Raw genomic sequence first — 56403 nt, forward strand, 5'->3', positions numbered from 1 at the left:
TTGACTTCGCGCGACCCGCTCGGAGAGAGCGCCCACTGGCTGAACCTCAAGTCCGGGGTGATCCTGTCCCTGATCGGACCCGATGCCTACGACGAAACCGACGGGGATCCCCGCGATGACGGCCGCTGGCTGTTCATCGAACCCATCGAGTCGTCCGAAGCCTTCCGCGTGATGGAGGACTTCGTCGATCAGTGCGGCGATGACCGGCTCGGCCGGGCGCTCGGGCAAGCGCTGCAAGAGCGCAAGCCCTTCCGTCGCTTCAAGGACGTGCTGGCCTCGCACCCGACCCAACGCGAGGCTTGGTTCGCCTTCGAACGCCAGGCGATGGAGGTGATCGCACGGCGGTGGTGCGAAGACCATGGCATCTCGCCCCGGTGGACCGCCCGGCCGAACAGGCCTACGCCTTGAGCCGCGCCAGATCGTCGAGGTCGGCCCTTCGTTGCGCGACCCTGCGCTCGTAGCTTGCCTGGTTCTTGGTGCACACCAGCACATGCGGGCTGCCCTTGCGCTCGGTGCTGCAGTCGACGTCATGCCGGCCCTGACGGATCGAGTCCTGGACGTGACGGCGATCGGTCTCGCGCGCCTTGAAGCGCCAGACCTCCTGTTCAGCACTCTGCACGAAGCGGCTCAGGGCCAGGCAGTGCTCGCAACGGCAGCTCATCCGGGCCTCGCGCCGCCAGTCGGCAGGCGGTGCCAAGTCCAGCGAGGACCGTGCCCGCAGGTGGTCCAGAGCAGCCACCCGCAGCCTCAGGCAGGCCGGCCGGTTCAGCTGCGCCGGCCGGTCGGCGAGCCGACGCAAGGCCGGAACGATGACGGCATCCATCCCATAGGTCTTGGGCCAGGCCAGCCAGTGCGTCACAGCCTTGTCGGCCAACGCGGCCAGGCCCGCAGGCCCCCCGAAGTCCAATGCGCGCAGCGTGTCGTGGACCACGCCTGCATCGACGCGTTCGCGGCGCCACTCGTCGGCCTGCGACCTGGGTCGCGCCGGATCGCCCGGCATGGCATCGAGCAGCGCCTGGGCTGCGCCCAGCACCTGCCCCCGCCAAGCTGAAACGGCGGCAGCGCGTGCCAGCAGGTCAGCGCAACCGCCGATGTGGAGATCGGCATTGCCTTGCACCACGGCCAGCAGCAGCGAACCGATGCGAGGGACCGGCAGCAGCTTCAGGGCCTGCACCAAGCCCGCGTTGTCGCCCACCGCATAGCCACCGGCCGCAACGATGTTGGCCAGCATCGATTCGATGTGCTCGCGATCCTGCAGACGCACCAGTTGCGACAGCACCTTGCTCTCGGCGCCCGGCCCATCGCCCACCCGACGAGCGGCATGCACGGGCCAGCTCGCCAGCATCTCTGCCGCCAGATCGTGGGCCTCGTTCCGGGCGGCGTGACCCGGCTCGGCTCCGCTGTCGATCCAGGCTTTGACCAAGCCGTCCAGGGCCGGCAATGAAGCCGCGAAACCCGCCCGTGCGATCAACCGCAGCCTCTGCCCACGCGGCCACAACACCAGGGCCGCCCGCTGGTAGCTGCGCTCGAACGAGGCGCCTTCGTTGCCTGTGGCCTCGTGGAAGTGCTGCTCGTCCGGCTCCATGTTGGCCAGTGCATCTGGCGGGCAGACCTCGCCTTCGTTGAACGGCAAGGTGCCCAAGGGCGCCACACCGCCGTCGGGCCGCCTCCAATCAGACAGGGTCAAGGAGCGATCGAAAACCTCGGCCACCCTGAATTCGTCATTGTTCTCGTCATCGCCGCCTTCCTCATCATTGTCGTGGTAGCGGCTGCGCCAGCGTGATCCGGAGTCGCCGTTGTACTCCGCTGCACCACTCTCTTCGATGCGCAGCAGCGCCACGTGGAGATCGCAGTCGGCACCGCCAGCGGCCGTGGTCAGCACGGTGGCAGCCGCGGCATCTGCGCCCTTGAGCGCCGCAAACGACAGCTCGGCCGGCGTGTAGGCGTGAGCCAGCGGGTAGACCACCTTGAGCGGCCGATCCTTGTCGAGTCGTGCCGGATCTTCGCACCAACGGCGCAACAAGCGCCCCAAAGCATCCGTCTCCTTGTCGTAGGACGGTGGACGGGGCAAGCGGCCGCGCCCCGTGCGCCGCAAGTTGTAGACGAGCACCAGCCGGCACCCGGAGTCGATGGGCAGCACCTCGTGGACGCAATCGGCATAGAAGGCGGCCCAGGCAAGCTCGGACACATCAGCGCAGAGCAGCTCGAGACGGGCTTCGCGCCCGCGATGACGGATCACCAGTTCACCGCCCGCATGAATCGACGGCAGCGCGACGATGAGCGTACCGAACATGCCAGGCGACTTTTCGGTATCGCGATGCTCAAGGAAGAAGCTGCCCTCGTCGTAGACGAGCAGCTTGTACAGTTCGGCCTCGACGCCGACACCTGCGCCGAGACCCACGGCCGCGCGTTCGACGATGCCCTCCAGCATGGCCGGCCAGTGCCTGCTCTGGATGCGCACGCGGTCGGCGCCGATCTGCCATGTGCGGCGCACGGAAGTGTCGACCAGTGTGTCTGCACCACGGCCGTAGGGCGCGCGTTCAGCCGTCGCGATGAGTTTCGCGGCCTGCGCCGGCAGCAACGGCAGGGCAAGCGGGCCGATGCCCTCAACCTCGATCAGCGGAAGATGCAAGGCGCACTCGCCAGCCGCAAAGAAGTCGCCTGGCGTATGCACGGTATGCAGGACGGCCGCCAGCGCGGCGTTGATCGAATCCATGATCGGCTCCCTCATGACCGACAGTGTGCACGGTGTCGTGCGAGTCGCACTCGGTCGGCGCTACCGCACCTGGTGGTCGGAGCCACCTGAACTGTTCGCCAAGGCCCTCCGTCGAGCAGGTCGCGCTTGCTGCGCCTCACGCCAGCAGCTTCAATTGAATCGACATCAGCGCATCGATGGAGGAACGCATGGGCAGGAAAGGCACCGGTGTCGAGACCCGCGGCAAGGCCATCTGGATCCAGTTCAGCCTGAATGGCGAGGTCGTGCGCCAAACGCTCAGGCGTGACGGCATGGCGACGCCGCCGTCAGCAGAGAACCTCAGTGAGGCCAAACGACTCGCCGCTGAGATCCGCAGCCGACTGGTGGCCCTCATCGGCCTCATGGTGGCCCTGACGGGCCGGCGGCGCCTGTCGAGCCGGCATGATGTCTGCGGCTCCTGCGGCTCAGCAAGGCTGGTGCCGCTCAACAGTCCAGCCGGCCAGCGCATCGCCAAGCGCCAAGCCCCACAACAACGAAGGCCCGCTGCGTGCGGGCCTTCTGAATCTTGGGGTGGCTGATGGGACGCAAAACGGCGACCTAAGCTGTTGATCTCATTGAGAAAACTTCCGGGAGAAATCGAACTGTTCCCCCTTCTGTTCCCCTACTCATCGTGAGCCGTCATGAGACCGCAAGCAGAGACATTCTGACGGTCTTGCTCGTCGCTGGCAACGACGCTCTGGCGAATTTGAATCGAGCCGCTCCACCGGTGGGGAGCATCTCCGACTCGACCGCGGGCTAAGGCTTGCCTGGTGGCCCGTTGACGGCACTCCGTAGTCCTGCCACCAACTTTCCGATGCCGATGACGATGCCGTCGACCTCCGACGTTGAGACCGTGATCCGCTGCCCAACCTTGTAGGTCAAGTCGCCCGACTCGTTGATGTATCGCTGATCCACGATGCCATCGCTGTGGGCCAGCAGGTGCCGCTTCTGGAACAGCCGCCTGAGTCGCTCCAGGTCTGAACTGCCGAGGATATCGACATACGCAACGCCGACCCGCGCCTGCCAAAGCTCGCTGCCCTGTGCGAGTCGCTGAAAGGCATTCATCGGCGCGGGAGTTGCAGGCGCCGTCGATGCATACAGCCCCTCGCAGCACCGCTGGAACGCGGTCACACCATCCTGCAGGCATGACTCGATCAACGACCGGCACATCAGCTCGGCTTCATCCCTGCCGCCCACCGCCGCGATGGCCTGGCGCACGACTTCGACGTTGTCCTTCTTGGCCCTGATCTTGCGCAGGGAGTCATCGAACATGCGATCCACGGAGCTGTGGCCGCACGCCGGGCAAAAGTAGGCCGAGCCAATCACCGCGAACCGGCAACTGCACTTCTCGCACGCGATCTCGAGCTCCATTGCTGCCGACGCAGCCGCTGGAACCCTGTACGGCGTGAAGTGCGGTGCGCCGCCCACCTTCATCGACATCGAGATCAGCGAGTTCCTTGGCTGCCGCCCGTTAAAGGCCCTCGCATCCGCCCGCATCGCGCCGTCGATCGTCGATTCAATCACCCTGCGTGCGTGCCGCTCGGCATGTTGAACCTGGGCCTTGGTGAACCAGCTCTTGGCTGGCGCCGCGTGACCACACATCGGACACCAGACGCCTTCGTCGCGGCAGATGTTCTTCCAGTCTTCGTCCTTGATCTTGAACTGGAACTCGCAGTTGGTCGACGGGCACTCCTTGTCGATGTAGCCCTTCTCGTCACTGTCGATGGGGACGGTAATCGAGCGGCGCTCGAGTGCGCGCAGTTCTCGCAACATGTTGTCGAACATAGGACCTCTACACGGCACCAAAACAAAGAGGGGCACCGGTTCGCGGCGCCCCTCGACCTTGCGGTTACTTCTTCTTCGGCGGTTGAGGCGCCGGCGTCCGCTCCTTGACGGTCGTGTCAGGGTGCGTCTTGCCGTAGTGCTCTTTGACGTACTTGCCGGTCACGGCGCTGCGGTAGCTCTCTTGCGTCTTCTTCGTCATGTCGATCACCTTTCTGTTCGATCAACATGAGCCCGGTGCCCGCAAGGCTCGCTAGAATCTCAGGCTCGACCGGGGGGTCCTAGCGGCCTCCCTTCCCCTGGGCTCGAACCAGTTCAGGGCGTACAAAGCCAGGTTGCCGCCTGGCTTTGTGCGTTGCAGACCCTGTGATTGTATCCAGGGTTTCGACGCGCAGTAGTGGAAACCCTTGTGGATTTCCTGTGCCCAAGTCTGCGCCACTCCACCGCGTACTGCTGCGCCATCGGGTGCCACGCTCATCGTTCCTTCAGTGCGGACAGATAGGCGGTGGCAACTTGGACGCAGTGCTCCAGGCTCGGCTGGTACCCGGTCGCTGCGATCGCCTCAAAGGTCGCCACGAACCCCGCACCTGGTTGCCCGATCTGCTCGAGGAACCGGTCTCGGTGCCGCATCAGGAAAGGCCTGGCAGCCGCCAGCGCTTCCGGCTCTCGCTCGACCACCATGGACAGGTCGAACAGATCACGCGCGGTTGCCCGGTCGCCGCGGTGGTACATCTTCTTGGCGATCACCTCGGCAGCCGTCTCGACACGCACCGGCCGCCCCTGAATCTCCCACCGCTCCCATGCGACGTCGGTCAGGTTCGGCGCGGCCACGAAGTCGACCTCACCTTCCTCGAACTGCAGCTTGACGAACGAGCCAGGCATCTCCGTGTACTCCTCGGTCAGTGATGCCGCCGTGTCGCTGAGCCGGGGCGTCACGTAGCCGAGGTACTGCGGGTCTGGCACGAAGATGTCGATGTCCTTGCTGAGGCGATGTCCGTACCTGAACATTAGGACGGTTCCGCCTCCGAAGGTCCAGAACGGATCCGCCAGACCCCCATGGAGCTGGATGTCGTCGACCAGCCGCAGCGCTCGCTGGAACAGCACTTCCCAGGGGCCAGCCGGCAGCGGCTTCATCACGCCCTCGTCACGCCCACAAGCCTTGCCGGTGCACTGCCAGTGACCTGGCGAGCTTCGCGACGTTGCGCCACACAGCCTTGGGCGCCACGCCCTCGTTTGCGGCGGCTTCCTCCACGGCCATCACCACCAGCGGCACGGGCGCCTCGTCGAGCAGGTGGGTCAGATGGGCCGCGTAGCCCTTCGGCACGCTTCCGCAGACCAGCGCGTGGCCGAGCGTGTCGGGCGGCACCTCTTGGACATAGCTCACGCTGGCGTTCTTCGCCGCCATCCACAGGCCCCGCTTCCGGGACCGCGCCGCCTGGCTGGGCGGATCGAGGTCCAGCCCCAGCACCGACAGGAGCTGGGACACCCGGTTGAAGCCCAGGTCGCTTAAAGCGCCCGCCTCCAGGCCGACCAGCGTCTGCCGCGAGAGACCGCTCAGCTGCGCGAGCCGCGACTGCGTCAGTCCCAGCGCCTCGCGCCGCTCACGAATGATGGTGCCCAGGTTGGAGAGGTCCACGGTTTGGCTCTGAGAAATGTCGAATATTTTAGACATTCTAGCGTATCCGGATTGGTCTAGCCAGACGCTCGCCAGCGGAGCGGCAGGTCGCTCGCTGCCCACAACCGTGACAAACGTGCTCGCCGTCGGGCCAGCGCGGACGGTCGAGGCCATCAATCAGTCGCCGACGCCGCGCCGCAAGGGCATGAACCTGCTCGCGCGACATCAGCCTGACCGATCGCGCGATCAGTGGCGCGGAGTCCCGGCCAGGGATGAGCACGAACGCCTCGTCCGACACCGGGACCCCCAGGTCGTCCTCTACCGCCACACGCTGCGCCGAGAGTTGGATGACGTCCGACATCCTCACCACAGCAGTCGAACGCGTCTTCAGCTCGACCAGCACGACCAACCCGCTCGGCAGCCGATACGCCCTATCCACCCTGGCCACGATGGGCCAGTGGCTCGTCGACCTGAACTTCGACTCCACCCAGAGCAGTTCGGCATCACGCAGGACGGCCGGTCGCTGGCGCCATTCCGCGACGCGTGCGCGGCGCCAAAGAAGCCACCATGAAACTGCCAAGGCGACGGCCAGCACCAACACCCACAGCCAAATCGATTCGAACGTCATGGCCGACGCCTGGCAGACCATCGCCGCCAGCCGTGCGCCGCCCACCCCAGGATGCACTTCGTCATCCACAGCAACGGCGGACGGCCCAGAAGAACGCCGCAGAGGCGAGGGCCGGCTCGATAGTAGGCCGCCACCAGGCGTCGACCCCAAGGCCGCGGCCGCAGGACCGCATCCCTGAAGTCGCGGAGGGCATCGGTCTGCCATGCGTCCCCGAAGACCATCGTCGCGATGAAGCATCGCTCGCCCGGTCGTCGGGTCGCCCCACCATCCGCGGCAGCTGCGCTGCGCCCCTCCTGCTCGAAACGCACATGGGCGGCGATACCCCGCTGCCGAGCCACTTCCTGGGCCGCACTCCGCTTCGCGCCGCGAATAGATTCGAGGACCACCAGACGCTCGCACCTGCCCATCTGTGCGAGCTCGGAAGCCCCCACGCTCCCGTCCCGGCGACGCCAGGCGCGCCTCCTCATGGCCCACCCTGGTCATCGACGGAGGGCTCGAAGAGTCCGTTCGTGACCCCGTCCGCATCGCCGTCGAAGCCGATCGAGCCCGGCGTTTCGCTGAGGGTCTGCCCAGGGAGCTTCAGGAGACCTTGCTGGACCAGCAAACCGTCGTAGGCAAGCAAGCGCAGCCGGTTCACGCGCTTGGCGCCCTTGCGGAAGCGGATCAGTTCGTCGTACAGCCGCGGATGCTCGGCCCGTGTGGGCGCCGGTGCGAACGTGTTGAGTTCTGGCCGGTTTCGAAATGCTGAGGGGATCGCGGAGGGAGTGGCGTGATGCCGGCGCTGACGCGGCACGCAGTGGATGCCGGCGTGCTTCAGATCTCGGCGTGTGACTGGCCGCGGTAGCTCTTGCCTTCGATCACGACGGTCTCGACGTGGTGCAGCAGCCTGTCCAGGAGTGCCGAGGCCAGGGTCGCGTCGTTGTTGAAGATCCCGGCCCATTGCTTGTACGGGCGATTCGTTGTCAACAGCGTGGTGCCGCGCTCGTAGCGGTGGCTGATGATCTGGAACAGGCAGTCGGCGCCGAACTTGTCGATGGGCAGGTAGCCCAGCTCGTCGATGCACAGCACCTCGGGCTTGACGTAGGCTGCCAGCGCCCGCTTGAGGCCGCCGGCGGCCTGCGCGGTGGCCAGCGTGTTGATGATGTCGATGGCGCCGGTGAACAGCACCGAGTGCCCGCGCTGGCACGCTGCATAGCCCAGGGCCGTCATCAAGTGGCTCTTGCCCAGGCCGACGCCGGAGATGAACACCACGTTGGCGTGCCGGGCCACGAAGTCCAGGTGGAACAGGTTCTGTATCTGCGGCCGGTTGATCTTGGTGGGCCAGTTCCAGTCGAACTTGTCGATGGTCTTGAGCACGGGGAAGCGGGCCTGGCGGATGCAGCGCTGCACGCGTCGGTCCTCGCGCTGGGCGGCCTCGCCGTTGAGCAGCTCGGCGAAGTAGGCCAAGTGCGACCACTGCTTGTCGGCGGCGGCCTTGGCCAGTGGCTGGTAGTTCTCGCGCATGAACGGCAGGTTCAGCGCGGTGAGCTTGGCCTGCGCGGACAGGGCATCGGGGTGGGCGTGGCGTGCTCGCATGGTTGTCGCTCCTTCACTCACGGTCGTAGATGGACAGGTCGGGCGCGGGGATCTCGATGTCGAGCAGGTCGGCACTGCGGGTGAGCTGCAGGGCGGCGGGCTCGGCCCCGATGCGCCGGCGCGCGGCCAGGATGTGGGCGATGTACTCGGCGCTGAAGGCCTGCAGCTCCAGACCGTCGTCGATGGCGCGCTCGACGGCCTCGCGGCCGTGCATCTCGGCCAGGGCGAGGATCTGGCGCAGGTGCACCCGGGCGTTCACACGCCGGGCCTCCAGGCCCTCGCGGTAGGCTTGGGCGCGCGGCGACAGGGCCAGGAACTGCACCAGCAGGCGTTGCTCGCGGGCGCTCTTGCGCTGCTGGGCGAGTTGCTGGGCGTGCTCGGCAAGCTCGAAGTCCTTGTTGCGCTGCATGCTTCGCGCGTGGAGCGCGACGAGTTGGTCGTGGGCATAGATGCACAAGCGGTCGGCCCAGGCCTTCAGGGTCAGGCGTTGACCCACATGGCGCGAGGGCACGGAGTAGGTGTTGGAGTCCAGCGCGACGCGGAACTGCTTGTTGACGCTTGCCGTGCGCACGCGTGCGAGGTCGAACCCGACGGGGTTGAGCCGCTTGAGGCGGGCGCGCTCTTCCTCGAACATGTCCACGGGTCGGCGCTGGGTGGCGCCGTGCACGCGCACGTCGGCCACCGTGTCCACCCACAGCTGCGCGGCGGGCTGCACGGCGCTGAAGTCGATGAACTCCTGGCCGGCCAGGAAGTTCTTCTTCACGTAACCCACGCCGTTCTCCACGCGTCCCTTCTCCCAACCCGAAGCCACGTTGCAGGGGGTGATCTGGAAGCCCCAATGGCGCGAGAAGTCGAGGTACTTGGGGTTGAACACCGGCGCCTCACCGACCAGGCGCTTGAGCACGGCGGACTTCAGGTTGTCGACCATCAGCCGCGCGGGCACTGAACCGAAGGCGGCGAAGGCGTTCTCGTGGCAGGCCAGGAAGAACTCCATCTCCTGCGACACGGTGAACTCCAGGTACATGCGCCGGCTGTAGCACAGCACCATCACGAAGAAGCTCAGGCGCCGGCGCGTGTTGCCCACGGCGACGGTGCCGAACTCACCCCAGTCGAGCTGCGCGCACTCGCCCGGCTCGAAGTCCAGCTTGAGGAAGGCCGGCCGCTGTCGCGGGCGGATGCGGTGCACGTAGTCCTTGACGATGGTGATGCCGCCGCCGTAGCCGGCCTCGAGCAGCCGCTGGTAGATCTGCTGGGCGCTGTACGGGTGGGCGTCGAGCCAGCGCACGATCTGGCCCTTGAAGGCGTCGAGCTTGCTGGCGCGCAGCACGGCCTTGCGCGCTCGGAACTGTTCGGCCTGCGCCCACCGGGCGACGGTGCGTACATCCAGGCCCAGCGCTCGCGCGGTCTGCGCCACCGTGAGTTGCTGGCGCACCAGGTGGTCACGGATGCGGCAGTAGGTCTCGTAGTCAACCACGGCGCGCTCGAGCCTGCTGCAGCAGCGCGGCCAGGCTCACGGGCTGGCCGCCGGTGTTGGCCCCGGCAACGCCCGGTGGACGCGGCGCCGGGCGCTGCGCCGCCACGGTCCCCGGCAGGGCCAGCACCTGGTACAGCGGCGAGCGATAGGCGATGAGATCCAGCTCGATGAGCTGCTGGCGTGCCGCGGCGAACTGCTCGTCACTCAGGTGCAGCCGCCGGGCGAGCGTGGCCGAGCCGTAGTAGCTCAGGCCCTGGGCATCGGACACCGTGACCAGGAACAGGTACAGCGCCGCCGAGCGGGCCTCACAGCGGTCGATGAAGTGCTGCTGCACGAGCGCCTGGTCAACCCAGCTGAACTGCTCGGGGACCTGGCGCAGCCGCTCGGGCCGAAGTAGCTGCTTGATGGCCTTCACCGCACCTCCCGTTGATCACGTCGCGCCCAAGTTGTACGAGGCGCCGGGTGGTGCTGGCCATGTCATCTTGTAGCGCCGGCTGGAACAGATGGGCCACAAGCCCCGCCAGCAAAGGCGATTCGGCGATCAAGAGATCTTGTAACGCCACGGTCGGGGGCGCCCCGGGAGCCTCGACACGATTGGCCGATTCCTCAATCGAATCAGGCACTTGCAGCGGCAAGAGATCTTGTAACGCCCGCGGCGGGCGCACCCGGTCGCAGCTGTAGCCGGGATGCGCGGCGCGCCAAGCCTGGACGCGGGCGACGTGCACGGGGCCGCTGAAGTAGTCGCGGTTGGATGGCTTGGACAACCAGGCGGCCTGGCTGGCTGCCTTGCTCGCGCGCCGGCAATCGACGGCGCAGCAGTAGCGCTGACGTTCACCGCTGCGATGGTCGGGGAGGAAAAACTCCCCGCACGACATGCACTTGCGCTGTCCCGCCTTGGCCATCGTCGCTCCCCAACGAACCCGTCGAGCGCGACAACCACCTCGAGCGAACACTCGTCGGCGCAGAGTCTGAAGAAGAAGGAGAACGGAGCTGAAGAAGACCGTCAGAGACGGTGATCCGAAGAAGACGGATCAGCAAGAACACGCACGTTCAGACCGGCTGAAAGAAGACAAATTCAAGCCGGCGCCCACAGCCCGCTCCAGCTTGAAGACCAAGCGGATCGGCAGCGGCTCCTTGGGCAATGGACTGATGGTCATGCTGCACCTCCATGCTCGCTGGCCGCGCGGTCTCGCTCTGCCGCCATCACGCTTCGGGCGTAGTTCTGCCCTGCCAACTGGAACCCGCGCACGTTGGCGAACATGGGCTCCTTGACCTCGTGGATCCGGTGCCTTGGAAACGCTGCCTTGACCGCCTTGCGGAAGAGGAAGGCGCCGCCACCCACGAGGATGATGTTCTGCAGACTGTGCGGCGACTCGATCCACTCCTTCATGCTCGACACGGCCTGCTCCGTCACGCTCTCGGCCAACGGCAGCAGTCGCTTGAGGTCGTAGGGTTTCTGGAAGATGACGGGCGCCTTCCCCGTCCGCAGCGCCATGTCGATGGCGTCGAGATCGCGGAAAGGCGTGCCGATGTCCTTGGTGATCTCGGCGGCGAGCAGTTTCAGCACGTCGGCGACGCCGCGATTCACCGAGTGGCTCTGCTTCTGCACCAGGCGCATGCCCTGGGCGACCAGCCAGTCGAAGGTTCGCGCGCCCGGATCGATGATCAGGCTGCGCTCCTTGGCGATCTCCCCCAGCTTGCCGTGGGCGTGCGCGTAGTAGGCCAGCGCGCCCTGCGGCTGGGCGACCGCCAGCGTACGCACCACGAAGATCTTTTTGCCGCCGCCGACATCGTGCTCCCCCGTCATGACCCGCTCCAGGGCGGCCTTCTTCACCGCGAACAGCGCCACCGGAAGGCCGACGACCAGCAGGTCGATCTGGCTCTGCCGCATCGAACGCAACGCGCCTCGCAGCAGCGCCATGTACTCCGGCGATTCGATGTAGTCGTCGTGCAGCTGCGTGGCACGGAAGGTGTCTGCCGCCAGCCGCACCTCGGGGCCAACTTCATAAAAGAGCGACCCGACCGGGATGAACATGGTCTTGGCCCCATCCCCGCCGGGCCAGAGTGGTTGCCCATTGCTGGACGGGTAGGCCAGCGACGGGAAGCTCGCGCAGCGGATCTCGCTGTCCGCCGCGCCGATGACAAACTTGGTGTTGCCGGAACCGACATCCACCGCCCTCACGATCAGGTTCATGGTGTTCTCCGAGTGAACGAAAGAGTGCTCAGGATCGACAGACCGACCCCGTTCCTCCACGCGGATACCTGCTTCTGCAGACCCGATTTCGACATCGGATCCGGCCCGGTGTCACTGCGCTGGCACTGCACTGAACTTCGGGTGACACCGAGAGGGCGCTTCGGCCGCGTGGTGTCACCACGGTCACACTGGAAAGTCACCCGTCAACCCCGTCCCGCGGCTTGTCCGTCTTCACGAGGCACGCCCCGCAAAGACCGGTGCCACCCTTGTCGGGGTACCTGAGGCGGCAGCCTTCGCTGTCAACCCCGCGCCAATGCTGGCGATCTTGGCCATTGCCACGCTAGATCGGCCCTGCCCCCGAATCGCGCGCCGTCAACTGCCCGCCCCAAGCGACGGCCTTTCCGGCGCCTTGCGGCGGCAGCTGCGCCCGCGGCCTTGACCATGGGTGGCGCCGCGGTTTCCACTGTGGGCTCCCGAGGGCCCCTCGCCCGCTCCGTCCTCTCGTAGAAGACGAGCACAACAGGCGTCGCAGTCGTTACCTGCCTCGTGTCTTCAACCGAAGCTCCCGTCCCGAACGGGTGGCGCGACCGGCATCGACCTCCAGAAGGATCGACGCCGCCAGCGTGCCGAGCCCTCCCCTGTCGCAGTGACCTGCCCGGTCCAAGCCAGCCGCATCCTTGTGATGACGGCTGGGCGCTCCAGACGCGCACCGGCGCAGCAGAACCCCGTGGCGGCACCTGATGCCGCGCACCGTTCCCGCCAGCCCTTGAGCACGCGCATTTGCGCATCGTGCGGCGTGATGGCCTCCATGAGGCTCCTTGCACGACCTTCGCTCATCAACTCGACACCGCCCTGGACTCTCGGTCAGGGGTGGACCCATGCGAGTGGCCGGCGCTGCACACCAGGCCTGATCCACCGAATGACCCAGGGCTCGACCCTGGCGTCGATGTCGCACCCAGCCCCGAGCGGGGTGGACATCACCACTGTCGTCGTGTCGCAGAAATGCGCAGACGGCCTGGATCAACACGTTTCTATTTTTAAGCTGAAGTTCCCCGCCCCAACGTAAGGCGTGGCTGAGCCAAGTATCTGTCACGACTCACAATTTCGGCCCTTCCGGGCCTTTTTTGTGCCTGACTGTGTAGTCACTAAAAAGTGTTGCTTCTGTGCGCCTTCTGAGGCAGAATTGCCAGCATGGCATCCCGCACAGGAACCGCTCACGTCGTCACCACCAAGCGGGCGTACAAGGACAAGGTCTACTTCACCCACCTGCTGCGCCGCAGCTACCGCGAAGACGGCAAGGTCAAGAACGAAACCCTGGGCAACCTGTCCCACCTGCCCGATGCGCTGATCGACATCATCCGGCGCTCGCTGCAAGGCGAGACCTTCGTTCCCGCCTCCCAGGCCTTCGAGGTCGTGCGCTCGCGCGCCCATGGCCACGTGCAGGCCGTCGCTGTGGCCATGCAGCGCCTGGGGCTGGCCTCGGTTGTCGCGTCGCAGCCCAGCCGTGAACGCGACTTGGTGCTGGCCATGGTGGCCTCGCGCATCGTGCAACCCGACACCAAGCTGGCCACCTCCAGGCGCTGGCACAGCTCGACCCTGGCCGAGGACTTCGGCGTTGCTGACGCCACCGAGGACGATCTGTATGTCGCCATGGATTGGCTGCTGACGCGCCAGGACGCCATCGAGAAGAAGCTCGCCGCACGTCACCTGCGCGAGGGTGCATTGGTGCTGTACGACTTGTCTTCGAGTTACTTCGAGGGCAGCACCTGCCCGTTGGCCAAGCGGGGCTACAGCCGCGATGGCCGGCCCGGCACGTTGCAGGTCAACTACGGGCTGCTCACCGATGCGCGTGGCTGCCCTGTGGCGGTCTCGGTGTTCGAGGGCAATACGTCGGACAGCCTGACCTTCCTGCCCGCCGTGCAGCGTGTGCGCGAGCGCTTCGGCCTGGCGCAGGTGGTGATGGTGGGCGACCGCGGGATGGTGTCGCAAAAGGCCATCGACGAGCTTCGCGGCCAAGGCGGCATCGACTGGATCACAGCGCTCAAGAGCGTCTCGATCCGCTCCCTGGTCGAGCAGGGCCATTTGCAGCTGGGCTTGTTCGATCAGCGCAACCTGGCCGAGATCACGTCGCCCGACTATCCCGGCGAGCGCCTGGTAGCCTGCCGCAACGACGCCCTGGCCAGGCTGCGGGCGCACAAGCGTGAGAGCCTGCTGCAGTCCACCGAGGCCTTGCTGGGCCTGGTCAAGGCCAGCGTGGATGCGGGCCGGCTCACCGGGCAGGACAAGATCGGCGTGCAGGTGGGCAAGATCATCAACCGCCACAAGGTGGCCAAGCACTTCGAGCTGAGCATCGGAGATGCGGCGTTGAACTGGGCGAGAAGGCAAGACGCCATCAACGCCGAGGCGGCGCTGGACGGGCTGTATGTCATTCGCACCTCACTGGACGCCAAGCGCATGGGCGCACCGGATTGCGTGCGCAGCTACAAAGCCCTGTCCAACGTGGAGCGGGCGTTCCGATCATTGAAGACGGTGGACCTGAAGGTGCGGCCCATCCACCATCGGTTGGCCGACCGGGTGCGCGCGCACATCCTGCTGTGCATGCTGGCGTTCTACGTCGAGTGGCACATGCGCGAGGCCTGGCGCGAGCTGATGTTCGCCGACACCGATCAGGCCGCCAAGGCCACGCGCGATCCAGTAGCGCCAGCCATGCGCTCGGCTTCGGCAAGCGCCAAGGCTGCATCGAAGGTGCTCGAGGACGAGCAGCCTGCGCATAGCTTCGCAACCCTGATGGCAGAGATGTCCACCCTCGTGCGCAACACCTGCCGCGCACCGAGCGCTGGCGCAGATGCGCCAACCTTCGAGGTGCTCACCACCGCCACGGCACACCAACAGCGCGCCATGGCGCTGATACAGGCCATCCAGCCGTAGTCAGAAAACCAAACCCGAAATCCATCGCAAGTGGTTGATGGAAAAGGGCAATTCGGCTCGGGTGTGGGGGAACTTCAGTTTAAGACTGACCGAGCTGACCGAAGACCTCGAACGAGATCACCGGACAGCAAAGCCATGGGTGGGTGTGGCGCCAGAAGAGATCGATCGCCGCACCGACGTTTCAGACGATCTCCGCCACCGTGGGCTTGCCAGGAATCGGCCCCGGTGACGTGCCTGTCGGCGCCTCTGGGCCTTCGATGGGCTTCGATGGGCATCGATGGATTCCTCCAACCCCGGTCGCCTTCCCGACCGCTCATCCACCGGCGCGCTGTTCGGGCAGTCGCCACCCTCCAGAAAATCCACCATGCCCCGCATCCGCCGTGAACAACCCTCGCGCCGCCGCCAGCAGGCGGCCGCCTCGCGCAACGAACTGCGCGACGCGCCCACCCTGCCCTCCTCATCCACCCGCCCTTCCGGGACCACCCCGAAGACATCTACCAGCCCCGGCCGCCTCCACGGCCAGGACGCCCCGCGGCGGCAACGCTGGGCGGGCAAGTCACCCCAGCAGGTGCTGGACATGTACCCGCCGGGCAAGACGCCCGTGAACCGGGTGGTGGACGTGCTGATCGAGCTGTTCAACCCGCTGCACACCGCGCTCGAGAAGACCGTGTCGCACAAGACGCGCTACGAGCGCGCCCACTTCCTGCGACGCTTCTTCCGCGAGCTGCACACCGACGCCGGCTTCAAGCTGGCGCCCGACCCGCGCAACCTCGGCCAGCGGCATGTCCAGGCGATGGTGAAGGTGTGGCAGCGTCGCAAGCTTTCGCCGGGGACCATCCAGACCTACCTGAGCTTCCTGCGCGGCCTGGCGATGTGGCTCAACAAACCGGGCTTCATCCGCAAGCCCGAGCACTACGGGCTGACGCCCGAGGAGTACGAGCGCCACGAGAACGCCCAGCACGACAAGAGCTGGAGCGGCAACGGCATCGACGTGGAGGGCTTGCTGTCCCAGGTCTCTGCCTGCGATGCCCGCATCGGTGCGTCGATGCGCCTGATGGTGAAAGTCGGCCTGCGGCGCAAGGAATCGGTGATGTGCCGTCCCTACGCCCATGTCCACCCCTTCGAGGAGACGGGGCTGCCAGTCGAAGAACGGAGGGCGGATCGGTATCTGTGGACGAAGGGCAAGGGAGGCCGCCCGCGCTGGCTGGCGCTGGCCACCAGGGAGCAGCAGGCAGCCATCGAGCATGCGCGCAGCGTCGTCAGCGGCCACGATGCACACATGGGGGCGCCGGATCTCGACCTGAAGTCCAACCTACGGCGGCTGGACTACGCGCTGCGCAAGTTCGGCCTGACGAAGCGGGAGAGCGGAACCACCGGCCACGGCGCGAGGCACGACCACCTTCAAGGCGAGTACGAGGAGAGGACGGGCACGCGAGCGCCGATTCGCGGCGGCGAGCCCGTTGATCCGGCACTCGACCGGCAGGCGCGACTGCACGTGGCGAGCATCGCGGGTCATGCGCGCCTTCGCTCGGCCGGGGCATACGTCGGTGCAATCCGACGCGAGCCCGCCGACAAGGCCGACCCGGCCAAGGGCGACCCAAGCCGGCCCGAATAGGACAAAAGTGACGACGCAGTCCCCGCCGCCTGAATCGGCACGGGTCGGGGAACGGCCGCTTTCCGAACCGCCGCTGGACGACCTGGCCGTCGCTTGACGACCCACTGCTGTCGTTCAGCTCCTCGGGTCCGAGGACTGAAAGCGGGCTCTCGAAGTGCTGGTCAGTTCCTGCCAGTGATGATTCGCCTGCGCAAGTCACTGCGCTGCGAACCACAAGAAGGTCAGCACATCGAAGTAGCGCCGTGTTTCCAGTACCAGTTCTGTATTCGACACCTGCTGCACCTGCGGATAGAACGACTTGGCGTAGGCGTCGCTGGCCTTGTTGAAGCAGAGTTTGAAGTTGAACGCCTCGGGCAGCGCCGGTGGCGCCACCGTCGGGCCGCGAGCCGCACGCTGCACGGCCGCCTGCACGCCTGCCTGGATCCGATTCGCGGCCTCGGCGGGCAGGATGGACTGCACCGAAGCGCCGAAGCCCTGCAGCGTGGCCACCGTCTGCAGCCCTTCGATCAGCCCCGAAGCTTCGTCGCACAGCTGCTGATCGCCCGACAGGAACACCAGCGGCACGCCCACGCTGGCGGCGGCGTAGGCATAGATCAGGAACTCCGAGGCGGTCTGGCCGTTGAGTTCCACGCGTGCGAAGGCGCGGCTGGAGACCGTGTGCGCCAGCGGGTTGCCACCACAGCCGCCGGCCGAGTGGTAGCCGACGAAGGCGGCGGCGTCGAAGCTCTCGTCGATGCCCTGCACCATCGCAAAGGGGTGGCCGCTCCAGCCGCGGATGAGCTGCAGCGACTTGCCCGCCGGTGCGCACAGCTTGTGCGGATCGATGTTCCTCGCCGTCCAGTGCGCGTCCTTGACGACGATCGACTCGACACCGGCGGCGTAGGCGCCTGCGCAGGCCGCGGCCACTTCGGCCGTCATCTGGTCACGGAATGGCGCGTACTCGGCAGGGTGGCCCTTGTCGACCTCCACGGGTGCGCTGATGCAGGCCACGCCTTCGATGTCTGAACTGACGTAGAGCTTCTTCATAGTCTTCTCCGGCCGGGCGGGGAGGGTGCGGCCCCGCGTCATGTCTTCAGTTGTCGGATCCGGTCGCGCAGGCCAGCGTCCATCGTTCGCATGGGTGTGCCGCTGCGTTGGCGGATCTCGTAGCGGATCCACCCCATGGCAAGCACGTCGGCGCCGTGCGCGGGCCGGAGCGCGAAGTGCAAGCTGAAGCCGTCGTCCTGCAGCGCTTCGAGACCGACGTCGACGGCGACTTCTTCGTCGTAGGCGGGCGACCGGTGGATCGAGACGTCGCAGGCACTTTCGCGCAGCACACCGTCCCGCGCCGTCAGCACACGCAGGTCGACATCGAGCCGGCGAAGCGCCTGCGCAGCCGCCTCGCCGAAGAAGTTGACGTAGCCGGCCAGCGCCAGCTCGCCGTGTGCGTTGCACTCGGCATAGCGCACACGGGCGCGGAAATCTGCAGCGGGTGTGGGGAAACTCATGACAGCCTCCTGCTCATCGGGATGTGGAGTCGAATGATGCCTGGCGCATCATGCACCGGGCGAGGCGGGTGCCAGGGCCAGCTCTGTGGCCCGCTGCGCCAGCGCCTTGCGGTCGATCTTGTTGGTGCCGGCCAGAGGCATCTGACCGATGAACCATACCCGGCGCGGGTGCAGGTGCGGTGCAGCCAAGGCCAGCACGTGCTCCTGCAACTGCTGCTCGGTGGGCGTGGTGCCCGGCCTCGGCACCACGAAGGCCACCGGGATGTGGCCACGGCGCTCGTCGGCCAGGGGCAGCACGCAGACCTCCAGCACGTCGGGGTGGCGCTCCAGCAGACGCTCCACCTGGCCCGGATACACGTTCTCGCCGCTGCAGACGAACATGTCGTCGGCGCGGCCGACGAAGTAGTACCAGCCCTCGGCGTCGCGCCGCATGATGTCGCCGGTGTGGATCCAGCCGCCGCGCATCTTCTCGGCGCTGAGTTCGGGGCGGTTCTGGTAGCCGTTCATGCGCGTGGCGCAGTGCACCTCCAGCACGCCCGCAGCCTCGGCATCGGTCACTTCCAGGCCCTCGCCGTCGACGAGGCGCAGCCGCGCATGCGGCTGCGCATGGCCCACCGACATGAACGGCCGCGGCTGCCCCTGCGGGTGCGCGCCGAAGTAGCCCGCGCCGGTCTCGGTGGTGCCGTAGCTGTTGATCACCGCCGCCGCGGGGAACAGCGCCTGCACCTGGCTCAGCACGGTGGCCGACAGCGGTGCGGAGCCGATGACCACGAGCTTCACATTGCCGAAGTCCGCCTGCGCCAGCGCCTGGCGCTGCTGCGCCACCATGGCCGTCATCGTCGGCACTCCCGACAGCACGCTCACGCGGTGCTCGCTGATCGCGCGGATGTAGCCCGTCGCATCGAAGCGCGGCATCAGCACGAAGGCGCCGTGCAGCATGAAGATGTGCGTGGTGTTGACCGTGGCGTTCATGTGGAACAAGGGCGCGGCCACGATGCACGGGCCGCTGTCCAGGCACTGGCGCATGAAGTCGGTGGCGTAGCCGGCGGCGATCAGCACCTGGCTGCGGTGCGACAGCAGCACGCCCTTGGGCCGGCCGGTGGAACCGCTGGTGTACAGCACCATGGCCACCTCGTCCTCGCCGGGCACCACGGCCGTGAACGGGCCCGGGTCGGCCAGCGCGTCGAAGGCCTCGCCCTGCAGCGGCAGCACCGGCAGCGTTCCGCCCGCTGCACCCGGCAGCGCCATCGCCAAGGGCAGCAGGTCGGCATCGGCCAGCACCACGCGCAGCGCCGAGTCCTCGGCCATGTAGGCCAGCGTCTCGGCGCCGGCGCGCGGGTTCACCGGCACGCTCACCAGGCCGGCACGCATGGTGGCCAGCATCACGGCCAGTGCATGCACGCTGTTGGCACCCATCACGCCCACGCGGTCGCCGCGCACCAGGCCGCGCGCAGACAGGCCGCGCGCCAGCGCGTTGATCAGGTCGTCGAGCTCGCCGTAGTTCCAGCGCCGCAGCAGGCTGCCGTCAGCCAGCAGCTCGATGACGGCCAGGCCCTCGCGCCCTCGAGAGACGTCCAGCGTCATGCCCAAGTTGAGGGGCAGGTCGGTGCGTTGGTCCAGCGGGGTCATGCCTTGGCCTCCAGGAAGAAGGTGCCGCGGCCCGTGGCCACCAGGCGGCCTGCGGCGTCGAGCACGTCCACGTCGACCACGCCCATCGTGCGCCCGGCGCGGCGCACGCGCGCCTGCGCCTGCAGTACGCCGGCGGCCGGGCGCAGGTAGTCGGTGCGGAAGTCCACCGTGCCGGCGCCGCGCCCGGCCACGGCGATCAGTGCCATGCAGCCAGCCGTGTCGATGAGCGAGGCGATCGGCCCGCCGTGGAACTGCCCGGTGCCCGCGCCGCGCTCGAACTCCGGGCGGAAGGGCATCGCGAAGGATGCGGTCTGCGCCTCGGTGTCCACGCTCAGCACGCGGATGGCGGCGAACCGGATGAAGGGCGAGGCGTCGCACTGTGCCTGCAGCGTTGCGACCGCATCGGACGGCTGGGATGGAGCGGTGGTGTTCATGGTCGGAGTATTCACGGCGTCACCACGATCTTGCCGAACACCTCGCGTTCTTCCATCAGGCGCTCGGCCTCGCGGATGTCATCGAGCGGCAGCACCTTGTCGATGACCGGCTTCATGCGCCCGCTGCGCGCCAGCTCCAGCAGCGAGACGATGTCTTCGCGGCGCCAGCCGTTGCTGCCCATCAGCTTGAGCTCGAAGGTCCAGACGTAGCGCACGTCGATGTGTTCGTCGTAGCCGGCGGTGGCGCCGCAGGTCAGCAGCCGCCCGCCCACCTTGAGGCAGCGGATGCCCTCCTGCCAGCTGTTGCCGCCGGTGAAATTGACCAATACGTCCACGCCGCCCGTGCCGCTGATGCGCGGCTTGCCCACCAGCGCGTGCACGGCGTCCATCACCTTCTGCTCGCGGTAGTTCACCACGTGGTCGGCGCCCAGGGCCTTCAGGCGCTCGGCCTTGTCGGCGCTGCCGGCGCAGGCGATGACGTTGGCCCCCGCCAGCTTGGCCAGCAGCACGCAGGCAGTGCCCACGCCGCCGCTGGCGCCCAGCACCACCACGGTCTCGCCGGCCTTGACCTGGCCGATGGTGACCATCATGCGGTGCGCGGTGGCGTAGGCCAGCGGCAGGCTGGCGGCCACCTCGAAGTTCACGTCGTCGGGCAGCTGCACCAGCTGCGGCGCCCAGGCCAGGCAGTACTCGGCGCGGCCGCCGTCGTACATCTCGCCGATCATGCCCTTGGGCGCGCCCTCGCCAGCCACCGGCAGCGGGTCGACCAGCACGCGGTCGCCCACGGCCCAGCCGCTGACGCCGGGGCCCAGCTCGGCGACTTCGCCGGCGATGTCCGAGCCGATGACGATGGGCAGCGGCACCTTGATGCCGGGCATGCTGCGGCGGGTGAAGATGTCGTGGTAGTTCAGCGAGCAGGCGCGCACGCGCAGCAGCACGTAGCCAGGCTGCACGGCCGGGCGCGGCCAGGCGGCTTCGAACACGGTCTGCTCGGGGCCGCCGTGGGCGTGCACCACGGCGGCTCTCATGGTGGGAGTCATGGGCTCATCTCCAGTCGTTGTTGATGTCTTCAGGGAAAGTCTTTTCGATCGGTGCGCCGTGCCAGGCCTGATCGCGGGTCTCAGCGCCGCGGTGCGTCATGCCGGGGCTTCCAGAAGACCACGGCCTCGCGCAGCCGCGCCAGGGCGGTGCCGATGCCGGCGCCCAGCACGGCCAGCGTGGCGATGGCGGCGAACATCACGGCGACGTTGAGGTCGTTCGCGAAAGTCTTGATCAGGTAGCCCAGCCCCGCCCGCGAAGCGACGAACTCCGAGACCACGGCGCCGATGAACGACAGCACGATGGCCACCTGGGCGCCGGACAGGACGGAATCGGCAGCACTGGGCACCTTGACGTCGATCAGCGTGCGCCAGCGCGAGGCGCCGTTGGCCCGGTAGAGGTCCAGCAGGCGCGGGTCGGCCGAGGTCAGCCCGGCCACCGCGTTGACGAAGACGGGAAAGAAGCACAGCATCGCCACCGTCACCAGTTTGGACGGCAGGTCGACGCCGAAGTACACGACGATCAAGGGCGCGATGGCCACCGTGGGCATCGACTGCACGGCGATGACCATGGGGTACAGCACACGCCGCGCGAGGTTCGACTCGGCGACGACAGCCCCGGCCAAGGCCCCGAGCACCGCCCCGATGGCCCATCCGCCCAGCGCCCCCTGCAAGGTGAAGACCGTATGCGGCACGAAGGCGCCCTGCGACCAGCCGTGCCAGAAGGCCTCAGCCACGGCCGCCGGTGAAGGCAGGATCTGCGGCGACAGCTCGAAGACGTCGATGGCCAGCGTCCAGGCCGCCAGCAGCAGCAGGAACGTGGCGGCCGTGGCCAGGCCGGTCTTGATCGGTTCAGCCACCGGTGCTCCCCGGGGTGGACGGGACCGGCCCGGCCTCCAGTTCCCAGAACAGCAGTCGTCGCCGCAGCAGCCGCACGCCGGCATTGGCCAGCAGGCCGATGCCGCCCAGCGTGACGATGGCCGCAAACGACAGCGGCAGGTCGTAGGTCGACGACGCGTCCTGGATGAGGAAGCCCATGCCGCGCGTGGCGCCGATGAACTCCATCACGACGCAGCCGATCAGGGCGAAGGCGGTGGAGATCTCCAGGCCGGCGAACATCGAGCGTGCCGCCGACGGCAGCTTCAGGTGCCACAGCATGTGCCAGCGGCTGGCGCCTGCGGCGCGCAGCAGGTCCAGCCGATCGGCGTCGGTGGCGCGCAGGCCGGCCAGGGTGTTGGCGAAGACCGGGAAGAAGCAGATCAAGGCCACCAGCACGACCTTGCCGCCGATGTCGAAACCGGCCCACAGGAAGACCAGGGGCGCCACCGACACCTTGGGAATGGACTGCAGCGCCAGCAGGTGCAGCATCAGTGCGCGCTCGACCCAGCGGAACTCGGCGATCAGCGCAGCCATCGCGGCGGCCAAGGTGCAGCCGATGACGTAGCCCGTCACCGTGGCGGTCAGGGTCGGTGAGAGATGTCGCCAGAGCGTGCCTTCGCCGGCAGCCCGCAGCAGCGCGCGCAGCACGGCGCCAGGTGAAGGCAGCAGGAAGCCAGGCACGATGCCGGCCTGCGTGACCACCTGCCACAGCAGCACCAGGAACAGCAGGCCCGAGGCGGGCCAGGCCAGGGCGGCGATCCGCGCGCGGAACTCAGGCATGGCCTGGGGTGCCCGGGTCAGCGGACAGGCTTCGAAAGCGCGCCCGAAGCTCGTTGCAGAGCTCGCCGAAGCGCACGGTGGCCATGGTCTCGACGGAACGCGGGCGGGGCAGGTCGATGTCGACAGAGTCGACGATGCGGCCAGGCCGCGGGCTCATCACCAGCACGCGGTCCGACAGGTACACCGCCTCGGGGATCGAGTGCGTGATGAACAGCACCGTCTTGCCGCTGCGCTGCCAGATGTGCAGCAGCTCGTCCATCATCGACTCGCGCGTCATCGCGTCGAGGGCCGCGAAGGGTTCGTCCATCAGCAGCAGGTTGGGTTCGGCCAGCAGCGCGCGCGCAATGCCCACGCGCTGCTGCATGCCGCCCGACAGCTCCTGCGGGTAGTGCCGCGCGAAGGCCGCGAGCCCCACCAGCTCGAGCAGGCCCATGGCCTTGTCGTGGTACTCGGCCACCGCCCCGCCACGCGCGCGGATGGGTACCAGCACGTTGTCGATGACGCGCTTCCACGGCAGCAGTGTCGGCTGCTGGAACACGATGCCGACGTCGGCGCGCGGGCCGTCGATGGTGCGGCCGGCCAGGGCCAGGCGGCCCTCGGACGGCCGCAGCAGGCCCGTCACCAGTTTCAGCAGCGTGGACTTGCCGCAGCCCGAGGGACCGAGCACCGAGACGAATTCGCCCGGCGCCACCCCGAAGCTCAGCGCCTGCAGCGCCGTCAGCGGCCCGCGGCTGGTCGGGTAGACCAGCGAAACGCCCTCCACCGCCAGGTGCATGTCGGCGGCTTTCAGCGTGCCGCTCGCGACAGCGTCTCGACCGCCGACACGTCGAAGGCGTTCACTTCGTCGATGAATCGGTCGGTGTAGAGCTTGGTAACGTCGACGTCGGCGCGCGTGATCAGGCCCTCGTCGTGCATGACCTTGATCAGCCGCTTCCAGGAGTCGGCCGGGAACTGCCCATAGCGCCGCGGCGCACCCGCCGGGAAGTCGTCGATCTGCAGGCGGTCGACCAGCACCTGCCTCAGGTCGGTCTTCATCTGGTCGGCTTCCTTGCCCGGGGCCGGGCGGGCCGTAGGGTTGGCGTCCCAGTAGGCGCGCACGCAGGCCTCGACGTTGGCTTTGCAGGCGATCCAAGACTTGGTGATGGCGCGGCCCATGCCGGCCACGAGCTTGGGCTTCTCGGCGATCAGCTTCTCGCTGGTGACGAAGCCGTTCGAGAACAGGGTGCGGAACTGCTCCGGCATCGGCAGGCGCTTGATGGGGATGCCCGACAGCTCCATGCGGCTGTGCTCGCCGACGAAGAAGTTGACCGCGTCGACTTCACCCGTCTGCAGTCGGCGCCATGCGGCTGCGCCCAGGCCGATGGGCAGCACTTCCACGTCCTTCTGCCATGTGACGCCCAGGCTGGTGAGCATGGCGCGCGACAGCGGCAGGTTGCCCCAGGTCATCGCGCCGACGCCCAGCTTGCGGCCCTTCAGGTCGGCCAGGGTGTTCACCGGGCTGGACTGCAGTGCGACGAACTCGAAGGTCTGGCTGCGCAGCCAGTTCATCACGAAGCGCACCGGCAGCGGCTCGTTCTTGGCCGCCGCGATGATGGCGAGATCGGGGTTGGCATAGCCGATGTGGACCTGGCCTGCAGCCACCTGGGGCAGCAGCACGCCCGACCCGGTAACGGTGATGACGTCGAGCGCCAGGCCCTCGTCCTTGAAGAATCCGAGCTTGTTGCCGTACCAGAGGTACGAGAACTGCACGTTGTGCGGTGCGGGAACGCCGAAGACGGCCTTTTCCTGGGCGTGGACGGGCGCTGCCGCTGTGGCGATGCCGAGGGCAGCAAGGAAGAGAACCGACAGACGCTTGAGTGGGAGGGTGACCATGGGACTCCTTCAGTTGACGGGGTGAATGAATCGAAGCGATATCTATGCCAGCGTCCCGGCGCGGGGCATGGCGGTGTGCAGTTCGTCGGGCACCGCGCCGGTGTCCATCCAGCGCAGCACGTGGGCCTGCGCCTCGGCGCAATCGAGGCCCTGCTCGCGGCGCCAGGCGGCGTCGAAGCAGCTGGTCTGGTAGCGGTGGCCGTCGTCGCACAGCAGCGTGACGATGGAGCCCGCCCGGCCCTCGGCCTGCATCCGGCTGGCGCACCACAGCGCCGCGATCAGGTTAGTGCCGGTGCTGCCGCCCACCGGCCGGCCCAGCCGCTCGCTCAGCGCCAGCATGGCCGCCAGGCTCCAGCGGTCGGGCACCTTGAGCATGGCGTCCATGGTGTCGGGCAGGAACGAAGGCTCCACGCGCGGCCGGCCGATGCCTTCGATGCGCGAGCCGCTGTCCAGCGTCAGTGCCGGGTCGCGGCTGCGGTAGTGCTCGAACAGCACGCTGCGCTCGGCGTCCACGCCGCACACCTGCGTGTCGTGCCGGCAGTAGCGCACGTAGCGGCCCAGCGTGGCCAGCGTGCCGCCGGTGCCGGCGCTGGCCACCAGCCAGTGCGGCACGGGGTGCGGCTCGTGGCGCATCTGCTGGAAGATGCTGTCGGCGATGTTGTTGTTGGCGCGCCAGTCGGTGGCGCGCTCGGCGTGGGTGAACTGGTCCATGTAGTGGCCGCCGGTCTCGCGCGCGATGCGCTCGCTTTCGGCGTACACCTGCTTCGGGTCGTCCACCAGGTGGCAGCGCCCGCCCTGAAAGGCGATGGCCTGCACCTTGGCCGGGCTGGTACTGCGCGGCATCACGGCCACGAAGGGCAGGCCCAGCAGCCGCGCGAAGTAGGCCTCGCTGATGGCGGTGCTGCCGCTGCTGGCCTCCACCACCGTGCTGCCCTCGTGCAGCCAGCCGTTGCACAGCGCGTGCAGGAACAGGCTGCGCGCCAGCCGGTGCTTGAGGCTGCCGGTGGGGTGGCTGCTCTCGTCCTTCAGGTACAGGTCCACGCCCGGCAGGCCGGGCAGCGCCAGCGGCAGCAGGTGCGTGTCGGCCGAACGCTGGAAGTCGGCCTCGATGCGGCGGATCGCGTGGCGCACCCACTGGCGGCGATGCTCGGGCAAGTCGTTCATGGGGAAGGTGCGCCGCCTGTCAGTGCCCGAACACGCTGCGGTAGTGCGTGCACAGCGCGTCCCAGGTGCGGCGGCTTTCGCGCGCGGTACCGGCCGGCGTGCCGCCGCAGGCCAGGAAGATGCCCAGCAGCGAATGCAGCAGCGCCGGGCAGAAGCTGGTGACGGTGTTGGGCAGCGGCGTGATGTGGCCGGTGTCCTGCAGGCACAGGTGCTGGAACGGGTGCTCGAAGCCCTGCGCGCGCAGCCGGTTGACGATGAGGTCGCTGCCCCAGGCGCTGGGCCACATCTGGTCGTCCACGCCGCTGATCAGCAGCACGGGGCATGACGACTGCTCGATGGGCAGCGCGGCGGTGGCGCGCGTCTCGGGATCGTTGAGCGTGGCGTAGTAGCCGGGAGTGGCGGCGTAGCCGTTGGGCTCGCTCTCGCCCAGGCGCTTCATCTCCTCCAACGACGGCGAATCGCCGGGCTTGCTGTGCGGCACGGGCTGGCCGCGGAAGGTGAAGCTGGGCCCGCCCATGCCCTTGGCCGGGTCCCAGCCGATGCTGGTGGTGTACATGGGCACGATGCCCACCACGCCCTGGATGTGCTCGGGCAGGTAACTCGCCAGCGTAATGACGAGCTCGCCGCCGCGCGACGCGCCCTGGATGCCGATGCGCTCGCAGCCCAGCTCGCGCCGTGCCCAGGCAAAGCCTTCCTCGAAATACTCCAGCGGAATCCCGGCGATGAAGGCCGGCAGGTCCTCATAGGCAAAGTAGGCAAGGCTGACCACGTCGTAGCCCAGCGAGGCCAGCACCGGCGCGTAGCCCAGCTCCAGCCCGCCGCCCGAGCCGGTGAACGTGAAGATGCAGCCGCGCGGCCGGCCGTCGGGCAGCCGGCGCTCTTTCCAGCGCAGCACCTGCCCGCGCAGGCGGCCGTCGCGCAGCGGCATCACCTCGATGCCCTCCACCAAGCGCTGCAGCGTCACGGTGGTGCTGGCGCAGGGGGCGGGCTCGCCCTCGACGGTGGCCTGCAGCTCGAACACGTGGGCCTTCATCGGGCCGATGTGCGGCTGGCCCAGCTTGTGCGCCTTCTCGGTGGCGTTCAGCATGAAGGTGCGGTCGCTCACCGGCTCGGGCCGCAGGCTCCAGAACAGGCCGGCGGGATCGATGCCCGTGAAGCTGCCCTCCTCGGCGGGAGCATCCTCCACGTCGACGCGGCCAGCCGAATCGGCGACGAACAGCGCGCGCGCCGTCCAGGGCACCCCGGCGTCGTCGATCAGGCGGGAACTCAGCCACACCCGCTGGCCGGGCTTGAAGCCGGCGGCGACGATGCCGATGGGCGTGGGCTGCAGCGCCACGGCAGGGGTGGCGGTGAGGGTCGGCTGGCTCATGAGGGGATCTCTGTGACTGTGGAGAAGTGAATGGCGGCGGCTAGACCTGGTGCAGCCAGCGAAGGCCGCGGCTGTAGGCGGCAAACACGGCGCTACCGTGGGTCTCTTCGTCGAGGATGTCGCAGCGCACACGCGTGCCCCAGCGCTGCGCCACGATGGTGGCCATCTCGCGCGTCTCGGCCACGATGTCGGGGATGCCGCGCATCACCGTCAGGTAGTCCTTCCACACGTCGGCATCCATGTAACGGTGCCAGGTGGTGCTGAATGCTGCCGTGGTCTCGTGGTCCCCCGCGGCCAGGTAGACCGAGACGTTCAGCGGCCGCTCGACAGCGGCGAACTCGCGGGCGCGGTCGAACAGGTACGGTCGCTTCCACCAGTACGACGAGCCCACCGCCAGGGTGCGCCGGCAGCGGCCGGGGCGCGTGAGCAGGCAGTAGGTGGCGAACAGGCCACCCAGCGAGTGGCCGGCCAGCGTCCACTCGGCCGGGTTCACGCCCACCTCGGCCTCGACGAAGGGCATCAGTTCGTCGTGCACGAAGGCTGCGAAGGCCTCGGCGCTGCCCGACGGCGGTGCGGGTGCGCCCAGCAACTGGCCATAGGGCGCGTCCCATTCGGGCCAGGGTACGGGGGTCAGGTCGCGGTTGCGCGCCACCACCGCCGGGATGGCGTTGTCCAGCGGGTAGCCGATGGCCACCGTCTCCGCCGCGGGCATCTCGCCCATGCCCAGGTAGCCGGCGATCGACGACATCGCACCGGCCCCCAGGCTGCCGTCGGTCACCACGATGCCGTGCCAGCCCTTTTCGGGCTTGGGCGTCATGGGTGTGGTCACGTAGACCAGGAACGGGTGCTCGATGGCGTCGCCCTGCACCGTCCAGAGTTCGGTTCGGGCGATGGAGTTGCTGGGCTCGCGCTTGAGGATCTTCATGGGTGAGCTCCAGGTGGGGGTGCAGGGTAGTCGGAGGACTCGGAGAACTCGCTGATGACGCCGGCGGCATGCGCTGCTGGCACGGTGATGACGCCGTCATGCTCGACAAAGGTCACGCCACCGGTCTCCAGGCACTGGCGGCAGGCGTCGAGCCGCTGCACGCGGTAGCGCAGTGCCACCGGCCACACGGCGAACGGCGGTGTGGCCGGCTCCGGCACGGCAAAGCGCGCGCGCAGGGCGGCAGGGCTCAGCAGCTCCAGAAACTCGCCCTGCGGCGTGTGCCACAGACAGCGCTGCGCGGTGTGTTCTGCCGGCTCGGCGCACAGCATGTCGTTGATGTAGGGCACATCGGCCGCGAAGTCGTCGCTGCAGTAGGTGATGCCGGCCAGCGTCTGCACCGTGTTCGGGTGCGTCATCCAGGGCTCGTACCAGATGGTGTCCGGCTTGCCGTGGAAGCTGTAGAACAGGGTGCTCCATCGGCGCGGCGCGGCGCGCCAGTTCAGCATCGAGCTGCTGGCGGTGGCGTCCGCACGGCCGTCGGCCAGCACCACCTTGCGCGCCGAGTTCATGATGGCCGACGGGCCGTGGCCTCGTGCGATCAGGCGCTCGCGGTCTGCCGCCAGGTCGCTGCAGCTCAGCGAGAGCATCGACAACCCGTCCCCACCATCGAAGCGCGCGCTCATGAACTCGCGCATCGCCGGGTCGGCGTACTTGTGGAAGTCGCCCAACAGTTCGAAGTAGTTGTCGTGAAGCTGGATGATGAAGTTGGCCGTACCCAGGTTCTCGTGCACGGCTCGCGGCATCGCGGCAAAGCCCAGGCAACGGTAGGCCTCGGCCGCGGCATCGAGGTCGCGCACCGACACGATCACGTGGTCCAGATTGCGCTTCATGCTGCGGCCTGCGGCGGCTGGGCCATCACCACCGGCGGCATAGCGGCGTAAGCCTGCTGGATGCGCGCCTTGCCGGCGGCCAGCGCGTCGGGCCCGATGTAGTGCGCGCCGGCCAGCACCGCATGCACACGGCGGGTGTGGTGGATGTCGTCCAGCGGGTTGCCGTCCAGCAGCACCAGGTCGCCGATGCCGCCCACGGCCACCAGGCCGTCTTCGGCGCCGCCGCCGTGGTACTCGGCCGCGCGGCGGGTGCTGGCGTGCAGGGCCTCGTGCGGCATCAGACCGCACTGCTGCGTCAGGTGCACCAGTTCCTCGTGCAGCGAGTAGCCGGCCACCACGTAGGGGTTGGGGTAGTCGGTGCCGGTCAGCACACGCACGCCGGCGCGGTGGGCGGCGGCCACGGCCAGGCAGCTCAGCCGGTAGGTCTCGTCGAAGAGGTACTGCTTCTCGGGGTTGGCCGCCATCATGTTCATCATCGGGCTGTCGCGGTGGAACACCGTCTGGTGGAAGGTCGGCATGTGCGCCTCGTCGACCGAGCCCAGCGGCCTCCGGCCGCCAAGCGCCTCGACCCGTTCGCTCACCACCACCGTGCCCTGCAGCCAGGTGCCGTGCTCGGCCATCAGCCGCGCCAGGCGCTCCAGCCGCGCCGGGTCGTACCGCTCGGGGCCGCGCTCGTTGTAAAAGAGTTCGGCGCTGTGCGCGATGCCGTGCTGGCCGCGCCGCACGGCGGCTTCCACGCCCACCGACACCGGCACGTGGCCCATCACGCGCACGCCGCGGCGCTGCAGCACCTGCATCAGGCCTTCGTAGCCCTCGGCCGGCAGGTGGCTGTAGGGCTTGGCGAAGTCGTAGCCCAGGTCGGCGATCCGCTCGCCGGCCTGGCGGCCGCCTTCCAGGTCGGCCACGGCATAGCTCATCAGCGGGGTGTGGATCAACGGCGCGCCGTCCACCAGCGGGCTGCCCACCGCCATGCGCGGGCCGGCCAGCTGGCCGCTTCGTACGCCGTCGCGCATCCACAGAGCGTCGGGGCAACCGGCCATCACTTCGATGCGCGTGATGCCGCAGGCCAGCAGCTCCCACAGCTGCAGGGCATAAGGCAACACGTACCACTGGCCGTCGCCGCCGCCCTGCACCATGCCGGCGAAGGCCTGCGCCCAGGGGGCGGTGAAGGGGTGGGCGTGGATGTCCGACAGGCCGGGCATCAGCGTCTTGCCGCTGGCGTCGACCACCAGCGCGTGCTCGGGCAGCGCGCCGCCGGTGGGCTGCACCGCGGCGATGCGTCCGCCCTGGACCCACACGTCGTGTGCCGGCAGGGCCTGCCAGCCGCGCATCGTCAGCACGCGGGCGTTACGGAACACCAGCACGCGCTCGGCGTCCAGCCGCTGCATCAGGCCGGCGGTGAGCGCGGCGTCGGCGGTGCATATCGCGCTGCGGGTCTTCGGCGTCTGGTCCGAGAACGAGGGCAAGGCGGCGGCATCCGCCGCACCCGGGGCGCTGGCGAGCCAGCCTTGCCGGGCGTCGCGGTCGGGAGAGAACCCGCCCATGAAGTGCAGCGGGCAGCACCAGGTGCGCCAGGGTGCGGCGGCGTGCGTGCGTGCGGCGGTTTGCTGGGCCAGTGGCGACAGAGGAGTCATGGTGGTGGGGCTCCCGAGGTGGATGAGGTTCAGTCTGCGAACAGCTCGCCGTAGAAGCGCAGCATGCGGTCCATGGCGGTGCGGCCCGCCTCGGCCGTGGCGCGCGGCTGGCCGCCGCAGGCCAGCGTGATCTTGGCAAGCGGGTGGTACAGCGAGGAACACATTGCCGTGGGCTGGCCCGGCGGCACCAGGTAGTGGCCCACGTTCTCGAAGGCCAGATGCTCGGCGCGGTGCGCCAGGCCGTGGCGGCGCAGGCGGTCGATGACACGGTCGCCGCCATAGGCGCTGGGCCACATGGCATCTTCGCGGCCCGACAGCAGCAGCAGCGGCCCGCTGCAGCGTTCCACCGGGATGCCGCAGCGCGCGTCGGCCTCGGCGCTCGCGGCGTCACGCAGATAGTCGGGTGTGGCGGCCAGGCCATCGGGCGTGTACACCGCGTTGGGTCCGTCCAGGGTCAGCTGCACGTCGGCATAGGGCAGCGGCTGGCCGTTCAGCACCCAGCTCGGCTCCTCGTGCACGTTGCGCAGGTGGTCGAAGCCGGCCACCACGTTGTGGAAGGGCACCATGGCCACGCCGCCGCAGAACAGGTCGGGGCGGTACGACGCCAGCACCAGCGTCAGTTCGCCGCCGCGCGAGCCGCCCTGCACGGCGATGCGCTGCACACCGAAATGCTGCCGCATCCACAACGCCGCCTGCTCGAAGTACGCCAGGTCGATGTGCTGCATCAGTTCGGGTCTGCCCGGCCATGCGAAGGTGGCCGCACTGAGCACCGGGATGCCGTGCGAAGCCAGCAGCGGTGCCCAGCTGTTCTCGACGCTGCCGCCCGAGCCGGTGAGCGACAACACCGCGCCGCGTGCTGGCGCGGTCCCGGGCGCGGGGTGGAAGGCCAGGCCGCGCACGGGGCCCTCGGCCAGTTCCTGCACACGCACGCCCGGGCCCAGGCGCGTCTGGCTGAACTGGCCTTCAGCCAGCACGCGGCCGCCGTCCAGCACGCGCAGCGTGTGCTGGCGCGGCTGCAGCTTGTCGCCGCCGGGCTGGCCGGCCATGTGCATGAAGCTGCGGCCCCGCGCCATGAAGGCAGTGCGGTCCATGGCCCCGGCCGGGGCCATGGACCACAGCAGCCCGTCGCGGCTGGTGCCGAGGTAGCTGCCGCGGCGGCTGGGCGCGTCGGCGGTGTCGATTCCGCCCGTGGCATCGGCGCTCAGTTCGGCCGTGGCCCGCCAGCGCTGGCCGACGTCATCCACGTGCTCGAGTTCGAGCGTGACAATCTGTCCCGGCGCCAGGCCGCTGGCGCGCAAGGGCACCCATTCGTTGTAGAGGTAGGGCGCGGGGCGCAGGTGGAGTGCAACGGTCATGGGGCTCAGGCGTTGGAGTTGGGGGTGGCGCCGCGCGCATGCACCGCCAGACGGACGTAGTGGCCCTGCAGCCGCCACAGCGCCAGCACGCCGAGGGCCAGCGTGACCGCCGCGACGATGACCATGGCGTGCAGCAGGCCGCGGGGGTCGGCCGTGCCGAAGCGGTCCGACAGCCAGCCCACGGCCGGCGCCTGCAACCCGCGCAGCGGCAGTGCCACCAACGGAAACAGCGCGATCGAGCGGCTCAGCAGCGCTGGCGGCGACATCTGCTGCAGCAGCGCGGGCGCCTGCGACACGCCGATGACCAAGCAGGTCATGGCCAGGCCCGCCAGCAGCAGAAGCAGGCCGGCCGAAGGCGCCCAGGCCATGGCCACCACCAGCGGCAGCGCGGCCAGGCCGCCCAGCCAGACGAGGCGGAAGTTGCCCACCGGGTTGTCTCGGTTGGCCGGGCGCGTCACCCAGTACAGGCCGGCCACCGTGCCCACGGCGCTGGTCAGGGTGACGACGAGCCCGAAGTCCAGGCCCGCCCCACCCACCGAGCTGCCGAAACTGCGGCCCAGGATCGCCGGCGTCCACAGCATCAGCTGAAACCAGCCCAGCGTGATGAGCGACAGCGAGGCCTGCACCATCACCAGCGACAGCCCGTGCTCGCGCAGGTAGCGCCCGAACTGGTGGTGCGACAGCGAGCGCGGGGCGACCGTGCCAGAGGTCGCTGCACTCGGCGCTGCAGGATGCAGCCGCACCCCCAACAGCAGCAGCACCACGGGCAGGCCCAGCAGCGCCGTGACGAAGAACATCAGCCGCCACGCCGGCGTGCCTTCTGGCCAGGGCAGCCGTGGCCCATGGGCCAAAAGCGCCTCGTACACCGCACCGCCGGCCACCAGAGCCAGCCCGCTGCCCAGCACCAGCGTGGCGTACACCGCCGCATTGGCCACCGGCAGGCGGCGCGCCGGCACGACCTGCGGCGTGAGCGCGTAGACGATGGGCAGCAGCGCCGCCTCGCCGATGGCTAGGCCCACCATGGCCCACAGCAGGCCGTCGAAGCCCTGGCTGAGACCGCCGCCATAGGTGGCCGCCGACCACACGGCCACGCAATAGGCCAGCACCCAGCGCCGGTCCCATCGGTCGGCCAGCCAGCCGATAGGCCAGGCGGCCAGTGCTGCCAGCGTCACGACCGTCAGGCCGTGCAGTTGACCGAGTTGCAGGTCGCTCAGGGCCAGCTCGGCGCGGATGGGCTCCACCAGCAGCGTCTGGATCTGCAGGTTGGTGGACAGCAGCAGCACCGCCAGCAGCGCGCCAAGCCCGAACAGCGAGCGCGCCGTCCAGGCGCTTGCAGAGGGTGCGATAGGCAATCCAGAGGATGTACTTTGCGTCGTCATCGAGGGTTGCGGACTCCGTGCTGATCATGCGGAGTCTTATTGCTGCCGCGTGTGGCGACTACGCTACCGGGATTCCTAAAAGTTGACAATAGGTTAACTCGGTGGAACAGTCTCGGCACGCCCTGCCGCACCCTGAACGGGCCGGGACGGGCGGCGAACCCGCCGCCCTGTATCGCTGTCATTCCGGTCTGCACCCCCCTACAACCCCCGAGGAGTCTCCATGTCCCGCATCTACTCCCACCGCCGGTCTTCGTTCGTCCGTTCCGCGCCGCGCCTGTCGCCGCTGAGCGCCTGTCTGGCCGCCGCCCTTGGGGTTCCGCTGGGTGCCGCGGCACAGCAGGCGCCAGCGGCCAACACCGGCGTCGAGACCATCACCATCACCGCCACCAAGCGCACCGAGACGCTGCAGGCCGTGCCACTGTCGGTGAAGGCGATCACCGGCGACGAACTGGAGCGTCGCGGTGTGTCCAGCCTCGAAGAGGCGCTGCCGGGCGAGCCCAGCGTGGTGTTCAGCAAGGCGGGCACGCCGCTGTCGCGGAGCGTGGCCATCCGCGGCGTCTCCGACGGGGCGGCCGTCGGCCTGACGCAGTCCACCGTGGCCATGTACATCGACGACATTCCCACCAGCGTGGTGCAGGGCAACGGCAACATCGACCTGGGCCTGTTCGACATCGAGAACGTGCTTGTCATCCGCGGCCCACGCTCCACGCTGTATGGCTCGGCATCGCTGGGCGGCACCATCAAGATCACCACCCGCAACCCCAGCCTGAAGGCTATGGAGTCGTACGCGCGGCTGGGACTGTCGAAGACGAACGGCGCAAGCGACTGGAACAACGAGGCCGTGGCGGGCGTCTCGGTGCCGCTGGTGAAGGACGTCGTGGCCCTAGGCCTGACGGCCTACCGCACCGAGCAGGCCGGCGTGATCGATGCCGGAGCCCTGGGCAAGGATGTCGACAAGGTGGTCACTAGCGGTGCGCGCATCGCGCTGCTCGCAAAGCCGATCCCGCAGCTCAGCGTGAGTGGCCGCCTCTACCTGCAAGACCTGAAGCAGGATTCGTCCTCGGTCTACGACGTCGGCACCGATCTGCAGATCGGCAGCAAGGCCGTGCTCGAGCCGCAGAGCGACAAGCTGCAGGCCGCCAACCTGTCGCTCACCTACAAGATGCCGGGCTTCGACATCGTGTCGGCCACGTCTTACTTCGACAAGACGGCGCGTTATGTCAGTGACTTGACGGCATCCTTCGGGCCGTTCAACGGCGCCTTCGGATTGCCCGCCGACACGAAGTGGGTGCTCTTCGGCGGATTCGACTCGCGGGTCGCTGCCCAGGAACTGCGGCTGGTGTCGTCCGAGGTCAACACGGGGCTCACGTGGTCGGCAGGCGCTTTTTGGTCGAACGAAAAGACGAAGAACTTTGCTGACACACCCGTGCCCTTCCTGGGCAACGCGTTCGGCAGCAACACCATGGTCGACCGCACCCAGACAGCACTGTTCGGAGAGCTCGGCTACAAGTTCGCGAATGGCGTAGCCGTGAATGCCGGCCTGCGGCGCACGAGCTACAAAAGCGATGACCAGGTGAACCTGACGCAGTTCGGCGCGACCACGGTGAACAACTCCGTGATCAAGGAAACGCCGACGACGCCGCACATCTCGCTGAGCTGGAGCGACACGCGCAGCACCTACTACGTGCAGGCATCCAAGGGATTCCGGCTGGGCAAGACCAACTTCCCGCTGGCCATTCCGCCCGGCGTCACCTTCGTCGTGCCGCCGTTCGCCACATCGGACAGCCTGTGGACTTATGAAGCCGGCGCCAAGCTCTCGCTGGCCGACAACCGCGTCAACCTCAACGCGGCGGTGTACCAGACGAAGTGGAAGAACCCGCAGCTGACACTTGCTTCGCCGCCCGCGGTGGGTGGCTTCACCTATGTCGATTCGCTGGGCCGCCTGAACCCGGGCGCTTCGGTGGACGTGCAGGGCTTCGAGATCGAGGTGGTGGCGCGGCCCTCGTCTAACCTGCGTCTCTCAGCCGGCGTGGGCTACACCGACAGCACCTTCAGCCAGAACGTCGTGGGCCTGGACTCCACCGGCGGCGTGACGCCGGGCGGCACGCGCAGCGCCGGCATCCCGCGCGTCACGGCCAACGGCTCTGTGCGCTATGACTTCGACGTGGCGGGGCGGCCCGCCAACCTGGGCTTCAACCTGCAGCATGTCGGCGGTTACCAGAGCAGCTACACGCCGGCCACCAGGCGCACGCTGGGCGATTACACGGCCATGGACCTTCGTTTCGGCGTGGACATCGGCGATCTGACGCTGACGGCCTTCGTGAACAACCTCACCGACGAGCGGCCGCTGCTGTCGTCCACTCTGTTCGGGCCGGAGACGGTGTCGACGCTGCGGCCGCGCACGATTGGCGTGGTGGGCACCTACCGGTTCTGAAGCGGCGATCGGGACGCCATGCGGGCGGCACGGCTTAGTATGCAGGTGATGAGCGACCACGACCGCCCCGAACCCATCGACGACGTAGCCGACGACGGCCACTCACGCGTGAGCCACCTGCGCCACACGCTGGCGCGGCGGCTGCGCACCCACCGCATGCACCAGCACATGACGGCCTCGGCGCTGGCGCAGACCGTGGGCATCAGCAAGGCCATGCTCTCCAAGATCGAAAGCGCCGAGCGCATGCCCTCGGTGCCGGTGCTGCTGTTGCTGGCCGAGGGGCTAGGCATCGAGCTGTCCGACCTGTTCGGCGGTCCAGCGGCATCGATGGAGCCCGAACTGGTGAGCCGTGGGCAGGAGCCGGTGTTGCCGGGCGGCGACCTGCACGACGGCGTGCAGATCACCCTGCTGGGCTCTATGGAGCTGCCGGGCATGCAGATCCGGCTGCTGCGAATGCTTGCCGCGCCCGGTTGCCGTTTCCCGAAGCCCGTGCAGTTCGATGGCTTCTGGATCGACCACGTGATCCACGGCGAGTTGATCATGCAGATCGGGGAGCGGCGCTACCACCTGCGGCCGGGCGACTCGCTGACCTACCGCGGCGAGGTGCCGCACGAGATGGTCGACCTGCCCGCCGGGCCGCTGGAGGTGCTGGCGGTGGAGGGCTGGCTCACCTCGACGGGCATGAACCCGGGGCAGTTGGGCAAGGGCACGCGCGGCATCCCCTGAGGTCCTGCTGCCTGGGTCCGTACACCTGTTGGCCCTGGCTTGAGCCAGACAAGGCCGATGCCCGTCAGCCCGTCGCGGCGAACGCAGCCACGGCCTCGTCGAGATCGGCGTCGGTATGCGCCGCACTGAGCTGGGTGCGGATGCGCGCCCAGCCCCGCGGCACCACCGGGTAGGAAAACGCCACCGCGTGCACGCCGGCGTGGTGCAGCTGCTGCGCCAGCGACTTGGCGGTGTGCTCGTCGCCCAGCATCACCGGCACGATGGGGTGGCCGCTGCCGATGAGCGTGTGGCCCTGCGCCTGCAGCGCGGCACGGAAGCGGGCCGCGTACGCCTGCACGCGCTGCACGGCGGCGTCCGAGCGCTCCAGCAGATCGAGCGCGGCCAGCGCCGCGCCCACCAGCGGCGGCGCCAGCGTGTTGGAGAACAGGTAGGGCCGCGAACGCTGGCGCAGCAGCTCGGCCACGGGGCGGCTGCAGGCGGTGAAGCCGCCCGAGGCCCCGCCCAGCGCCTTGCCGAAGGTGCCGGTGACGAGGTCGACGCGGCCGAAGACGCCGCAGTGCGCCGCCGTGCCGCGGCCGTGCGGGCCGATCACGCCGGTGGCGTGGCAGTCGTCCACGCCAAGCAGCGCGCCGTGCTCGTCGCACAGGCGGCGCATCTCGGCCAGCTGCGCGATGCGCCCGTCCATCGAGAACACGCCGTCGGTGAACACCAGCACCGTGCGCGCGCCGCCGGCGCGGGCTTCCTGCAGGCAGCGCCGCAGGTCGTCCATGTCGTCGTGGCGGTAGCGCCAGCGGCGCGCCTTGCACAGGCGGATGCCGTCGATGATGGAGGCGTGGTTCAGCTCGTCGCTGATCACCGCGTCGGTCTCGTCCAGCAGCGGCTCGAACAGACCGCCATTGGCGTCGAAGGCGGCGGCGTAGAGCACGGCGTCTTCGGTGCCCACGAAGGCGGCGATGCGCGCCTCGAGCTGCTTGTGAAGATCCTGCGTGCCGCAGATGAAGCGCACCGAGGCCAGGCCCAGACCGTGGCTGCGCAACGCGGCCGCCGCCGCGTCGAGCAGGCGCGCGTCGCTGGCCAGGCCCAGGTAGTTGTTGGAGCACAGGTTGATGAGCTCGCGCCCATCGGCCAGGCGGATGCGCGCGCCCTGCATGCCGGTGATGACCTGCTCGCCCTTGTAGGCGCCGGCATCGCGCAGGCCCTGCAGTTCGGCCGCGATGCGGGCGGCGAAGGCAGGGTCGGTCATCGCGGGTTCCTGCCGGGTGGCGCCGTGCCCCCGTTCACGCGGCCTCGAACACCGTGACCACGCCGCAGGCCTGGGCGGCCGGCACCACGAGCGCGCCACCCACGGCGGCCACGGCCAGCCCCACGCCGCGCAGGTACTGCTCGCTCTGCGCCATCGAGCCCACGTGGTAGTGCAGCGCCAGCGGCAGCGCACCCAGGCCGGCCAGGCCCTGAACCGGCATAGCTGCGCCATAGCGTGCCCGTGCGGCGGCCGGAGTGATGACCTCGCTGACCTCGCCACGCGGGCCAAGGAAGCGGAAACCGTCCACCGTGCGGTCGGTTTCGGCGCGGCCGTACAGGCTGCGGAAGTAGGGCAGGTCCAGCGCCGGGTCTTCCGACTGGAACACGCAGCGGATCACCTGCTGCGCGCCGTTGGCGTGGCGGACGTGGCCGTCGACGAAGATCGTCTCGGGCCGGGCGTGGTGCGAGACGAAGAGCGAGAGGTAGCGGTGCTGCTCGCGCCAGCAGTACATGCACGAGCTCTGCGTCTCGTCCTCGCGCCCGTCGGGGTGCACCATGCGACGCCGCGCGTTGGTGATGCCGCCAGGGTTCAGGCCGGCGGCCCGCAGGCGCGCCTGGTCGTCCAGCAGGCTGGTACTGTCCAGGCTGACGTGGCACAGCCCGGGCCCGGCCTGCAGGCGCGGGCGGTAGGCGTCCTGGAACTCGGCCGGCGCCTGGTCGAGCGTGAACAGCTCCAGGTAGGTGTGGTGCAGGTGGATCACCGCGTTCTTCGAACCGACGCTCAGGTGCCGCGCGATGGGCCGCACGTGGAAGCCCAGGCGCTCGTAGTCGGCCACGGCGGGTTCCAGCGGCTCGACGAGGATGACGAAGTGGTCGAGGGTCTTGGGTGACATATGTCGTTCCTTCGGGTAGTGGTCAGGCCGTGGTCTCCGGGTGCTTCGGCACCGGCATCGCGTCGTACAGCGCCCGCACGCGGTCCAGGCCGCGCTCGATGGCGGCGCGGGTGAGCAGCGCATCGCCCATCAGCACGGCTTCGACCTGGCGCGTGGCGGCGATGTCGTCCAGCGGGTTGCCGCGCAGCAGCAGCAGCTCGGCACGCTGGCCGGGCTCGACGATGCCGGACTCGGCATCGTTCATGTGCGCGGCCGCGTTGACGGTGGCGGCGCGCAGCGCATCCACCGGGCTCAGGCCCACGTCCTGCACCAGCACCTGCAGTTCGTCGTGGGTGCTGTGGTGGCCGGCGGCGTTGCTGCTGGGGATGTCGGTGCCGGTGACCAGCCGCACGCCCTCGGCCTGCAGCGCGCGCAGCATGTTCAGCGTGTGGGCGATGCAGTCGCGGCCCTGGTACTGCATCTGCGGGTCCTGTCCGAAGGCCTTGAGGAAGGGCGAAGCCGGGTGCATCAGCCAGCGCAGCACGGGGTCGAGCAGGTCGTGCAGCGGGTAGGCCTCGGGGCCGACCTGGCCGATGTCGTACTCGAAGGCGCGCGACACGCAGAAGGTGGTCTGCACCGTCACGCCCAGTTCGGCGCACAGCTTGGCGCGCCGCTGCAGCAGGCCCAGGTTGGCGCGGCTCTCGGGCGGGTCGTTGTAGAACAGCTCGAAGGTGTGGGCCACGCCGCGCTGGCCGCGCAGCAGTGCCTCTTCCACCCGCACCTCGGCCGGGATGTGGCCGGTGCGCTCCACGCCCAGCGCATTGCACTCGGCGCTGAAGGCCACGTAGGCGTCGTAGGGCATGCGTGTGTAGGGCTTGGCGAAGTCGTAGCCAGCCTCCAGCACCTGGCGCGCGGCGGTGCGGCCGCCGGCGGCGTCGCTCACCTGCCAGGTGATGGTGGGCGACCAGACGGCCGGGTAGCCGTCGATCACCGGCGAGGCCACGCGCATGCGCGGCCCGCGCAGACGGCCGCTGCGCAGCGAATCGCGCAGCGCCAGGTACTCGGGCGTGCCGGCCATCACCTGGATGCGCGTGATGCCGCCGGCCAGGTACAGGAACATCTGCAGGTCGTAGGGCAGCGTCATGGCGTCTGCGCTCACGCCCAGCATGGCGCCCCACATCTGCGCCGAGGTGGACGTGCCCGGGTGCGTGTGCATGTCGGCCAGGCCGGGCAGCAGTGTCAGTCCGTTGGCGTCGATGCGCAGCGCGCCTTCGGGCACGGCGGCGCCCGTGGCCTGCACGGCCAGGATGCGGCCGTCGCGCACCAGCACGTCGTGCGCCGGCAGCGCCTTGGCGCCGCGCATCGGGAGGACCGTGGCGCCCTGAATCACCAGCAGCCGGCTCGGCGCCACGGTGTCGTAGAGGTCGCGCGTGGCCTCGTCGCCGCGCGTGGCGAAGGGCGAGAACGTGTGCACGGTGCCGTCGACGAAGCTGGGCACGGGGCCGGCGGGCGCGGCGGCCTCGGGGGTCTCCGTGGTGGCCCCCATGCCCATGGGCAGCGCCCAGGCCATGTGCATGGGGCAGCAGAAACCGCGCCAGCGGCCGGGGCGCTGCAGCAGAGCGGGCGGGTTGGGCGGGGTGGGCAGGCGGGTGGGGTGCATGGATGTCTCCCTGGAAGAAGCAGCGAAGGTTTTAAAACGGAGCAGGCGGCGGCTCGGCCGGGGCTGCGGGTCAGGCTGCGCTGGCGGCCATGGCCCGTGCCAGTTCATCGGCCGGGTGCCACACACCGGCGGCCACCACGCCCACCGGCTGGCGCAGCGCCTTCAGGCTGGCGGTGGGGTCGGCGCGCAGCACCAGCACGTCGGCCTGCTGGCCGGCGGCCAGCGTGCCGAGTTCGTCGCCAAGCCCGAGGAAGCGCGCTGCGTCCACCGTGGCCGCGCGCAGCGCGCGGCGGGGCGTGAGGCCGGCCTCGACGTACAGGTCGAGCTCTTGCAGAAGCGACTCGCCGGGCACCAGCCCGCAGCCGGGGCAGTCGCTGCCGGCCATCAGCGGCGCGCCGGCGCGGTCCAGCGCCGAGAGCAGCTCGTAGCGGCGGTAGCGGCCGGCCTCAATGGCCTGCAGGAACTCGGGCTTGAACACCGAGCGTGTGGTGTCGGCGTACAGTTCCTCGTGCAGCCACGTCGGCAGCCAATGCGGGCGGGGCGGTGGCTCGGCAGGCGGCGGCGTGGTCATGGCCTGCTCGATCACCAGCGTGGGCACGTTCCAAGTGCCGGCCTCGGCGGTGCGCTCGGCCACCTCGCGGATGCGTGCTGGCGTGGTGTGCAGCCAGCCAACGAAGCGCGCTCCATCGGGTGCCGGTCGCGTGTCAAGCGCGAAGTCGTACGAGCGGAAGTGCTCGATGGAATCCTGCCGGGCGGCCAGCGCGCCGGTCAGGCCCTTGGCGTAGGCCACGTGGCCCACCATCGGCAGGCCCAGCTCGCGGCAGGTGGCGGCGATGGCGTCGTAGACCTCGGCGTCGATGTCGTTGTAGACCTTGATGGCGTCATAGCCGGCGCGGTGCTGCGCCACGACGGCGGCGCGCGCTTCTTCCGGCGTTCGCACCAGCTGCCCGAAGCTGGCCAGCGCCGCGAACGTGAAGCGCGTTTCCAGGATGGGGCCGGTGGTGTGGATGCGCGGCCCGGCCACCCGGCCTTCGCGCACGGCCTGGCGCAGTTGCAGGTGCCAGGGCGTGCCGGCCATGTTGCGCACTGTCGTGACGCCGTGCAGCAGGTAGACCTGCAGCACCTGGGCGCTGCGTGCCAGCGCGGTGGCCTCGTCTGGGGCGAAGCCGTCGGCGATCCCCACGCCCAGCGGCGAGAGGTGCACGTGCATGTCGGCCAGGCCGGGCATGAGGTGCCAGCCGGTGGCGTCGATGCGCTGCGCGCCGGCGGGCACCGGCAACGCTGCCGTGGGGCCCAGGTCCGCGATGCGGCCGTCGCGCACGACCAGGGTGTGATCCTGCAGGGCTTCGTCCCCTGCCATGGTGTGTACGGTCGCGTGCTCGAAGGCGATGGCAGTGGACATGCGGTACCTGGGGCGCAGAGTCAGGAAGCGGAGGGTATCAAAGATTGACTTTTAGTCAAGTCGTCGCGAGGCGACTCAGCCTATCGAACGGCTGCCGGCATCGCGGACTCCAGGCGATAAAAAATTGTCCCGCCGCCTGGTGGCTTGCGCGAATGGCGCTGCTGTGGATGCGGGCCTCGCATGTGGTGAATTGACTTTAAGTAAAATACTGCGTCAACCTAACGGCGTTGCCTGGCAGCGCCACACCCTGACCGTCACCCAAGCCCGATTGCCATGCAAGCCCCGCCCTTCGATCACCTGGTCCATGCCGTTCCCGACCTGCAGGCCGCCAACGACGCGCTGGCCGCCGGCCTGGGCTTGACGCCGATCTACGGCGGCGAACACGCGGCCGACTACGGCACCTGCAATGCGCTGTTGTCGCTGGGCACGGGGTGCTACCTCGAGGTGCTTGCCCCTGCGCCAGCCGCGGGCACCGAGCGGCCGCCCTTCGCACAGAGCGTGGCCGCTCTGCCCGAAGGCGACGTGATCAGCTTCGCCGTGGCCACGTCCGACCTGCCGGCCGTGCATTCGCGGGCGCTGGCAGCCGGACTGGGCGTGCGCCCGAGCAAGGCCAATTCACGCGTCACGCCGCAAGGCCACACGCTGCGCTGGCAGGGCCTGTACCTGGACCACGAGTTGTACCGCGGCCTGGTGCCGTTCTACATCGACTGGATGGACTCGATACACCCTTCGGCCACGGCACCGGCAGGTGCGGTGGTGCAGGAGGTCTTCGTGGTGCATCCGCAGCCCGAGGGCCTGCGCACGATTTACTCCGCTCTGCGCCTCGACATCCCCGTGCATGCCGGCAACCGGCCAGCCATCGTCGTCACGCTGGCCCATGGGGCGCAGCGCTACACGCTGGTGGGTTCGGGCCGGGGCCTGGGTCTGTGAGCACATGACCATGTCAACGGCCAACGAAGTCATCATCCTCGGCGCCGGCATGGCGGGTGCATCGCTGGCCGCCGAACTGGCGCCGCACCGCAAGGTGGTTCTGGTGGAGATCGAGGACCAGCCTGGGCGGCATGCGACCGGTCGATCTGCGGCCATGTTCTTCGAGAGCTACGGCAACGCCACCGTGCGCGCCTTGACGCGCGCCAGCCGGGCCTTTCTGGAACGCCCACCGGCCGGGTTTGCTGCAGCGCCTTTGCTCTCGCCGCGCAGCGCGCTCTTCGTGTGCGACGCGCAGCGATTGGCGGCGCTGAGCGCCATGCTCGACGCACCCGATGCGCCAGCCACGCTGCGTGCCTTGTCGGCCGAAGCGGCGATGGGCTTGTGCCCTATCCTGCGGCCCGACTGGATCGCGGCTGCGGCCATCGACGAATCGGGCAGCGACATGGATGTGGCCGCCATTCACCAGGGGTACATCCGCCATGCGCGGCAGGCGGGTGCTCGGCTGGTGCTCGACGCCCACGAGGTCGCGATCGAGCGCGCCGCAGGTTCGTGGCGGGTCCGTTCAAGGGCCGGGGACTTCGAGGCGCCCGTCCTTGTCAACGCGACCGGGGCCTGGGCCGACAGCGTGGCCCGGCAGGCAGGTGTGCCGACGGTCGGTTTGCAGCCGATGCGTCGCACCGCGGTGACGCTGCCCGCACCACCCGGGCTGGACATCAGCGCCTGGCCCCTGGTCATCGATGTCGACGAACAGTTCTACTTCAAGCCCGATGCCGGGCAGTTGCTGCTGTCGCCGGCCAACGAGGACCCGATGGACCCTTGCGACGTCGCACCCGACGAGATGGACATTGCCATCGCGGTGGACCGATTCGAGACTGCGACGAGCATGCGTGTGCGCAAGCTCAACCATCGCTGGGCCGGCCTGCGCAGCTTCGTGCACGACCGCTCGCCAGTGGTCGGCTACGACTCCGCCGCCGAAGGCTTCTTCTGGCTGGCAGGGCAAGGCGGCTATGGCATCCAGATGGCCCCTTCACTGGCACGCACTGCGGCGGCCCTGCTGCTGGGCCGGCCGCTGCCGGACGACGTCGCCGGGCAAGGCGTGCATGCGCAAGACCTTGCGCCGACGCGTTCCGCCTTGACGAGGGGGCTGGCCGGCTGAGCCAGCTGCGTTGGAGTTCGGAGTCGACGCCTTGCAGCCAAGCGGCGCCTCGCTTCCCTGCTGTTCCTGAATCGGGCGTCGAAGCTGTAGATCGTCTGCCACTGTCTCGCCGGTCCGTGGTGGTGCTTGACCGAGGGAACACTTGGCCGCGCGCCCTGTGCCGACGCATGCTGGACCGGTTGGGTCTATCGTGAGATGAGCAAGGCGGGGCACCACAAACGTGCCTTTCGCCAATGTCTCCTGATGGCCGAAGCCGGGCACTCGCGAAGATCAGCTATCCGGCAGTTCGTTCGCGGTGTTGCCCGTTGCCAGCCCAGCGCGACGCTTGATCCACAGTGGTCGCGCCGCCGAACCGCTGATCCGGTCCCTTCGGTCAGCGATGCGCCAGGACGACGTGCATCTGATGAACTCCTGGAGACCGGCCAAGCGCTGTCAGCCGCACCAGGCGGCCCTGCTCTGGCAACCACACTCATCGAACCACCCGAACCCGGGGACACGCCACTTGCCCCAGCGCAGCAGCCTCGATGCGGCGCAGCAAGCGTTTGTCGGGCTCCCAGGAGCCGCCTCGGGCGACAAATCGATTGGCTGCATCGATGATGGGCCCCCCTCTGGCCTGAGCCGGCCCTTCAGGTTTGAACGGGTCGTCCACGCGGGCGAATTGCTGGGTACTCAAGCGCTCGGCATCCAGCAGACCGTCAACATCGATGTCGAGAACCGAGAACGTCCAGTGCACCATGCGCGACGGTTTGCCGCCCACCACTTCCACGACGATGCTGGCTTGGCGAACACGCTTTCCGGCGAAGTCGGGAACACGTGCGACCTCTTCCCGGCGCAGCATTCGCATGAAGGCCGTGCTGGCCAGCGCATGCAGCGTGTCGTCAGCGGCGAGCAGAAACAACTTCGATGACAGACCCATCATGTTCGCCTTCTGTGTCAACCGGGGGCCGACGGGCGGTCGCGCAGATCCCAGAGGCTCCCCTGCCAGTTCGAAATGCGCCCATCCGTGCGGCACCTCGGGCAAACCCACACGATAGCCTCGTCGTGGGCCCGGGCAGCCTCGACCACCCCCTTCTTGCACTTGAAGCACCTCGGCGCCGCTGGAGCGTCTGGCGTGGCATCTGAGGCATGGGCGACCACCTCGACATGGAACTGCGCCATCGCGCGGGCGGGACCTTTGACTGGGCCGAAGGCGCCAGACTTGTCGAGGAAGTGGGTGAGGTCAGAAACGCACATCAGGCGGGTGCTCTGCTTGTCGCTGCCGGCCCTGCAACGGCCCTGACCGCACCCGTCGACTGAAGCCGATCAAACTCGGCCAACGTGAGATCCACCTCACGCTCACCCAAGCGAACTCGGAACACCAGCAAGCGCCGCTCCACGAGATGCACGCCAGCCGGTATGCGCACCTGGACGCCCGCGGCAGTCAGGGCATCGGAGTCATCGAAGGTGTAGCTGGCAACAGTCATCGGAAATCAGCTGGGGCGCCGCAGGCTCCCTGTTGACGGCTGTCCACTATACGAACTCGCTGTCGCCTCGATTCGGTCAGCCGCCGCTCGCCGCGGGGCTGACATTCGGGGATCCCCTGACGCCACTTGTCGTTTTCTCGCCCAAGCCACCCGAATGCCCGCCGGTTGGGCGGGCGAGCGCGCAGCGTTCGCCCTCGGCCCTTGCCCGCCGCGATGCCTCACCGCACACTGATGCCGCTTCCTGCGGACAACTTCGTCTGCTCAGCCTTCATCGGTGGCTCCGGCCGCCCTGAAGTCCAGCCCAGCTGGCGTCGCAGTCGTTACCTGCCTCGTGTCCCGTCCGGCACCTCCGTGTACCGGGCCGATTCAGATCCCCGCGGATCCGAAACCTGGAACCGGCCGTGACCTCGCGTCGTGGCCGCTTCACGAACGCGCCCACCACGACCTCCGCGTCGTGACGCGCCCTGCGCTCATCAGCCTGGCCTGACCTCGATCAGAAGCCTGGCCTGACGCACGCATCTGCCCTGGCCCCGTCCCCACGGACGCGGACCTCTGCAGCTCGCGCACGCACCTGTGCGCGACGAAGCGCCTTGCCTTCCCGGCAGGGCATCCCAGACGGGGAACCCCAGTTCCCCGCCAGGGATGGGCGTTTCCCTTCACCCCTGAAGGAGAACCCCATGAGTCCCGTTCCCTGGAACCGCGCTGTCGCGCCGGTGTGCATGCTGCTGGGTGGTACCGGGCTTGCCCGTGTGCCCGCTCGGCGGCCTGTTGCCCTGCCGGTGCTGCTTCGGCCCTGGCCCTGCACGTCCCATGCGTCCACCCGCATGGTGTGCGAGGCTGCGGCCCCTCTGGCGTGCGCACCTTGCGCCACGGTGTGCTGACCATGACGGTCGACACCTACCGCAGTGGCATCGCCTCGACCGCCATCGCGAATGTTGTCGTGATGGCCCGGGAGGATCCCCTCCTGGTCAAGGAAGTTATCGCCCGGCTCCGTGCCTCGGGCGAGATCGCGGCCGACGACCTGGTCTACCTGGACCGGATCGCCGACCGCTGGATCGGCATTGCCGAGGGCCTGCGCCGCGGCATCGCTCCTGTCCTCACGACCTGATGGTCGCGGGCACGGAGTGGTCCGTCGTGGCATCGCTCTCGTGCCGATCGAGTCCTCGGGTTTCGGGGATGGTGAACCGACCGCCAGCCATGGCGTCGGTGCGCCATCACCCGACACCCCGTTTCTCTCGACATTCCCCCTGTCCTCGTCATCCACCCTCCGGGAGTCACCGTCTCCCGTCGGGGTCGGGGTTCCCTCGCCTTCTTGGAGAACCCCATGAGTCATCCCCTCCCTGACCGATCTTTCCAGAGCCACCCACCTCGGCGCGGCACCGTCGACGTCGAAGAGCAGCGCGCCTGGGTCGGCTTCTACAAGCGCGTCGGACGTGACGCTGCCCTCGCCGCCGAGGTGATGGCCCAGCTCGACGGCGACGCCGAGATGAAGCGCCGGCACCTGGCGCTGTACCTGTCCTGCAAGCAGTCGCTGCGCGTCCACAAGGTGCGCCAGGCCCGCGACAAGCGCATCGGGCAGTGGCTGCGCCTGCTGGTGCAGTTGACGCTGATGCGACCGGTGGCCTTCTTCGGCAGCGCCACGCAGCGGGGCTTTCACCGCAGCGCAGATCTCCTGGCCGAGGCCATCACGGCCGAGCCGCAAGCCGCCCCGGCGACATCGAAGCGAGGCGCACGCCCAGCTTCTGGCGCTGACTCGAACCGAACGGTCGAACCGGCCACCGCACAGGTCCGCAGCCTGTTGGCTGACGCCGAGTTCGCCGACGCGCACGCCCGTTTCCAGCAGCAGGCGGGCATGTCCTCGGTCGCAAGCCCCCAGCACGGCTCGGAGCCTCGCGACGAGAGCCCCGCACCCGCCGTGCAGGTCAGCCGGCGCTGATGCGATGGCCGGGCCCGGTGCAGCCCCAAGGGCTGCACCGGGCCTGAGACGCCGCCGTCCGGCTTCCAACCCGGGCGCGCCCGGAACCCCCTTCAACCGCCCGCGGGCCCGTCCCGCCAGGGCCGATGTCCGCCAACCATTCTCGAGAGAGCCCCCCCCCATGCGAGACATCACCCTGAACCTCGAGCAACGCCTGTACGTCATCGCCACCGATGGCGGCGTGAGCTGCTTCGGCTTCGACAACGCCCGTGATCACGCCCAGCAGATCGCGAAGCGCCTCGATCGCCCCGACCTGATGCCCGGCGCCGATGACGCCAGCAGCCTCACCGGCTACCAGAAGTACCTTGCCGCCGTGCGCGCCTGGGGCGAGTCCGCCCAGAGCGACAGCACCTACTACGACCCCGGCACCGACCCTCGTCTGGCACGGGTCCTGGAAACATGCCGCCGCGACGGCCGCAAGGTGCGGCTGGTGCTGGGCGACACCGGCACCGGCGCGAGCTGGCTGGACGAGTTCGACGTGGTCGGCACGGTCGGCCGCTCGACCGGCCTGCTGAAGGTGCCTCTGCTCGTCGAGCTGGGCGAAGCGGGCGGCACGGCCATCCTCTGTGCGCATGTGCTGGCGCTGATGGACTGGGACACCGGCCTGCCGCTGTACCGCCACGACCGCTGGCAGCCACCGGAGTTGCGCATCCGCGCCAGCGACCAGGCTGGCCGGCCCTGGGCCGTGGTGCTGTATGAGCAGCCCGTGGCGAGCTTCGACGACATCGGCAAGGCCGGTGCGTACCTCGCGTTCATGCGGGGTGCAAGTGTGGAGCCTCGTGTGTTCCGCTGAGCAGGTTGATGATCTTTCACAGCGATCGACACGGCGACTCACAACCATTGCCAAGCCTCTCCCGCAACGCCTCCGGTCCTGTACCGGGGGCGTTGTTCCTTCTGCGAGGACGGGCCCGCCTCAGGCCGTGGCCAGCGACTGCACTTCGCGGTCGATCAGCCAGTGCAAAAAGCGCGTGTCATCGGAGCTGCGCCAGTAGTGGGCCTTGCAGCGGCGGACGTAGGCCTGCAGATCCTCGACGCTGCGGATGGTGCCCGGCTCGATGGCGGTGATGCGGGCCAGCCGTGCCCGTTCGGGGCGGGTCAATCGGACCTGGTTTCCGTTGCGCAGCATGGCGGATCGGTGGTTGCAAAGGGCACGCATCTTCGCGCAGCCGCGCACGGCCGAGAGCATCTGCCGACGCCCAAGCTGAAGAAATTTCTGCAGTGACACTGGGGTGCGTCTGGGGTGTCACTTTTGCGGTCTCCCGGCCATCAGACCCGGCCGGGCCGTGGTCTTTGCGCCACGATCGGCACCGTCGATGCTGCTTGCCAAATGCTCGCCATCCACCCTGTTCACCGTTGACCGACCAAGGCCCGGCCCCTGGCGGCGCTTGCGCGGGCGCTGGCACCACCCAGGTTGAAACCCCGGCGCCGATGGCGCAGACTTGACGTGCTCACCCCCACTCCCGACAGGAGTGTTTCCGATGCCGACCAAACCGGCGGCAACGGCGTCGCAGTCGTTACCTGCCTCGGATGACCACCTGAGCCACCGTGCCGGCCACGTTCCTTCGTGCGTCAGCACATCCTTCCCTTGCGGGGACACCAGTCCCCCACGCAATGGAGGGGACCGGCGTTCCCGTCTTCCTTTTCGCCACGAGAGGAGAACGCCATGAACTTCCACCCCTTGCCAGACCTGCCCGATGCCGCCCATGCGTCACGGGAGGACCTGGAGGCAGAGATGCTGGGCCTGCGAATCCACGCTGCCCCTAACCCCCACCCGCACCTGGTTGCGCTGCACGTCAGCGACCGGGAGTCGCCGAACGACGACGCATCGACGCAGCAACTGCTGAAACGCCGACTCGGTGTCGCCCGCGAGCTGCTGATGCGCGAGCTGCGCGACCATATGGCGCAGGGCCCGGTGATGTCCTCGCCGCAGGTCCTGCGCGACTGGCTGCGACTGCGGTGCGCCGGCTTGCAGCACGAGGTCTTCCTCGCGCTGTACCTGGACGCCAACCACCGCCTGATCGCCCATGAAGAGGTGTTCCGGGGCACGCTGACCCAGACCTCGGTGTACCCGCGGGAACTGGTCAAGAGTGCCCTGGCACGCAACGCCGCCGCGATTGCCGTGGCCCATAACCACCCGAGCGGCCAGGCCGAGCCGAGCCGCGCGGACGAGTTCCTGACACAGACGCTGAAGACCGCGCTGGCGATGGTGGACGTGCGCCTGATCGACCACTTGGTCGTCGCTGGCGACCAGTGCGTCAGCTTTGCCGAGCGAGGACTGCTCTGACGCCATGTGCGGCAGCCACGCTCTGCACGACACAGCCGCGAGAAGCGCGCCGCCCACGCGGCGCGCCTCCCGCCGATCCAAGTTCAATCAAGGATGCCCATGTCGGACAAAACCCCCCCGACCTGCCCCTGCTGTGCCGGCGACGGCGTGCCCTTGGGCGCGCTCGGACGCCTGCACTGGTTCCGCTGCCGCGACTGCGGCATGACGTTTGCCCGCGCTGGACGATCGAAGGGCGCGACCCGTGCACCCCTCGCGCGGCCGGCCGACGGGCGAACGCCTGAGTCCCCCCATCTCCCATTTCAACCCGAGGAGGAAGCCACGATGCCAACACTGCCCGTCACCGGCCTGCAACAGCAAGCCGAGATGCTGGCCAGCCTGTCCCTGAAGCATCTGAGTTCGGCGACGCGCCACAAGCTCGCCGATGACGACCTGTCCGTGAACGCCTATCCGACCGACTGCGGCGGATTCGTCTATGTCGGATCACCGAAGTACCGGGTTCCGTCCGAACCCGACCTGGCCACGCTCTTCGAGGTGGCCGAGTCCGCCGGCGTGGCCTGGCTGATGTTCGATCGCGAGGCTGCGGTCATCGAGGGCCTGCCGGTCTTCGAGATCGCAGAGCCAGGACCATGAGCCAGCACCTGGCGACGGCCACGATCAACGGCCTTCCGGTCGAGGTCGTGGCCGGTTTCGACCGGCGTCTGGGGGACTGTTTCCTACAGGTCGCCAACGGGCCAGACGACACGCTCTACACGAGCCTGCAGGAGCCTTTCCTGGATTGGACTGACATCGAGACCTTGCGCGCCAAGGTCGCCGAACTGGGTCTTCTGTTGCCGGCGCGGCTGGTCGACGAAGTCGAAGGCGATGGCCGTCGGCGCGCGGGCAACCGCATCGTCCGCCACCTTGTCGACGGGCCACCGGTCACGCTGATGGCCGGCTGAGGCAGAACACTGACCAACCACGGCGCCGCGCTCTCATCCCTGCAGGGATGGAGCCGGCGCCGTTTCTCTTGGGCAAGTGGGCCTCAGTGTGACGGCCTTGGTTCCATCTCCGGTCGTCGGCTTACAGACAAGCCGTGAGCGTCTGCGGCGCAGCCGATGCTGTCGTTCGCGGGTGGTCGTCGTACTGACCTTGACGGCCAGTTCCCGCCGTTCCGGCTTACCCCAGTTAGCTGCCGTTCGGCGCTATGCCAGCGGGCCATTCACGCGGTCGCTGTTCACCGCACCAGCTTGACACTGCGCGCCGGCCGCTTCAAGGTCACCTTCGACTGGGACTTCGGCCCCGCCACCTGTACATCGATGCGCTGGATGCGTTTGTAGGCGTCGAAAAGCCCGACGTCCAGGCTGCGCAGTTCGGCAGGCTGAGCACAGCTGAACTCGTAGCTGGCATCCAGGTCGGCATGTTCGTCCTTCGGTGCCGGCTTGGCGCCGGGCTCGAGCACCGGCGCCTGCACGTCGGCCTTGCTCAGGGTGCATTGCGCGGCGGCGTCTGCGCTGAACAGCGCTTTGCCCTGGTTCGGGCTGCGCAGCCGGGCCAGTACCTCGGCGGCCGCCTTGCGCTCGGCGTCGGTGCGTGGCGCGCGTTCGAACCCGAGCAGGTTGTCCAGCGGTGCTTCCATCGCGATCGTGAGCTTGTTGCCTTCGATCGCCACGTCGAGCTTCAGCGCGCCGTGTTCGTGCGCCTTGCCCGCCGACCAGGCTGGGGCCGCAGCGAAGGCCAGGCAACTCATCCACAAAACAACGGTCGGTCGGTTCATAGGATCTCCTCAGGTGGGTGGCGGTGGTGATTCAGGCCTGCAGCGCGGCAGCCAGGCTGCGCGCGTTGTGTTCGATCAGGCGCAGGTAGGTCGGCGCAGGCCCGTCGGGTTTGGAGAGGGCGTCGGAGTACAGGGTTCCGCCGATGCGCACACCGCCTTCGCGGGCGATACGCTCGACCAGCCGAGGGTCGCTGATGTTTTCGATGAAGATCGCGCGCACGCCGTCCTTCTTGATCTGTCGGATCAGGCGCGCCACGGCAGCGGCTGAAGGTTCACTGTGCGTGTTCCAGCCCTGGGGCGCCAGAAAGTCCACTCCGTAGGCCGCACCGAAATAGCCGAAGGCGTCGTGCGAGGTGATGACGCGGCGCTGGGCGCGCGGCACCGCATCCAGCCACTCGCGCACCTGCTTGTCCAGGCCATCGATGCGGGCCAAGTAGTCCGCGCCGCGCCGGGCGATCTCGTCGCGCTGCGCAGGCCAGCGCTGCGTGAAGGCGGCGCTGATGTTGGTGGCGTAGCGCCGCGCCAGCGTCAGGTCTTGCCAAGCATGGGGATCGGCATCGTGGTGACCGCCGGTTCGTGCGCGGATGCCCTGGCTGGCCACCGCGACCGTACCGCGGTAGCCCGACACTTTCACCATGCGCTCGATCCAGCCCTCGAAGCCCAGGCCATTGATCAACACCAGGTCCGCCTGGGCAAGGCGTTTGCCGTCGGCAGGGCTGGGCTCGTAGACATGAGCGTCCGCGTTGGGCCCGACCAGCGCGGTGACCTGGACACCGGCGGGCGCCAGTTCCTGCGCCATGTCGGCCAGCAGGGAGAAGCTGGTGACCACGCGGCGTGCCGGGGCTTGCGCGCGGGTGGCCAGGGGATGCAGCGCGGCGAGGGCTACACTGCCGAGCTGGAGGGTTTGACGACGGTTCAGAGTCATTTTTTTCAACGGGTGAGGTGGGACGCAGCCAGAAAGCGTCGCGTGACGATGCCGTCGCGAGCGCCGAACAGAACCGAGGCGATGTAGGCACCGCCGCAAACCAGCACGATGCAAGGGCCGGACGGCAACTCTGCGTGGTAGCTAAGCAGCAGTCCGGCGGCGCCGGACACCGCGCCGATGGCCACCGACAGCACAGCCATCGCCGGCAGGCTCGCCACCCAGAAACGGGCGGCGGCTGCCGGCAGCATCATCAAGCCCACCGCCATCAGCGTGCCCAGGGCCTGGAAGGCGCTGACCAGGTTAGCCACCAGCAGCACCAGCAGCATCATGTGCGCGCGCGCACCCGGGCCGCCCACGCTGCGCAGGAAGCCGGGGTCGAAGCTCTCCAGCACCAGCGGCCGGTACATCAGCGCCAGCGCCCACAGCGTGAGGCTGGCCACCACGGCGATCTGCAGCAGCGCCGCGTCGTCCACCGCCAGCACGCTGCCGAACAGCATGTGCATCAGGTCGATCTGGCTGCCGCGCAGCGACACCAGCAGCACACCCAGCGCCAGCGCGATCAGGTAGAAGGCCGCGAAGCTGGCGTCCTCACGCTGCGGTGTGCTGCGGGTGACGAAACCGGCCGCCAACGCCACCGCCAACGCTGCGACGAAGCCGCCCGCGCTCATGGCCGGCAGAGACAGCCCCGCCAGCAGAAAGCCAGCGGCTGCCCCGGGCAGCACGGCGTGCGCCATCGCGTCGCCCACGAGGCTCATGCGTCGCAGCACCAGCACGCAGCCGATGGGCGCGCAGCCCAGCGACAACGCCAACGTGGCCACCAGAGCCCGGCGCATGAACGGGAACTCGATGAAGGGATCGAGCAGCGAAGCAGCAAACCCGGTCATGCCGACACCTTGCAGGCCGGTGCCGATTCGTCCCAGGCTTCGGCCATTTGCCGCGCCTTGAACAGGTGCTCGGCCTTCAGCACCTCGGCCGTCGGCCCCCAGACCACGCGTTCGCGGGCCAGCAGCAGCACCTGCTCGAAGTGCTCGCGCACCTGTTCGATGTCGTGCAGAACGGCAATCACGGTCCGCGCCTCTTGCTTCCAGCGATGCAGCAGCGCCAGCAAGTCGGCCGTGGTGCGTGCGTCAATGGCATTGAAGGGTTCATCCAGCAGGATCAGCCCGGCGTCCTGCACCAGCACCCGCGCGAACAGCACGCGCTGGGCTTGGCCAGCAGAGAGCTCGCCCAACCAGCGCTGCGCAAAACCGATCAGACCCACGGCGGCCAGTGCTTCATCGATGCCGCTTCGGTCTTCGGGCCGCAGGCCGCCAAAGCTGCCTATGCGTGACCACAAGCCCATGGTCACCGCCTCATGCACGCGCACCGGAAAGCTGCGGTCCAGCGACGAGGCCTGCGGCAGATAGGCCACGCGCAGCGACGAGTCGCGCTCGATGCGGCCTTCAAAGTCGCGGATCGTGCCGCCGAGCGCGCCCAGCAAAGTACTCTTGCCCGCGCCGTTGGGGCCAACCACGGCAGTCAGCGCGCCGGCCGCGAAGGCGCCGCTGAGGTGATGGACTGCCGGGTGGCCGCGGTAGGACACCGTCAAGTCGCGTACGGTCACGGCGGCGTTCATGTGATGGCCCACGCGACGGCCAGCCACAGCAGGGCGATCGCCGCGCTGGCCAGCAACAGGCGCGTCGCGGCGCTTGCCGTCAGCACGGCGTCGCGCCGCGGGTCAGCCGCGGTGCCGATGAGTGGCTGTGCGCGCCGTTGCACTCGCGCGCTTGGCGCGCTTGCCAGCCGGCGCCACGCAGTCCATGCAGCGGCCGTACAGCGTCAGATCGTGGTCTTCCACCGTGAAGCCCTGCGGCGCCAGACCTGACAGGTCGCCGGGGCACGCATGCACGTCGAACACCCGCTGGCACTGCCGGCACTGGAAGTGGTGGTGGTGTTGATGCCCCACCAATTCGTAGCGCGGGTTCTCGCCGGGCAGGTTCACCGCCTGCAGTTCGCCTTCCTCGACCAGTGCTTTGAGGTTGCGGTAGACGGTGGCGAAACCAAGGCCAGGCACCTCCTTCTGGGCGGCGTCCAGCACCTCCTGCGGAAGCAGCGGGCGGTCGGCTAGCGCGATGGCGTCGCGGATGGCGCTGCGCTGACGGGTGTTGCGTTCCATGCATCAAGGGTACCGGAGTTGGGAGGGGGTGACGCTGGGCGAATGTGCTGCGGGGCCAGCGGGCGAGGCGGAAAGTTGCATCGGTCGGGTTTCGGTGACCGTTTCAATAATGATAATGCAGTACCATTACGACCAACGCGTTGCATCGCGGCATTTCGAACATGAGCCCTCCACGCCTTCCGCTCAGGGCCTAGCGGACACACCCATCCATCTCACTCGAAGGAGAAAACCCATGATGACAAGCACGATCCGCTGCCGTCGGTGGCTGCTGAGCAGCCTAGCCTCTGTATGCATGCTCACCGCGTGCGGCGGCGGAGTCGAAAGCGAAGCAGAACACGAGCACGAGAACACTGCCATCGACACCGCTGGGCGACTGGCGGTCACAGAGGTGAACACCGCCACGCTGCGCATCCACGACCTGGACAGCGGCACGGTCGAGGCCAGCCACGTCATGCAAGGCGCCCCCTCGGCGGTGTACGCCAGCCCGGGCGGCCGCTACGCGGTAGTCCCGCAACGCACGCAGGACCGGGTGCAGTTCGTCGATGGTGGGATCTATCAAGAAGATCATGGCAACCACCTGCACGACTACAAGCAGGCCTCACGCGCGGTGAGCTATGTGCTCGCAGGCGCGCGTCCCACCCACTACGACAACCAGGCGGGTGTTCAGGCGGCCTTCTTCCTTGATGGAAACAGCGCGGCCACGCCGGTGCAAAACGCCGGCGTACGCCTGTTTACCGACGCGTCCATTGCCGCTGGCAACCTTGTCGCCTCGCTTGACTTGAGCACGCCCATGCACGGCCTGGCCGAACCGGTGGGCAACAAGCTGCTGGCGGGTTGGAGCGTAGGCACCGACACCTTGCCCACCAAACTGGCGCTGCATCAGCGCAACGGCGCTGCCTACACGCTGGTGCGCGAACTGCCCACAGTCTGCACTGGCATGCACGGCAGCTTCAGCGCAGGCAGCAGCACGCTGGTGGGCTGCACATCCGGCATGATGCTCGTCAAGCACCCCACCGCCACCACGGTGAGCGACGGCCAATTGCTGGTCACCGCGCTGCGCGTGGGCACGATCGCGGGACATCCGCGTCTGCCGGACCACTTCATTGGCATCGCCACCGAGGGCACAGCCCCGGCGCCGGTGACCACGCGCTTTTACGCCGTCAATGGCGAGACGGCAACCGTCAGCGACTTCACGCCCGAGGGCTGGGCCACTTCTCGCGTGCGGCGCGCACATGGATTCGATCGCAGCGGCCAACGCTTCTTCATCGTCGACGACCAGGGCACATTGATCGTCGCGCAGCGCCAGGGCGCGGGATGGGTCAACCTCCTGCGAGTGACAGCGGCCATCCCAACCATGCCGACGGCAGCGCCCTGGCCTGCGATGGCGGCCAACGGCGCCAAGGACGAGGTCTACGTCACCGATCCGGTGGCCAGACAGCTCGTGGTCGTCAACAGCGTCACCGGCGCGGTCGTGACGCGCCGCGATCTCGGCTACACGCCCTCCGCCCTGGCGTGGCTCGGCATCATCCGATGAGGCCATCTCGATGACAACCACATCCACGCTTTGTGCAGTGCTCGCGCTATCGGCCGCCTGCACCCATGCATCGGCTCAGACCACCGGCGGTTGGCAGTTCGGCGCCGTGTTGGACGTCGGGCTGACTTCTAGTGCGTTGGCGCTGGGCAGCCGTGACAAGGGCCTTCAACTGGGGCACAGCGACCTTACAGCCAGCGGACCTGTGGGCGCGCTGTTCAAGGCGCACCTCGGCGCCATGTTCGAAACGCACGACGGCAAGCTGGAGAAGAGCCTGGAGGAAGCGTGGATCGAGACCACGCGCCTGCCCGCTGGCTTGCAGGTTCGCGGTGGGCGTTTCGCGTCGCAGATCGGCTACCTCAACCAGCAGCATCCGCATGCCGACGACTTCGTCGAGCGGCCTCTGCTGTATCGCGGCTTCTTCGGTGGACACTGGAACGACGACGGTGTGCGCCTCAACTGGACCGCGCCGACACCGTTCTACCTTCTGCTTGGGGTCGAGGCCTTTGGTGGAAA

The 56403-nt window shown here is 68.5% G+C and carries 54 protein-coding genes (2 of these 54 running past the window's edge); 18 read left to right on the top strand and 36 right to left on the bottom strand.

Annotated features, from left to right (window positions below; all coding sequences use genetic code 11):
• Window positions 1-408, top strand: partial view of a hypothetical protein gene (locus KA711_12375; protein MCM0609766.1) — the 3' portion only. Its footprint begins 84 nt before the window's first position; only the last 408 of its 492 coding nucleotides appear in the window; its start codon lies beyond the left edge, outside the window; it ends in the stop codon at window positions 406-408.
• On the opposite strand, the gene KA711_12380 is transcribed toward KA711_12375, so the two are convergent.
• Window positions 398-2731, bottom strand: coding sequence for a 2OG-Fe(II) oxygenase (locus KA711_12380; protein MCM0609767.1), 2334 nt, complete (start codon window positions 2729-2731; stop codon window positions 398-400). The two genes, KA711_12375 and KA711_12380, sit on opposite strands and share 11 nt — an antisense overlap.
• Before the next feature lie 173 nt (window positions 2732-2904).
• Here KA711_12380 and KA711_12385 point away from each other — a divergent pair, with 173 nt between their 5' ends.
• Window positions 2905-3273 (top strand): DUF3596 domain-containing protein, encoded by a 369-nt coding sequence (locus KA711_12385; GenBank protein MCM0609768.1) that lies wholly within the window; start codon window positions 2905-2907, stop codon window positions 3271-3273.
• Window positions 3274-3490: 217 nt separating this feature from the next.
• Here KA711_12385 and KA711_12390 read toward each other — a convergent pair whose 3' ends face one another.
• The 3 genes from KA711_12390 to KA711_12400 form a co-directional block, all read right to left on the bottom strand.
• On the bottom strand, window positions 3491-4519 hold the full coding sequence (locus KA711_12390; protein MCM0609769.1) for a hypothetical protein: 1029 nt from the start codon (window positions 4517-4519) through the stop codon (window positions 3491-3493).
• A gap of 471 nt (window positions 4520-4990) precedes the next feature.
• Complete coding sequence (locus tag KA711_12395; protein MCM0609770.1) at window positions 4991-5650, bottom strand: nucleotidyl transferase AbiEii/AbiGii toxin family protein; 660 nt, start codon at window positions 5648-5650, stop codon at window positions 4991-4993.
• Between the two features lie 10 nt (window positions 5651-5660).
• Window positions 5661-6152, bottom strand: a complete 492-nt coding sequence (locus KA711_12400) for a helix-turn-helix domain-containing protein (GenBank protein ID MCM0609771.1) — start codon at window positions 6150-6152, stop codon at window positions 5661-5663.
• Window positions 6153-6478: 326 nt separating this feature from the next.
• Between KA711_12400 and KA711_12405 the strand changes: the two genes are divergently transcribed.
• Complete coding sequence (locus tag KA711_12405; GenBank protein ID MCM0609772.1) at window positions 6479-6937, top strand: hypothetical protein; 459 nt, start codon at window positions 6479-6481, stop codon at window positions 6935-6937.
• A 285-nt stretch (window positions 6938-7222) separates the two neighbouring features.
• Here KA711_12405 and KA711_12410 read toward each other — a convergent pair whose 3' ends face one another.
• The 5 genes from KA711_12410 to KA711_12430 form a co-directional block, all read right to left on the bottom strand.
• Window positions 7223-7552 (bottom strand): hypothetical protein, encoded by a 330-nt coding sequence (locus KA711_12410; protein ID MCM0609773.1) that lies wholly within the window; start codon window positions 7550-7552, stop codon window positions 7223-7225.
• A 20-nt stretch (window positions 7553-7572) separates the two neighbouring features.
• Window positions 7573-8334: an IS21-like element helper ATPase IstB gene (gene istB / locus KA711_12415; protein ID MCM0609774.1), complete on the bottom strand. Its 762-nt coding sequence runs from the start codon at window positions 8332-8334 to the stop codon at window positions 7573-7575.
• 13 nt (window positions 8335-8347) lie between these two features.
• On the bottom strand, window positions 8348-9808 hold the full coding sequence (istA, locus tag KA711_12420) for an IS21 family transposase (GenBank protein ID MCM0609775.1): 1461 nt from the start codon (window positions 9806-9808) through the stop codon (window positions 8348-8350).
• A complete protein-coding gene (locus tag KA711_12425; GenBank protein MCM0609776.1) occupies window positions 9801-10223 on the bottom strand; it encodes a hypothetical protein in 423 nt (140 codons plus the stop codon). The genes istA and KA711_12425 overlap by 8 nt, the downstream gene beginning before the upstream one ends.
• A gap of 738 nt (window positions 10224-10961) precedes the next feature.
• Window positions 10962-12002 carry a PRTRC system protein D gene (locus KA711_12430; protein ID MCM0609777.1) on the bottom strand — a complete coding sequence of 347 codons (1041 nt, stop codon included), beginning with the start codon at window positions 12000-12002 and terminating at the stop codon, window positions 10962-10964.
• 1191 nt (window positions 12003-13193) lie between these two features.
• Here KA711_12430 and KA711_12435 point away from each other — a divergent pair.
• Together KA711_12435 and KA711_12440 are read left to right on the top strand one after the other, a co-directional pair.
• Window positions 13194-14930, top strand: coding sequence for an IS1634 family transposase (locus KA711_12435; GenBank protein MCM0609778.1), 1737 nt, complete (start codon window positions 13194-13196; stop codon window positions 14928-14930).
• A gap of 364 nt (window positions 14931-15294) precedes the next feature.
• Window positions 15295-16545: an integrase domain-containing protein gene (locus KA711_12440; GenBank protein MCM0609779.1), complete on the top strand. Its 1251-nt coding sequence runs from the start codon at window positions 15295-15297 to the stop codon at window positions 16543-16545.
• Window positions 16546-16740: 195 nt separating this feature from the next.
• Here the strand turns inward: KA711_12440 and KA711_12445 are convergent, their stop codons facing one another.
• The 16 genes from KA711_12445 to KA711_12520 all read right to left on the bottom strand — a co-directional run bounded on the left by KA711_12445 (window position 16741) and on the right by KA711_12520 (window position 33352).
• Window positions 16741-17571 (bottom strand): M55 family metallopeptidase, encoded by an 831-nt coding sequence (locus KA711_12445; GenBank protein ID MCM0609780.1) that lies wholly within the window; start codon window positions 17569-17571, stop codon window positions 16741-16743.
• 38 nt (window positions 17572-17609) lie between these two features.
• Window positions 17610-18032: a hypothetical protein gene (locus tag KA711_12450; protein ID MCM0609781.1), complete on the bottom strand. Its 423-nt coding sequence runs from the start codon at window positions 18030-18032 to the stop codon at window positions 17610-17612.
• Between the two features lie 48 nt (window positions 18033-18080).
• Complete coding sequence (locus KA711_12455) at window positions 18081-19661, bottom strand: acyl--CoA ligase (protein MCM0609782.1); 1581 nt, start codon at window positions 19659-19661, stop codon at window positions 18081-18083.
• Window positions 19658-20095, bottom strand: coding sequence for a PaaI family thioesterase (locus tag KA711_12460; GenBank protein MCM0609783.1), 438 nt, complete (start codon window positions 20093-20095; stop codon window positions 19658-19660). Before KA711_12460 ends, KA711_12455 begins: the two co-directional genes overlap by 4 nt.
• An 11-nt stretch (window positions 20096-20106) precedes the next feature.
• On the bottom strand, window positions 20107-21123 hold the full coding sequence (locus KA711_12465; protein MCM0609784.1) for a zinc-binding dehydrogenase: 1017 nt from the start codon (window positions 21121-21123) through the stop codon (window positions 20107-20109).
• 92 nt (window positions 21124-21215) lie between these two features.
• Window positions 21216-21992 (bottom strand): ABC transporter permease, encoded by a 777-nt coding sequence (locus KA711_12470; protein MCM0609785.1) that lies wholly within the window; start codon window positions 21990-21992, stop codon window positions 21216-21218.
• Entirely contained in the window at window positions 21985-22791 is an 807-nt protein-coding gene (locus KA711_12475) for an ABC transporter permease (GenBank protein MCM0609786.1), read from the bottom strand. The genes KA711_12470 and KA711_12475 overlap by 8 nt, the downstream gene beginning before the upstream one ends.
• Window positions 22784-23566: an ABC transporter ATP-binding protein gene (locus KA711_12480; GenBank protein MCM0609787.1), complete on the bottom strand. Its 783-nt coding sequence runs from the start codon at window positions 23564-23566 to the stop codon at window positions 22784-22786. The genes KA711_12475 and KA711_12480 overlap by 8 nt, the downstream gene beginning before the upstream one ends.
• A gap of 11 nt (window positions 23567-23577) precedes the next feature.
• Window positions 23578-24663 carry an ABC transporter substrate-binding protein gene (locus KA711_12485; protein ID MCM0609788.1) on the bottom strand — a complete coding sequence of 362 codons (1086 nt, stop codon included), beginning with the start codon at window positions 24661-24663 and terminating at the stop codon, window positions 23578-23580.
• Between the two features lie 42 nt (window positions 24664-24705).
• Entirely contained in the window at window positions 24706-25827 is a 1122-nt protein-coding gene (locus KA711_12490; protein ID MCM0609789.1) for a PLP-dependent cysteine synthase family protein, read from the bottom strand.
• 19 nt (window positions 25828-25846) lie between these two features.
• The gene (locus KA711_12495; protein MCM0609790.1) at window positions 25847-27196 is read right to left on the bottom strand and encodes an acyl-CoA thioesterase/BAAT N-terminal domain-containing protein; all 1350 of its coding nucleotides are present in this window, start codon (window positions 27194-27196) and stop codon (window positions 25847-25849) included.
• 40 nt (window positions 27197-27236) lie between these two features.
• Window positions 27237-28121: an alpha/beta hydrolase gene (locus KA711_12500; protein MCM0609791.1), complete on the bottom strand. Its 885-nt coding sequence runs from the start codon at window positions 28119-28121 to the stop codon at window positions 27237-27239.
• Window positions 28118-29011: a VOC family protein gene (locus tag KA711_12505; protein ID MCM0609792.1), complete on the bottom strand. Its 894-nt coding sequence runs from the start codon at window positions 29009-29011 to the stop codon at window positions 28118-28120. Before KA711_12505 ends, KA711_12500 begins: the two co-directional genes overlap by 4 nt.
• Window positions 29008-30645, bottom strand: a complete 1638-nt coding sequence (locus KA711_12510) for an amidohydrolase family protein (GenBank protein ID MCM0609793.1) — start codon at window positions 30643-30645, stop codon at window positions 29008-29010. Before KA711_12510 ends, KA711_12505 begins: the two co-directional genes overlap by 4 nt.
• A gap of 29 nt (window positions 30646-30674) precedes the next feature.
• On the bottom strand, window positions 30675-32000 hold the full coding sequence (locus KA711_12515) for an acyl-CoA thioesterase/BAAT N-terminal domain-containing protein (GenBank protein MCM0609794.1): 1326 nt from the start codon (window positions 31998-32000) through the stop codon (window positions 30675-30677).
• A gap of 5 nt (window positions 32001-32005) precedes the next feature.
• Window positions 32006-33352 carry an MFS transporter gene (locus KA711_12520; GenBank protein MCM0609795.1) on the bottom strand — a complete coding sequence of 449 codons (1347 nt, stop codon included), beginning with the start codon at window positions 33350-33352 and terminating at the stop codon, window positions 32006-32008.
• Window positions 33353-33599: 247 nt separating this feature from the next.
• Here KA711_12520 and KA711_12525 point away from each other — a divergent pair, with 247 nt between their 5' ends.
• Together KA711_12525 and KA711_12530 are read left to right on the top strand one after the other, a co-directional pair.
• A complete protein-coding gene (locus KA711_12525; protein MCM0609796.1) occupies window positions 33600-35813 on the top strand; it encodes a TonB-dependent receptor in 2214 nt (737 codons plus the stop codon).
• 48 nt (window positions 35814-35861) lie between these two features.
• Window positions 35862-36539, top strand: a complete 678-nt coding sequence (locus tag KA711_12530) for a helix-turn-helix transcriptional regulator (GenBank protein ID MCM0609797.1) — start codon at window positions 35862-35864, stop codon at window positions 36537-36539.
• Window positions 36540-36603: 64 nt separating this feature from the next.
• On the opposite strand, the gene kbl is transcribed toward KA711_12530, so the two are convergent.
• The 4 genes from kbl to KA711_12550 all read right to left on the bottom strand — a co-directional run bounded on the left by kbl (window position 36604) and on the right by KA711_12550 (window position 41715).
• Window positions 36604-37782 carry a glycine C-acetyltransferase gene (kbl, locus tag KA711_12535; protein MCM0609798.1) on the bottom strand — a complete coding sequence of 393 codons (1179 nt, stop codon included), beginning with the start codon at window positions 37780-37782 and terminating at the stop codon, window positions 36604-36606.
• 34 nt (window positions 37783-37816) lie between these two features.
• Complete coding sequence (locus tag KA711_12540; GenBank protein MCM0609799.1) at window positions 37817-38674, bottom strand: VOC family protein; 858 nt, start codon at window positions 38672-38674, stop codon at window positions 37817-37819.
• A gap of 22 nt (window positions 38675-38696) precedes the next feature.
• The gene (locus KA711_12545; protein ID MCM0609800.1) at window positions 38697-40313 is read right to left on the bottom strand and encodes an amidohydrolase family protein; all 1617 of its coding nucleotides are present in this window, start codon (window positions 40311-40313) and stop codon (window positions 38697-38699) included.
• A gap of 70 nt (window positions 40314-40383) precedes the next feature.
• Window positions 40384-41715 carry an amidohydrolase family protein gene (locus tag KA711_12550; protein ID MCM0609801.1) on the bottom strand — a complete coding sequence of 444 codons (1332 nt, stop codon included), beginning with the start codon at window positions 41713-41715 and terminating at the stop codon, window positions 40384-40386.
• 273 nt (window positions 41716-41988) lie between these two features.
• On the opposite strand from KA711_12550, the gene KA711_12555 reads away from it, so the two are divergent.
• Both KA711_12555 and KA711_12560 read left to right on the top strand, forming a co-directional pair.
• Window positions 41989-42645 carry a VOC family protein gene (locus tag KA711_12555; GenBank protein MCM0609802.1) on the top strand — a complete coding sequence of 219 codons (657 nt, stop codon included), beginning with the start codon at window positions 41989-41991 and terminating at the stop codon, window positions 42643-42645.
• A 4-nt stretch (window positions 42646-42649) separates the two neighbouring features.
• Window positions 42650-43801 carry an FAD-binding oxidoreductase gene (locus KA711_12560; GenBank protein ID MCM0609803.1) on the top strand — a complete coding sequence of 384 codons (1152 nt, stop codon included), beginning with the start codon at window positions 42650-42652 and terminating at the stop codon, window positions 43799-43801.
• Between the two features lie 469 nt (window positions 43802-44270).
• On the opposite strand, the gene KA711_12565 is transcribed toward KA711_12560, so the two are convergent.
• Window positions 44271-44720 carry a hypothetical protein gene (locus tag KA711_12565; protein ID MCM0609804.1) on the bottom strand — a complete coding sequence of 150 codons (450 nt, stop codon included), beginning with the start codon at window positions 44718-44720 and terminating at the stop codon, window positions 44271-44273.
• Between the two features lie 206 nt (window positions 44721-44926).
• On the opposite strand from KA711_12565, the gene KA711_12570 reads away from it, so the two are divergent.
• The 4 genes from KA711_12570 (at window position 44927) to KA711_12585 (ending at window position 48032) form a co-directional block, all read left to right on the top strand.
• Window positions 44927-45097 carry a hypothetical protein gene (locus KA711_12570; protein MCM0609805.1) on the top strand — a complete coding sequence of 57 codons (171 nt, stop codon included), beginning with the start codon at window positions 44927-44929 and terminating at the stop codon, window positions 45095-45097.
• A 1050-nt stretch (window positions 45098-46147) separates the two neighbouring features.
• On the top strand, window positions 46148-46372 hold the full coding sequence (locus tag KA711_12575) for a hypothetical protein (GenBank protein MCM0609806.1): 225 nt from the start codon (window positions 46148-46150) through the stop codon (window positions 46370-46372).
• A 216-nt stretch (window positions 46373-46588) separates the two neighbouring features.
• Window positions 46589-47200, top strand: coding sequence for a hypothetical protein (locus tag KA711_12580; protein ID MCM0609807.1), 612 nt, complete (start codon window positions 46589-46591; stop codon window positions 47198-47200).
• A 160-nt stretch (window positions 47201-47360) separates the two neighbouring features.
• Window positions 47361-48032, top strand: coding sequence for a hypothetical protein (locus KA711_12585; protein MCM0609808.1), 672 nt, complete (start codon window positions 47361-47363; stop codon window positions 48030-48032).
• A 120-nt stretch (window positions 48033-48152) separates the two neighbouring features.
• Here the strand turns inward: KA711_12585 and KA711_12590 are convergent, their stop codons facing one another.
• Window positions 48153-48365, bottom strand: coding sequence for a hypothetical protein (locus KA711_12590; protein MCM0609809.1), 213 nt, complete (start codon window positions 48363-48365; stop codon window positions 48153-48155).
• A 537-nt stretch (window positions 48366-48902) separates the two neighbouring features.
• Between KA711_12590 and radC the strand changes: the two genes are divergently transcribed.
• The 3 genes from radC to KA711_12605 all read left to right on the top strand — a co-directional run bounded on the left by radC (window position 48903) and on the right by KA711_12605 (window position 50461).
• Window positions 48903-49523: a DNA repair protein RadC gene (radC, locus tag KA711_12595; protein ID MCM0609810.1), complete on the top strand. Its 621-nt coding sequence runs from the start codon at window positions 48903-48905 to the stop codon at window positions 49521-49523.
• A gap of 321 nt (window positions 49524-49844) precedes the next feature.
• Window positions 49845-50153, top strand: a complete 309-nt coding sequence (locus KA711_12600) for a hypothetical protein (protein ID MCM0609811.1) — start codon at window positions 49845-49847, stop codon at window positions 50151-50153.
• Window positions 50150-50461: a hypothetical protein gene (locus KA711_12605; GenBank protein MCM0609812.1), complete on the top strand. Its 312-nt coding sequence runs from the start codon at window positions 50150-50152 to the stop codon at window positions 50459-50461. The genes KA711_12600 and KA711_12605 overlap by 4 nt, the downstream gene beginning before the upstream one ends.
• Before the next feature lie 275 nt (window positions 50462-50736).
• Here the strand turns inward: KA711_12605 and KA711_12610 are convergent, their stop codons facing one another.
• The 5 genes from KA711_12610 to KA711_12630 all read right to left on the bottom strand — a co-directional run bounded on the left by KA711_12610 (window position 50737) and on the right by KA711_12630 (window position 54356).
• Window positions 50737-51249 (bottom strand): DUF2796 domain-containing protein, encoded by a 513-nt coding sequence (locus KA711_12610; protein MCM0609813.1) that lies wholly within the window; start codon window positions 51247-51249, stop codon window positions 50737-50739.
• Between the two features lie 58 nt (window positions 51250-51307).
• Window positions 51308-52201 (bottom strand): zinc ABC transporter substrate-binding protein, encoded by an 894-nt coding sequence (locus KA711_12615; GenBank protein ID MCM0609814.1) that lies wholly within the window; start codon window positions 52199-52201, stop codon window positions 51308-51310.
• A gap of 5 nt (window positions 52202-52206) precedes the next feature.
• Entirely contained in the window at window positions 52207-53085 is an 879-nt protein-coding gene (locus KA711_12620) for a metal ABC transporter permease (protein ID MCM0609815.1), read from the bottom strand.
• Complete coding sequence (locus tag KA711_12625) at window positions 53082-53816, bottom strand: metal ABC transporter ATP-binding protein (protein ID MCM0609816.1); 735 nt, start codon at window positions 53814-53816, stop codon at window positions 53082-53084. The genes KA711_12620 and KA711_12625 overlap by 4 nt, the downstream gene beginning before the upstream one ends.
• 102 nt (window positions 53817-53918) lie before the next feature.
• Window positions 53919-54356: a transcriptional repressor gene (locus tag KA711_12630; GenBank protein MCM0609817.1), complete on the bottom strand. Its 438-nt coding sequence runs from the start codon at window positions 54354-54356 to the stop codon at window positions 53919-53921.
• 28 nt (window positions 54357-54384) lie between these two features.
• Between KA711_12630 and KA711_12635 the strand changes: the two genes are divergently transcribed.
• Together KA711_12635 and KA711_12640 are read left to right on the top strand one after the other, a co-directional pair.
• Entirely contained in the window at window positions 54385-55890 is a 1506-nt protein-coding gene (locus KA711_12635; protein MCM0609818.1) for a hypothetical protein, read from the top strand.
• Between the two features lie 235 nt (window positions 55891-56125).
• Window positions 56126-56403, top strand: the start of a protein-coding gene (locus tag KA711_12640; protein ID MCM0609819.1) for a hypothetical protein. The gene runs 643 nt beyond the window's last position; 278 of the gene's 921 nt are visible here — the first part of the coding sequence; the start codon lies at window positions 56126-56128; its stop codon lies off the right edge, out of view.

Origin of the sequence: Ideonella sp. WA131b, from assembly GCA_023657425.1 — a bacterium.
In the GTDB taxonomy this organism is placed as follows: Bacteria; Pseudomonadota; Gammaproteobacteria; order Burkholderiales; family Burkholderiaceae_C; genus Rubrivivax.

Excerpts from the sequence above, each read along its gene's own strand:
- KA711_12395 (MCM0609770.1), bottom strand. The coding sequence starts at position 5,650 with ATGAAGCCGCTGCCGGCTGGCCCCTGGGAAGTGCTGTTCCAGCGAGCG.
- KA711_12465 (MCM0609784.1), bottom strand. The coding sequence starts at position 21,123 with ATGAGAGCCGCCGTGGTGCACGCCCACGGCGGCCCCGAGCAGACCGTG.
- KA711_12565 (MCM0609804.1), bottom strand. The coding sequence starts at position 44,720 with ATGATGGGTCTGTCATCGAAGTTGTTTCTGCTCGCCGCTGACGACACG.
- KA711_12590 (MCM0609809.1), bottom strand. The coding sequence starts at position 48,365 with ATGCTGCGCAACGGAAACCAGGTCCGATTGACCCGCCCCGAACGGGCA.
- KA711_12405 (MCM0609772.1), top strand. The coding sequence starts at position 6,479 with ATGACGTCCGACATCCTCACCACAGCAGTCGAACGCGTCTTCAGCTCG.
- KA711_12515 (MCM0609794.1), bottom strand. The coding sequence starts at position 32,000 with ATGACCGTTGCACTCCACCTGCGCCCCGCGCCCTACCTCTACAACGAA.
- KA711_12455 (MCM0609782.1), bottom strand. The coding sequence starts at position 19,661 with ATGACCCCGCTGGACCAACGCACCGACCTGCCCCTCAACTTGGGCATG.
- KA711_12605 (MCM0609812.1), top strand. The coding sequence starts at position 50,150 with ATGAGCCAGCACCTGGCGACGGCCACGATCAACGGCCTTCCGGTCGAG.
- KA711_12555 (MCM0609802.1), top strand. The coding sequence starts at position 41,989 with ATGCAAGCCCCGCCCTTCGATCACCTGGTCCATGCCGTTCCCGACCTG.
- KA711_12540 (MCM0609799.1), bottom strand. The coding sequence starts at position 38,674 with ATGTCACCCAAGACCCTCGACCACTTCGTCATCCTCGTCGAGCCGCTG.
- KA711_12530 (MCM0609797.1), top strand. The coding sequence starts at position 35,862 with ATGAGCGACCACGACCGCCCCGAACCCATCGACGACGTAGCCGACGAC.
- KA711_12570 (MCM0609805.1), top strand. The coding sequence starts at position 44,927 with ATGGGCGACCACCTCGACATGGAACTGCGCCATCGCGCGGGCGGGACC.
- KA711_12610 (MCM0609813.1), bottom strand. The coding sequence starts at position 51,249 with ATGAGTTGCCTGGCCTTCGCTGCGGCCCCAGCCTGGTCGGCGGGCAAG.
- KA711_12380 (MCM0609767.1), bottom strand. The coding sequence starts at position 2,731 with ATGAGGGAGCCGATCATGGATTCGATCAACGCCGCGCTGGCGGCCGTC.
- KA711_12505 (MCM0609792.1), bottom strand. The coding sequence starts at position 29,011 with ATGAAGCGCAATCTGGACCACGTGATCGTGTCGGTGCGCGACCTCGAT.
- KA711_12475 (MCM0609786.1), bottom strand. The coding sequence starts at position 22,791 with ATGCCTGAGTTCCGCGCGCGGATCGCCGCCCTGGCCTGGCCCGCCTCG.
- KA711_12480 (MCM0609787.1), bottom strand. The coding sequence starts at position 23,566 with ATGCACCTGGCGGTGGAGGGCGTTTCGCTGGTCTACCCGACCAGCCGC.
- kbl (MCM0609798.1), bottom strand. The coding sequence starts at position 37,782 with ATGACCGACCCTGCCTTCGCCGCCCGCATCGCGGCCGAACTGCAGGGC.
- KA711_12525 (MCM0609796.1), top strand. The coding sequence starts at position 33,600 with ATGTCCCGCATCTACTCCCACCGCCGGTCTTCGTTCGTCCGTTCCGCG.
- KA711_12440 (MCM0609779.1), top strand. The coding sequence starts at position 15,295 with ATGCCCCGCATCCGCCGTGAACAACCCTCGCGCCGCCGCCAGCAGGCG.
- KA711_12385 (MCM0609768.1), top strand. The coding sequence starts at position 2,905 with ATGGGCAGGAAAGGCACCGGTGTCGAGACCCGCGGCAAGGCCATCTGG.
- KA711_12460 (MCM0609783.1), bottom strand. The coding sequence starts at position 20,095 with ATGAACACCACCGCTCCATCCCAGCCGTCCGATGCGGTCGCAACGCTG.
- KA711_12445 (MCM0609780.1), bottom strand. The coding sequence starts at position 17,571 with ATGAAGAAGCTCTACGTCAGTTCAGACATCGAAGGCGTGGCCTGCATC.
- istB (MCM0609774.1), bottom strand. The coding sequence starts at position 8,334 with ATGCGAGCACGCCACGCCCACCCCGATGCCCTGTCCGCGCAGGCCAAG.
- KA711_12430 (MCM0609777.1), bottom strand. The coding sequence starts at position 12,002 with ATGAACCTGATCGTGAGGGCGGTGGATGTCGGTTCCGGCAACACCAAG.
- KA711_12450 (MCM0609781.1), bottom strand. The coding sequence starts at position 18,032 with ATGAGTTTCCCCACACCCGCTGCAGATTTCCGCGCCCGTGTGCGCTAT.
- KA711_12630 (MCM0609817.1), bottom strand. The coding sequence starts at position 54,356 with ATGGAACGCAACACCCGTCAGCGCAGCGCCATCCGCGACGCCATCGCG.
- KA711_12625 (MCM0609816.1), bottom strand. The coding sequence starts at position 53,816 with ATGAACGCCGCCGTGACCGTACGCGACTTGACGGTGTCCTACCGCGGC.
- KA711_12615 (MCM0609814.1), bottom strand. The coding sequence starts at position 52,201 with ATGACTCTGAACCGTCGTCAAACCCTCCAGCTCGGCAGTGTAGCCCTC.
- KA711_12435 (MCM0609778.1), top strand. The coding sequence starts at position 13,194 with ATGGCATCCCGCACAGGAACCGCTCACGTCGTCACCACCAAGCGGGCG.
- KA711_12550 (MCM0609801.1), bottom strand. The coding sequence starts at position 41,715 with ATGTCCACTGCCATCGCCTTCGAGCACGCGACCGTACACACCATGGCA.
- KA711_12500 (MCM0609791.1), bottom strand. The coding sequence starts at position 28,121 with ATGAAGATCCTCAAGCGCGAGCCCAGCAACTCCATCGCCCGAACCGAA.
- KA711_12495 (MCM0609790.1), bottom strand. The coding sequence starts at position 27,196 with ATGAGCCAGCCGACCCTCACCGCCACCCCTGCCGTGGCGCTGCAGCCC.
- KA711_12580 (MCM0609807.1), top strand. The coding sequence starts at position 46,589 with ATGAGTCATCCCCTCCCTGACCGATCTTTCCAGAGCCACCCACCTCGG.
- KA711_12560 (MCM0609803.1), top strand. The coding sequence starts at position 42,650 with ATGACCATGTCAACGGCCAACGAAGTCATCATCCTCGGCGCCGGCATG.
- radC (MCM0609810.1), top strand. The coding sequence starts at position 48,903 with ATGAACTTCCACCCCTTGCCAGACCTGCCCGATGCCGCCCATGCGTCA.
- KA711_12390 (MCM0609769.1), bottom strand. The coding sequence starts at position 4,519 with ATGTTCGACAACATGTTGCGAGAACTGCGCGCACTCGAGCGCCGCTCG.
- KA711_12545 (MCM0609800.1), bottom strand. The coding sequence starts at position 40,313 with ATGCACCCCACCCGCCTGCCCACCCCGCCCAACCCGCCCGCTCTGCTG.
- KA711_12490 (MCM0609789.1), bottom strand. The coding sequence starts at position 25,827 with ATGAACGACTTGCCCGAGCATCGCCGCCAGTGGGTGCGCCACGCGATC.
- KA711_12600 (MCM0609811.1), top strand. The coding sequence starts at position 49,845 with ATGCCAACACTGCCCGTCACCGGCCTGCAACAGCAAGCCGAGATGCTG.
- KA711_12575 (MCM0609806.1), top strand. The coding sequence starts at position 46,148 with ATGACGGTCGACACCTACCGCAGTGGCATCGCCTCGACCGCCATCGCG.
- KA711_12485 (MCM0609788.1), bottom strand. The coding sequence starts at position 24,663 with ATGGTCACCCTCCCACTCAAGCGTCTGTCGGTTCTCTTCCTTGCTGCC.
- KA711_12620 (MCM0609815.1), bottom strand. The coding sequence starts at position 53,085 with ATGACCGGGTTTGCTGCTTCGCTGCTCGATCCCTTCATCGAGTTCCCG.
- KA711_12585 (MCM0609808.1), top strand. The coding sequence starts at position 47,361 with ATGCGAGACATCACCCTGAACCTCGAGCAACGCCTGTACGTCATCGCC.
- KA711_12510 (MCM0609793.1), bottom strand. The coding sequence starts at position 30,645 with ATGACTCCTCTGTCGCCACTGGCCCAGCAAACCGCCGCACGCACGCAC.